Genomic DNA, 57209 nt, shown 5'->3' with positions numbered 1-57209 from the left:
CGGCGCCTGAACAATCAGGTGATCATGCGCATGCACTCCGAGCGCGATACCCAGCGCCGTGGCCGCATCCTCGACTTCCCGCATCAACTGGGGCAGATCGGCGAGCGTCTGTGCCTGTTCGTCGACATGGCTTTCACTGGCAACCGCTACCAGCGCGCGTCGCTGCTGCGTGGTTTCTACCTGACCAGTGCTCCGCACCTGACGCAGGAAATGGACGCGACCACTGCAGGCATCGGCGCCAGCCTCGGCATGAGTGCCGGCGTACTGCCGACCCTGCGCAGTGGCCGTTCGCGCTTCATCCATCATCTGTTCAGTCGGGTGATTTTCCCGGAGTCGGATCTGGCCGGCCTCGACAAACGCGAGCGCAGCCGCATTCACTGGGGCCAGCGTGCTTTGTACGTCGGCGCACTGGCGGCACTGGCGCTGTTCGGCATGCTCTGGGCCGGTGGTTTCTCGGCCAACTACGAGCGTCTGGAAAACCTGCGCACGCTGGCGCAGAACTGGACTCAGCAGCGTTCGGCGCTGACCCCGCGTGATGACGCGATGGGCGTGCTGAAAACCCTCGACACCAGCTACGCCGCGACTCAGGTGTTCCCGAAGAAGGGCGACGTCTCGTACCACGAGCGTGGCGGCCTGTATCAGGGCGAAGACGTCAATCCGGTGGTCAGGCAAGCCTACGAGCATGAGCTCGAAGCGCAATTGCTGCCACGGGTCGCGACGATGCTCGAAGGGCAGATTCGCGCCAACATGAAGGACCGCGACAAGCTGCTCAACAGCCTGCGTGCGTACCTGATGCTGAACATGAAAGACCGTCGTGACGCCGCGTGGCTCAAGGACTGGGTCGCCACTGACTGGTCGCAGCGCTACACCGGCAACACTGCGGTGCAGAACGGTCTTAACACGCACCTTGAGCGCCTGCTGAAGCAGCCGTTCATCTACCCGCTGAACGATCAACTGGTGACTCAGGCACGTCAGGTACTGCGCGCCGAGTCGCTGGCCACCGTGGTCTACCGCATGCTCCGCGAGCAGGCGCGCAACCTGCCGGAATACCGTTTCAGCCAGCACCTCGGCCCGCAAGGCTCGTTGTTCATCGGCACCGAATACGTGATCCCGGGGTTCTACACCCAGCAGGGTTATCAGCAGTACTTCTCGGTGCAGGGTTCGGCGCTGGTCACCGACATCCTGCGTGACAACTGGGTGCTGGGTGAAGGCGCGGGCATCAGCGACATGGACTTGCGTCGCCTGATGGTCGAGCTGGAGCAACTGTACTTCCGCGACTACGCCAACTACTGGAGCGAAGCCGTTGGCCAGGTGGCCTTGCCGCCGATCAGCGACGCCGGTGAAGGCGCCGAGCAACTGGCGGGCCTGACTTCGGCCAACTCGCCGGTGCTGGCATTGCTCACTGAAGTGCGCGAAAACACGCGCTTCCCGGCCGCTGCCGATCCGGTGGATGAAGCCGGTGACGCCGCCGATGCACTGGCTGGGCAGAAGGGCAAACTGGGCAAGGTCGGCAAACTGGCGTCTGCCGTGGCGGACAAGGCTTCGGCGATGGCCGTGGCGAAAAGCCTGCCGGACACCGCGAAGAAGTCGCTGCAACGCCGCTTCGAGCCGCTGCATCGTTTGCTCGATGACAACAACGGCCCGGCCGCTGACCTGACCCCGGCCATCAGCGCGCTCAACGACCTGCAACTGCAACTGTCCGGTCTGGCCCGTTCCAGCACGCCGGAACAAGCCGCGTTCGAGATGGCGAAAACCCGCATGAGCGGCCAGCGTGATGCGCTGACCAACCTGCGTGCGGCCTCGAGTCGCCTGCCGCGTCCGCTGAGCGTGTGGTTCAACGTGCTGGCTGAAGACTCGTGGCGCCTGGTGCTCAACGACGCTTACCAATACCTGAACGGTCGTTATCAAAACGAGCTGTACAGCGTGTATGGCAAAACCATCAGCAAGCGTTATCCGTTCAGCGCCAGCAGCACCAGCGACGTGGCGATCAGCGATTTCCGCGAGTTCTTCCGCGCTCAAGGCACCGTCGACCGTTTCTTCGACAGCTACATGCGTCCGTTTGTCAGCGGCGATCCGGGCAACTACCGGATGCGCAGCGTCGACGGTCACAGCCTGCCGGTATCGAAGATGTATCTCGACCAGATGGCAGCAGCCCTGACGATTCGCCAGAGCTTCTTCTCGATCAACCCGGCCGAGCCGACCGTGCAGTTCAAACTGGAGCCGTACACCCTCGATCCGGCCGTGAGCCGTTCCGAGTTCAAGTTCGGCGACAAGACCATGGAATATCGCCACGGTCCGATCCTGCCAATGACGTTCAAGTGGCCGACCGATGCTGAAGACGGTCGCACCAGCCTGGTGATGGACAAGATGGCGGGGCGTCCGATCGGCATCGAGAAGAACTCCGGCCCATGGTCGCTGTTCCGTCTGTTCGACCTGATGCAGACCGAGTATCTGACCGGACGCGACGTGCTGGTGCTGAAAGCCGACGTGGGTGGCCTGCGCGCCAATTACCTGCTGACCAGCCAGCGCACGCCGAACCCGTTCGACATGGGCGTGCTGCGCACCTTCCGTATGCCGGTGCAGCTCTGATGCTGGTGGCCAGTCCCTGGCGCAGCGCGGCGCGAACCGATCCGGGCAAGGTGCGGGCGCGCAACGAAGATGCCTTCCTCGACAATCCGCAGCAGGGGCTGTGGGTGGTCGCGGACGGCATGGGCGGTCATCAGGGTGGCGACATCGCCAGCCAGTTGATCGTCGCCAGCCTGGCTGAACTGCCGCAACACGAGGACTTCGACGAACGCCTCAAAGCCATCCGCCAGTGCCTGCACTGGCTGAATCGGCGTTTGGGGCAGGAGTTGACGGTCACCGCCGGGCGTCACGACAGCATCATGGGCAGCACCGTCGTGGCGCTGCTGGTGGAGGGCAATCGCGCGGCCTGCATCTGGGCCGGCGACAGCCGTTGTTACATGTGGCGTGGGCAGCGGCTGTATCAGCTGTCCAAAGACCACTCGCTGCAACAGCAACTGATCGACGAGCAACAGATGAGCGTCGAACAGGCGGCAGCGCACCCGGCGGCTCAGGCCTTGACCCGAGCCGTCGGTGCCGCCGAACAGCTGACCCTGGATGTCCTCGAACTCGAGGTCTATCCGGGCGATGCGTTTTTGCTGTGCAGCGATGGTTTGTACCAAGGACTGAGCAGCGATGCCCTCGGCAACGCCCTCAGCCTCAGCGCGCCGCACGTGGCGCTGGAACGTCTGTTCGACGGCGCCCTGCGTGGCGCCGCCCGGGACAACCTGACTGCCGTGGTGATCCGCCAATGACTGAAATCGAATCCTCAGTCGATGACTTGTTGATGAGCGAAGAGCAGGCCAGCAACCTGACCTACTTCGCCTTCGCCAAGGCAAACAATGCCGAGCCGTTGCTGGCGCCGACCAAGGCCAGCATCGGTGCACTGCCGGACGTACTCGCCGGCCGCTACCACCTCGAGCGTCTGCTCGGGGCGGGCGGCATGGGTGCGGTCTATCGGGCCCGAGATCTGCTGCACGAGCAGTTCGGCGATCCCGACCCTTACATTGCGCTGAAAATCCTCAGCGAAGAATTTGCCGAATCGCCGGACGCCAGTGCCTTGCTCTACAGCGAGTTCGCCCTGACCCGGCGCCTGCGCCACGACAACGTCGTGCGTGCACACACCTTTGAAGTCGACACCGACTGCCAGCGGGCCTTCATCACCATGGAATACATGCGTGGCCTGACCCTGGACAAATTGCTCTGCGAGCGGCCTCTCGGCCTGCCGTGGAAAGAAACGCGCGACATCGCGCTGCCGCTGCTCGATACGCTGGCCTACGCCCACCGTCGCGGCGTGCTGCACGGTGACATGAAACCGAGCAACGTCATGCTCAGCGAAGACGGCCTGCGCCTGTTCGACTTCGGTCTCGGTCAGGCAGACGAGGGCGTGTTGCCCGGCCTGCCGCACCTGAGCCGCGAGCGTTTCAACGCCTGGACCCCGGGCTACGCCGCCCCCGAACTGCTTGAGGGCCAACCGTTGTCGGCCAGCGCGGACGTGTACGGCGTGGCCTGCGTGATCTATGAACTGGCGAGCGGCAAACACCCGTTCCGCCGCTTGCCCTCGACCCAGGCCCGCGACGAGCACCTGGAGCGCGAGCTGCAAGCCCCGGCGAACTTACCGAAACACGGCTGGCCAGCGCTGCGAACCGCGCTGAGCTTCAACGCGGCAGAACGCACCATCACTGCCGACCAATTGCGTGACGCCTTGGGCGCCACTTCGTCCTGGCTGCAACGGTTGCGACTTCGGGCGTAACGGACGACATTCGAACAGGGAGCGCTTTATGTTCAACCCAGCTAACGAAACCCACTTCAGCCTCAAGGTCGAAGACTACGTGGGCGACCTGCAAGTGCTGTCGTTCACCGGCACCGAAGGCATCAGCCAGCCGTTTCGTTTCGACCTCGAACTGGTCAGCGAAAACCCCGATCTGGACCTGGAAAAACTCCTGCACAAGCAGGCGTTCCTCGCGTTCGATCCACAGGGCTCGGGCATTCACGGCCAGATCTACCGCGTCGCCCAGGGTGATGCCGGCAAGCGCCTGACTCGCTACAAAGTCTCGCTGGTGCCGCAACTGCAATACCTGCATCACCGCACCAACCAGCGCATTTACCAGCAGATGTCGGCGCCGAAAATCATCGCGCTGATCCTCGACGAACACGGGATCAAGGGTAACGCCTACAGCTTCCAGCTCAGCCAGCCGTGCTTGGATCGCGACTACTGCGTGCAGTACGACGAAACCGATTTGCACTTCGTCCAGCGCCTGTGCGAAGAGGAGGGTATTCACTACCACTTCCAGCACAGCGAGAAGGGCCACCTGCTGGTGTTCGGTGATGACCAGACTGTGTTCCCCGACCTTGGCCAACCGACCGCCTACATACAGGGCAGCGGCATGGTCGCCGAAGAGCCGGTGATCAAAGGCTTCAAACTGCGCCTGGAAACCCGCACCAGCCGCACCACGCGCCGCGACTACGACTTCGAAAAACCGCGCCTGCAGATGGAGGCCGCGTATAAGCCTGACGGCGAGAGCACTGAACCGGATCTCGAAGACTACGACTACCCGGGCCGCTTCATCGACCGCGCGCGCGGCAAGTTCCTCAGCCAGCGCGCCCTCGAACGCCATCGCGCCGACTACCGCCAGGCCGAAGGTCGCGGCGACCAGACCAAACTGGTCAGCGGCCACTTCATGGCCATGTCCGACCACCCGCGCAGCGAGTGGAACGACCTGTGGCTGCTCACCGAAATCTTCCACGAAGGCAAACAGCCGCAAGTCCTCGAAGAAGGCGTGACCAGCGACACCACCGACAACAAGGACGACTTCCACCAGGGCTACCGCAACACCTTCCTCGCCACCCCGTGGGACGTGTTCTACCGCCCGGCCCTCGAACACCCGAAACCGCGCGTGCTCGGCAGCCAGACCGCCATGGTCACCGGCCCCAAAGGCGAAGAAATCCACTGCGACCAATACGGCCGCATCAAAGTCCAGTTCCACTGGGACCGCGAAGGCCTGGCCGACGACAAGACCAGCTGCTGGCTGCGCGTCTCAAGCTCCTGGGCCGGCGACCGCTACGGTGCGATCAGCATTCCGCGCATCGGCATGGAAGTCCTCGTCACCTTCCTCGAAGGCGACCCCGACCAACCCCTCGTCACCGGCTGCCTGTACCACAAGGAAAACCCGGTGCCTTACGCACTGCCGGCCAACAAAACCCGCAGCGTCTTCAAAACCCTCAGCTCCCCGGGCGGCGGCGGTTACAACGAACTGCGCATCGAAGACAAAAAAGGCGCGGAGCAGATCTACATCCACGCCCAGCGCGACTGGGACGAAAACATCGAGCACGACCAGAAGATTCGGGTCGGGAATGAACGTCACGACACCGTGGTGAAGAACACCTACACCGAGCTTAAGGCTGAAGAACACCGCACCACGATTTCCGACCGCAAGGTTGAAGCGAAGCTGGATGATCACCTCACGGTTGGGCAGAACCAGCATGTGAAGCTGGGGACTGCGCAGCTCACCAGCGTGGGCAAAGAGATTCACCTCAAGGCTGGGGACAAGATTGTTATTGAGGCGGGGACAGAGCTGACCATTCTTGGGGGTGGGAGCTTTATCAAGCTGGATGGTGGTGGTGTGACCGTGGTTGGGCCGGTGGTGAAGATTAATGCCGGGGGCTCGCCGGGGAATGGCACCGGGATCGGGATTAAGCCGCCGGTGCTGCCGGGGGCGGCGGATAAGGATAAGGCGGGGAGTTTGATGGATCAGGCGTTGGGGAATGCGGTGCCTGAGAAGGTTAAGCCGACAGTTGATTACCCTTTCTCGCTTTGAGCGAACGGACAAGCGTCAATATGAACAAGGAATTTTTTGAATGATCATTAGCCCTCCATTTATTCCTGCTCCAGTGGCGGGTGAAACCGACGATGCTTATCTTGCGCGTGCCATGGTGGGTGGTATTCCCGGTGATGGTGGTTATCCGTTGAGCTTTGATCTCAACTGGCATGGCGGCATTCATTTGACCGCTCCCAAGGAGGGAGGGAACTCATTGCCCGTACAAGCTATATCAGATGGCACTCTGGCTTATTTTCGTCAGCCTACCCACGAAAGCACTGCGCCTCCAGATCATGCATTACGCTATCGGAATAAATGGACTGATGACGGATGCGTAGTTATTCGACATGAAACAGAAATAGGTGAAGGAGAAAAGGCGAAGGTCGTATTTTTTTCTATTTACATGCACCTTTCGAAAATATTAATTACTGCGCCCCAGAAGGGTAAAGCTGTTTCCCGTAAAGATAAAGTTGGCGAGGCGGGTAGTATATACGGAGAAAGTGGGAGAATTCATTTCGAGATTGTCGCGGATCAAAGTCAAATCGAGAAGCTAGTAGGTAGGAAGGAAAGGGATTTGAATTTTCTGACCGCTCATGGGCGATCAGATTGCGTTTGGGGTGATGCATATTTTTTTATTCCTCCAGAAGTACTTGTTTACGAAAGAGCACCCAGTAACATCCTTTCAGCACAGAATGATTCGCCCGTTGTTTATAGATGCCCAGCCATGCCTTCAGGGCCAGCCCCTATCCAAGAGGCTGGAGCGCCCACATCAAATGTTAACGATTCAGTTCAGGGGTATGATTGGTCACTAGCTTCAGAGCTGCAAAATGGTATGTTTATTAAAATGAGCTTTGCCAAAGGGCAGTGCAAGCTCACAACGTATAGCCATTCAGGCTTTGAGCTAGGCTCGCAGACCGAGAGTGGTAGTTATGAATACGACCTATATAACACGGCGACCGAAAAGTTCCCTAAGTCGCCTAGCGCGGGATTCGAACTGCTTAGGTTTGGTAGAGTGTTGAGCGGAGACCAGCTTATTCCAGCTGATGCGGCCCATTGGCGGAAAATAAAAATTCCAGGAAAAACTGGTGAAGAAAGTAAGGCTGGTTGGATAGATCTAAATTCTTTTTCTGTGACTAAATTTAGTGATGCAGATTTTCCGCATTGGCAAGGGTGGCAGTTAGTAGATGACGATACAGATGCTGATAGCCACTGCCAGTCTCAATTCATCCGAGCTGTACTAAATTTGGATGCTGGTAAAGTCGTTTCTGATAATCTAGATGCTGTTAGCATCGCCAAATCTCCCGCATATGCAACTCTCTCGGCTAATGAGCAGCAGGATCTTTCAACTAGATACGTCGCAGAGCGCCAGTTGACGCAGTCATTACTTGAAAAGTCTGAAGTTCAAGATCGTGTAAAACGACTAGTGTGCAAATTCCCAAGTGAGTGGTGTAAAAATGACTTTGATACTCGATATGATTGGTTAAAGAAGGTTGCGGAGGGCGGTCCGCTGCCGGAAGATCAATACGTAAAGTTGAAGTTTCACCAGCAAGCCTTGGGATTTTGGGAGGAGGCTGCATTGGTAGGGATCGATCATATGCATTGGCATTTTCCACCTAAAGAATTTATCCGTACCTTCAGCCAGTGTGGTTGGCTTACCAAGAGCGATATGAAGGGGGTTTACCCTACTGCATCCGATGCAAATATAAATAAATACCTTGTTCATATAAATAAAACTCTTTCTAAGTATTTAATCGTCGGTAGGTTGAGGCGATCGCACTTTTTTGGGCAGGCAGGCGTCGAGTCCGGTCAACTTGCTATGATGTCTGAACTGTATAATGGTGCTCCGCATGATTATTTTAGGCGGTATGCTAATGCTTCGAATTACAATGGTTGGTTGGGCAACATAAAGTACAATGATGGCGGAGATTTCAGAGGGCGCGGTTTGAAGCAACTTACCGGCAGAGCCAACTATGCCAATTATTGGGTTTACAGAGGATGGTTGCAAGCTAGTTCATTTTCAAATAACTGGTGGAAGCATACTTCGTGGTGGGGTATTACCATTTCTGGAGCTACAGTTACCGGAGCGCAGAAAGCTACGCTGCCAATTCAAAATGCTGCAACAATCGCACAGTTAGATGCCCAGATAAGGCCGCCTGTGATAGTCAATCCAGATCGTGTAAAAGATGAGCCGTTCACTTGTATTGATACAGCAGGTTGGTTTTGGGCGAAAAATAAACTGCTAGGAATCGCCGACTCTAACGATATTCCACAAATGACTCGACGTATTAGGGGGGATGGTGCGTTAGTCGGAACGGACTCTGCTCACCCGTGGCCGGCTGCAGCAAATTTTCCGGCTCGTGAGACAATGACAAATAAACTTCTAAAATTTTTCTAAGGTGAGCCACATGATTCGACTGATTGCATTAGCGTTTTTTATCTATAGTGGTGCTGCATATTCTAGTTCAGTAGAGCATAGTCTGATATGCAAGGAAGCTGACCAAGACTCCGCTTCAGCTAGCTTGGCTCTTTCTTTTGAGGGGGTCACCTTCTCTCTTGATAATGCTGATCGCGGATGTCGGTCAGATTATGTTGCTAGAGAAGTGGTAGGGGCCGAAAATAAAATAATTATATTCTCTTATCCAACCAGTGATGATATGGGTCTAAATGCTCAGGTAATGATTTTTTCTGCTGTAGCTAAAGGTGGAAAGGCCGCATATATCGGAGACATCCCTGCTAGTGCTTCGGAGTTGGAGGACGGTACCTATAAAGATATTCAACAGTCCGGTGATTCAATTTACGAGAACGTTTACCGTATTGAAAGTACTAAAGTTGTGACTTTGACTCCAGGTAAAGAGTTGATAATTTCTGGCGAGCAATGTGTTTATAAGGAAGCGGGTAGCACTGTCTGTCAAAAGATGAAAGGCACCTTCAAAAAACCTGTGTGCGTCCTCAATAATGGTGAGCGCAAAGTCCTCGCGGATGCGAGGGAGTGCATGGACATGAGAGAAAATCTTTGAGGAAAACGGGACGGATTTATTTGTTGCGCTCGACCGATTTGAATTTAGTTGAGAACTTAAATAGATCTGGCCCGTTTGTCGGTTCTGACTCTATCTTCTGTCGCAGGCCCGTTCAGAATTGAACGGGTCACTGACTTTTTTACGGACGCCAAGGAATGCAGATTTTCACATTCAGTCTCATTTTTTTACTTTCAATACTGTCGCCTGTGGTCATGGCTGAGGGCACGATGATTGCCACGATCCTTCAGGCCGACTTTTCCAAGGATCCGGAAGTCCGGTTGCTTGTCAGAGTCGTTGATGTGGGTGACGGTTCGGATACCCCTTCCATGGCGGTTCGTAATCAATGCCTGGAGAGAAAGGCGTCCGCAGAACGTCCTGGGCCGGATCCGTGCTTTTCGATAGAGATCACTGAGAGCAAAAAGCAACGGGCCATTGTTCGGCAAACGCTATTGAATGATCCTCAGCGCACAACCGACCCTATCTATTTGGAAATTGTTTATCGCTCGGAGGTCAGCGAGAGCGATCCGACGAATCACCATCAGCGATCCGCCACACTGAAGATCGAAGAAAACGGCCTCTACAATTGGAACAATGAGAGCGAACAGGCATTGGCGGACGTTGAGTGGTTTCCCTCGGGAAATGGTGTTCTTGATCTGATGGTTCCTGACGCGGATGCATTGTTGAACTCTGTATATCGGGATCGTATGAGTCGACTGGACGAAAGCGGTCAGAAAGCACTGAGGGAAACTCAAAGAGCCTGGATGAAATTTCGAGATGCGGAGTGCCAGTCCGACCCGAAATCGCATAAATCAGTTTTCGGTGAGTGGTCCGATGCCTGTCTGATTCGCGCGACGATAGAGCGTGCTCGCCAATTGGCTTTGGCACCGGACAAGAGCAGACGTTGAAACGGACAAGCCAGAGCATTCGGGCGAAAGCGTCGACTTGGATGAGCATGAACAAACTTTTCTTTCTCTTTTTTGCGCTATTTCCTTTACGTGTGAGAGGGGACAGATTATTTGTCGCGCAAAATTATTTGATTTTGAGGCGGAGCGTAAACGTATCCGTTTCGATGGTGGGAAAATTTTTTATGGCTGATTCAATGAAAAATTTATATTCGCTCTCCTGCTGTTTATCGTTAATCTTTTTGCTATTCAGTTCGGTCGCACTTTCTGCGAGTTTCGACTGTGGCAAAGCTTCGACGGACGTAGAAAGGAAAATTTGTAGTTCTCCTTCTTTGTCCGCAATGGACGAAAAGCTCAGTGAGGTCTTCAAACCGATAAAAAATCGGCGAGCTTTACAAATAATCGAGAGTGATTGGCTTGAGTCAGAGCGTAATTCTTGTGAGTCAGTGGAGTGCTTAGAGGACTCTTATGTTCGGCAGATACGCTTTCTGTCGCCGGTTCCAATTGCGCCTAGGCCAACTCAGAAAGATATTAAGTTAATGTTGGGTGATAAACCGTACACACAGTTTGAACGCTCATGGAAGGTCATTGATTTAGCATGGCTTCCCAATGAAAAAGGGGCTGTCGAACGATTTTTGATCTCCGCTGAAACAATTTCAGGCATGTTGCATGTCATCGTGTTTGAAGGGCATTTTGATGCGGCGATGATTGCGTACCGGGGTAATCTATATGAGTACGTTGATCGCAACGACAGGCTGGTATTGCACACGATTGCGAAAGATATCTGTTTTGATGGTGCTTTGAGTTTGGGTTCAAACGACGAAGGGAAAAGATTCGCGGGAATCTTGGATGGGGCGTTTTTCTATCGACAGCAGCTCTCTAAGAATCAGCTGCGGGGGATGGTTTATAAGCTCGGTTCAAAATCTCCGCCATTGGAAAGCAGTTTGCTGTTCCAGCAGTGGCCAAATACTGATGAAAATGCTGTTAGTGGTTTGACATTCGGTTGGGGTGGTGATTATGGAAAATTGCAAGCGTACTACTCGCACACCTCAGGGTATGAAACGATAGCGCAGGCTGGTCGGCCCGAGGCCGGTTGGAATATATATGCTCCGATTTGGAGCAAGTCACGGCCGACGTTTTATTTCAAGAACGGTGATGAAACTATTTGGCGTGCCAATGTTGCAGATAAGACGTTAACAAAAATTGCGAAGGCTAGTGATGAAGGAATGATCCAGAATCCTACCCCTGTCGATATTAATGGGCGCGAAGCAATCGTTTATCTGAATGGATCTACTCTGAAAATGGCTATCTCCCTTGAAGAATAGGCACGACTTAAAAATAACACTTTCGCAAAATATTGTTGGAATTTGCCTTGAGTAAATATCTTATTCCGGTGCTGCCCGCCGTGCTGATTGGTGGTTTATCTCTGTTGGGGGGACATGCATTTGCTGACGATGCATGTGCCGATATCACTACGAACTCACAGAGTGAACGATGTTCTGTGAGTGCCAAGGTTGCTGCAGATAAGCAGTTGAATACCAGTTATCAAGAACTGATGGTTCGGCTCGAGGGTGGGTATCAAACCGATCCAGTTCTTGCGGCGAGCCAAAAGGCAACGGTTCAGGAGGCTCAGCGCGCCTGGATCAAACTGCGCGATACCGATTGCCAGGTCGATGCGTTGGAGACGGAACCGGGCTCTTCGGCGCATGTGGCAGCGGTGAACAATTGCATCGCCAGTATGAGTCGTGACCGTTCAGTGTTTTTGGACAACATCGCGTCCGATACCGGGAGTGGCCCGACAATTGGACGTGGCTCGTGCCCTACGCAAGACTTTGCACAGTTTCTTCCAGCATTCTCCGCTAATGCCGAATCGCAGAAGCGACTAACTGCGCAGGCCGTGAAGCTGCTGGTATTAAAGGGGACGTCGGATATTGGGCGGATTGTGACTTACGTTACTGCGGAGGTGGGACGCGATATGGCGTTTCCCTTAATGGTGGCTGTGCCCGATGGGAAAGTGGAAGGAATAGAGATCGAGAAGGTGGATGACCGCCACGTTAACGTTGTGGATAAACGCGCCGGCAACAGCAACATCAAGATTTTCAACTTTTCGCGGAAGTCCTGCTGGACGCTTGATGGGGTTGAGGACTGGTCGATTCCTGAAAAAGAGCTTTCTGTAGCCAGTACGCGGAAAATGAGTCGCGCGGAGAATTTCTGTTGGCAGCGCGGACAAGGATTTGCTGGCTTGGGCGGCCTTGAGCAATACCGACTGACAGGAGAACTTTTTGAGGCGACTTTGGAAAATTACCTGTGCGCGGCCGCTTCAGGTGATCCTATATCTAGTTCGGCTGCGGCCGGGCTGAGTCTGTCGGGTATGGCCCCGCAATTGGAATACGGCAAAGTTGAGGCTCTTTTCAAAGCAGCAGCCGTTGATTCGCCGAGCGGTGCTGAGTCGTTGGCTGGCTTCTATTGTTTTGGCAATGAATTGGCCGGTTCAGGACCCTGCCAGCGCCCGCTGGACGTTGAAAAAGAGTTGATTCGTGCTACCACCATGGGATCAACGCATGCATTCGTTTCGTTAGGCGATTATTGGAAAAGCGGCGATCTAGGAAAGAAAGATACTCCTCGCGCCTTGGCCTGTTATCAGCTTGCCGCCGACAAAGGTAACGACTCGGGCATCAATGCGATTAAGCGACTTCAGTCCGAAGTGGCCGAACCGATAGTGGCTATCAGCTGCTTTTAGTGCGGTTAAGTGAAGAAGGGCGTTTACAGCGCCCGACGCCTTTTCACCGCGATGTGATCAAACGCGCCATCATGGCTAACGCGTTTGATCACATAGCGGTGAGCCAGAATCCGCAGCGCTTAAACGTTTAATACTTGAGCATCTGACGACCGCGATTTTCCTTTAAACTCCCCACCCCCAAGGAATGCGCTCAGGACACGGAATGCCAGCCCCCTCGATCTCCCTTCGCCCAGCGTTAGTACTCTGGCTATACGCCGCCGCACTCGCGCACATACTCGCCGGCCTCACCCTGACCTGGGCCGGGCATTCCGGATTACTTGACGGCTATCTGCACACCCTCGAACTCGCATTCTGGGGCGCCGATGCGGTACCTGCCGCCGGCCACGAACAACAAGTCTGGTGGCTCGCGCTTTTCGGCGCGACGCTGCAAAGCTATTCGCTGTACATGCTCGCTCTGGTGCACTTGGGCAATCGCTTGAAAGCTCCAGCAGTGTGGGGATGGTTGATCGCCGGCATCCTATTATGGGCGCCGCAGGACATGTGGCTCTCGGCGCAACAACAGGTCTGGTCGCACCTGTGGCTTGACGGTTTTGCGCTGCTGATGCTGTTGCCGCCGCTGATCTGGCTGTATCGCCATGACCGCCGGAAGTCTCCTGCAGTAAAGACAACGAGCCTGTCCAACCCGTTTGCCGGCGGCGCTTTCAAGCGCGTGCTGATCACCGGCGGCACCGGGTTCATCGGTGAAGCCTTGGTCAATCAATTACTCGACGCCGGTCATTCAATTAGCGTTCTAACGCGTGATCCGTTGAGCGCCGCCACCTTGTTCAACGGCCGCGTCCGCTGTATGCATTCGCTCGGCGAACTCAGCCACGACGAAACCTTCGACGTAGTGATCAATCTCGCTGGCGCGCCCGTCGCCGGCCCACGCTGGAGTCCCAAGCGTCAGGCGCAACTGCTCGCCAGCCGAGTCGGCACCACCGAAGCGTTGATGACTTGGTTGAAGAACACCGAGCACAAACCAGCACTGTGGATTCAAGCCTCGGCCATCGGTTTCTACGGCGTGCGCGATGCCAGCGAAAGCCTCGATGAACACGCCAGCAAGGGCGACGGCTTCATGGCCGAACTCTGCGCGCGTTGGGAAGCCGCCGCGCAACCGGCCACTGAGTTTGGCGTGCGTCAGGTGGTGCTACGCCTCGGCGTGGTCTTCGGCCCGGGCGGCGCGTTGACGCCGTTGCTGCTGCCGTTCCGCTTGGGCTTCGGCGGGCGCATGGGCGATGGTCGGCAGATCATGAGTTGGGTGCATCGCGATGATGTGCTTCAGGTGATCGCAAGGGCTTTCAATGACGACAGTCTGCGCGGCACCTACAACATGGTGGCGCCGGAAACGGTCAGTCAGGCAGCGTTCGCCGAGCAGGCCGGCCAGGTCCTCAAGCGTCCGGTGTGGTTCCATATTCCAGCAGCGCCAGTGCGTGCCTTTGCAGGGGAAATGGCGCAGTTGTTCTTCGACGGTCAGCGCGTGGTGCCGCAGCGTTTGACCGAGGCTGGCTACACATTCCGTTATCCAACCCTCGACGCCGCGCTGCGCGATCTGACCTGAGGATCGCTCATGAGCAAGCCCTTGATGTACCTGTTGGCCGGCAACGGCAGCGCCGCCGATTGGTGGGATGACGCGCTGCCGCATTTCAAGCGTTACGAAGTGGTGCCGCTGGAGTTGCCGGGTTTCGGCGCCAATCCGCAGCCGCCCTGTGAGGATCTGGCGGATTACGCGCAAACCTTGCTGGCGATGACACAGCAGGGCAGCGCGATCATGGCAGTCGGGGTCAATGCGTTGCTGGTGTTGCATGCGTTGCAACGTCGGCCGGGGCACTTCTCCCGCAGCGTTTTGTTGGCGCCAGTCGGTGCGTTTCTATGGCAGCGGCGGTTGCCGGCGCTGATGTCGCCGCTGCCGATTCGCAAGACCATTCACTGGCTGCTGTCGAACAAACCCGCGCTGTTCGCGCGCAAGTTCTCCAACCAGACCTGGACCCCCGCGCAATACCAGCGCATGGGCGCCGGCTATGCGCGCTGCCGTGCGTTCGTGCCGCATTGGGATCTGATTCGCGCTGATACTGCGTTGCCACTGCTGGAGTGGATCACCGATCCGATCGAGCTGGTCTGGGGCGATCAGGACGCTGTGCTCGGTATCGAGCAAGCAGCGGCGTGGTCGGCGATTCTCGCTCGCGCTGATCTGACCATAAGCCTCAAACCCGGTTGGGGCCATTACCCGTGGATCGACTCGCCCGCGCAGTTCGCACAGTGGCTGGAGTCGGGCGAGCGCGGGTTTGTCGCGCACACCAAGGGTGGGCGTTTACGTCTGGCTGAACTGGCCCGGCAAGCGGTGCCGGCCGCGTTGACCCTCATCGATTGCAGCGATCCGCGTCTGCCGGCATTTCTCGCTGCCCAACCTGATGTGACCTGGGCGGTGCGCTCCTCGAGTTATGGCGAGGATCAGGCCGACTCGGCGAATGCCGGTTTGAGCACCACCTATCTGCGCGAGCCGACCGCCAATGTGTCGAAACGCATCGCCGAACTGACGGCCGAAGGTGTCGAGGAAGTGGTGGTGCAGCGCTTCATCACGCCGCAGGTGTCGGGCATCGCGTTTCTGCGTCATCTGTCGGTGGAACTCGAATGGGTTGAAGGTCATCTTGAGTCCCTTGCCGACGGTCAGATCAGCCCGGAACGAGCGACGCTTTCGCGGCTCGGCGAAGCCTGGCGCAGTGGCACGTTCACGGCCGCCCACGGTTTGACCGAAGACGTGCTGTGGCGCTTTCTCCAGGATGTCTTGCGGGTGTTCCACTATGTTCCCGGCGATGTCGAATGGGCCTGGGACGGTACGCAACTGTGGCTGCTGCAATACCGGCCGATCAGCGACTACGGCTGGCGCCGCCACCTGACGGCCGCCAACATCGCCGAGATCCTGCCGCCGCAACCCAGTGTGCTGGTGGAGTACGCCCAGCGCCGGGCCGCTGCGAGCATTCCGGCGATCATGGCCCGTTGGGATGCGCGGGTGTTGCAGGACAACGAGCCGTTCACGGCCGTGTTTGGCGGCGCGTCCTACATCAACAACGACCTGTTTCTCGCACGGTTGGCCGACTGGGGCATCAGCGCCAGCAACTATGCAGGTGAAGTCGGCGGCGCGACTCCGCATCTGCCGTGGCGACCGCTGCGGATGTTGCGTTCGCTGCCGTTGTTTTTGCGCATGCAACGTATCGCTCGCGGGCATTTGCTGAGCCTTGAGCACGGCTTGCAGCGCTTCGACCGGGAGCTGACCGACCTCGTCGCCCAAGGTGCTGACGGTCAGCAACTGGCCGACTGGTTCTCCCGGTTCTATGTGTTCGTGGTGCAGGGCAATCTGTGCATCGCCACGGCGCTGGCCAGCAGCGGCGGGGACTGGCTTGGCCGACCACCCACCGCTTACGACAACCTGGAAAACAGCCCTCATCGACTGCCGTGGGAAACCGACCCGGCCACCCCGCGACCCGCGTCGAGCGAACTGCCGCTACAGCCATTCCCGCAATGGTCCGGGCTGATCCGCCTCGCGCACTCGACCGGCCTGCCGGGCCTGCGCGGTTACTACCTGCAAGTACGCGAGTGGTATCGCGACAACCTGATGCGCATCTTCTTCCGTCTGCACCACGCCATGCCCATGGCGGATCGCGAACATTGGTTCGCGCCGCATCCGGACGTACGCACTCGCGACGGCAGCTTCTGGCAGGACGGTCGCGAAGGTACGGAGCAGGCCACCGGTTTCATGATTTATCCGGGGCAAGTGCAAGGCATTCTCGGCGTGGACATTTTGTTGGAAGACACCTTAGATCCGGGGCGGCATGCACACTATCAAGCAGCACGAGCGGTAATTGCGCGGATGGGCGGGCGGCTGTCGCATGGCTCCACGTTGTTGCGCGAGTTGCGCAAGCCGTCGGCGGTGAGGCCGCAGGTTGATCCGGCGTGGATGGGGTGTGAGGTGTTGTATCGGGATGGTGAACTGGAATTGATGAATTCGAAGGATACGAAGTGAAACGACGGTTGTTGATGTGTTTGGCCTGGTTGCCGATGGTGAGCCTGGCGACGGATCTGTGCAATTCGGAGACCGATACGAAGAATTTTCTCTCGCAATGGGTGGAAAGACCCGATTACATCCTGGATATACATTCAAGTTTTCAACCTGATGGATTCAGTCTGGAGGAGGGCAAGGTGGTGTATCACGGCGATCTTAATGACGACGGCCAGGAAGATTTCATTTTCACCTCCTACTCAAGCCGTGGTTCAGCGGGTGACTCGACCTTCGCCTTCCTCATCCAGTGCCACGGTTACTTGAAGCATGTCGGGGGCGATTATTTCGCCGAGGTCAAAGTTCTGGACGGTACGCCCAAGAACGGCGGCGATGTAAAAGACATCGAGATCTACTCCTACATTCGCGATAAGCGCGGCCAGATCCGCTACAAGGGCAAAGAGGCCATGACCCGGCCACATCTGTGGCAATTCAATCCGCACACACAGCTTTATGAAGGGCAGTCTGAGTGAGTCGACGGTCCCCACTGCATTTACGGAGTTACTACGTGAAAGGATTTTCGATTGTTCTCGGCAGCTTGATATTGGCTGCCGCGTCCATGGCATTCGCTGCCGACCCAACCTTCAAGGATTACACCGTCACGCCAGTGTTCACCGGCTCCAACCATAAGTTGGTGCTGCAAGAAAACAGCAGCTCAATGATGGATCAGGCACGGGTGAAAGCCTTGCAAGGCAAGGTCAACTTCGCCGGCCATTACATCCTGCACAGACTAGGTTGTGGCGGCAGCGCCATTTGCGGCGAAGTGCTGGACGCCCAGACCGGTGAAATGGTTGGAGGTCTGCCCAATGCTTACGACGGCAGCACTTTTGGCATGGTTTACCAGCCAGATAGCCGCTTGATCATCGTCTCCGGCATCACGCTCGACGGCGAAGAAGATGCGCAGGGGAATGCGTTGGAAAGTGGTAATCGGGATCGTTACTACGAGTTTGTGAACAATGAGTTTCGGCTGCTGAGCATGACCGACGTGGAATCGCCGCCGATGGATGAGGAGTGAGTGGATGAACCGGTTTTTCATTCGGCCTGTGCTGATTGCGCTTTCGCTTTTATCTCATTCACTGCCCGCGACTGCCAGCGAAGGGAGTTGCTACGGCTACCTTACTGAGCTTGTCAGGAGCAGCGATTTTCCGTTTCGTTATGTCGGCAAGGACAAGGTCAATTTGCTGATCGATGAGGATGACGGTGAAGTAGTGCGCGCTCAGCTGTTTTTCGACACCGACGGCACCGGCACGATTGGCTGGATCAAATACACCCCGGCTACCCGTGTATTGCTCAATAGCTCGGCGGAGTTGGAGGAGCCAGTGGCATTGTCATTCGATGCCAAGTTTGCGGACGGCTATGCGAAGTGCTTGGCGGAACAACAGGCTGGTTAACGGCGAAAAGGATTTCTTAATGAATCAGTTTTTGTTTTTCGGGGGGCTGGCATGGTTGTTCTCTTCCCCAGCCTTCGCCGCGCCGACGGATGCTTACACCCAACGCGATGTCATGCAGTGCGGCGGTGTTGAAGTGGTGTTGGTGTCGTCTTGCCGATCGGTGACGGTGGATGATGCGGAAACCCACGTTATCCCGGTTTGCTCCGACCAGACCATCAACATCGGTAGCAAGGTGCTTCGACGCGATATCAGCAAAGTTTCACAACTCACTTCCGACGGTGCGAAGACGAAGATGTTGAGCAATGTCGTTGTGGCGATGGATTGCGTGGAAGGCACCCAGGGCAGCCTTGTTTCGATAGGCGGATATGGCGGTTGTGGTGCCTGCGCGGAGTGGCATGGGTATTACTCGACAGCAGGGCTATTGGAGCAATACAGCTTCGATAATAACCAACGCTCTTTTGGCTCGAAGGGATCTCGGGAAGAGCTGATCAAGGCCTATGGCGTTACGAAGAGACAGCTAATGTCAGAAAGCCCGGCGGTGAAGAGGATCGTCTATGGCCAGCCTTAAGTGGGTGTTGATGATCGGCAGCTTTCTTGCCGCCACAAGTGCCTTTGCCGAGGACCCACCGATAGTCGGCATCGACGGACACACCGTGACGTTTAGAGCGACAAAATGGACGATGCCCGGTGTGGATTCGGCGACCGCATGGTTCACCGCCAACGGCAAAACCTTCCCGCTCTTCAGTGCCGATGTCGGCGCCGACGGACACCCGGACTGGCTCAGTCCTGACAAGAAAACCTTGCTGCTCGACCCCGTCGTGTTCGGCATGTTGTCGCTTGAAAATGGTGAAGAAAAACTGGAGTCGCAACAGCATTGCGATGTGATCTCCATGGAAACTGGTTGCGTGCTGGCCGAGCGTTCCCCTCGTTTTTGTCTCGGCAAATGGGTGGGCAATCAGTGGTTTTCGGAAGATGGCGAAGTCCTCACGCCTACCCTGGAAACGGAGTCCCCAAGAGACTGGCTGAAATATATTTCGACCATCAACGCTGCGCAGTCCCGCGCTGACTCCATCGAATCGGGTCTGACTTTTTTGAGTCCCGAATCCTACATGGCGTGCTATCCCCCGGTGCAAAATGTTCAGGCGTACAACGACCTGGGTTTTTATCTAGCCGAGAGCGGTAGAGATGAGCTGGCGCTGAAGTTTTATCGCGGCGTTGAGACCGTTGGTAAACGCACAGTGCTGATGTTGAACATCGCCGACTCCCTCTGGCGCCTTGATCGCAAAGGTGAAGCGCAACGCTATTACAGCCAGTACCGCGACGCGATGAGCACCGACGGCAAGGCGCAGAAAATACCTCGACGCGTAGTTGAGCGATCCGCAATTCAGGGAATGAAAAATTGAACATGTTTGTGCGTTTTATCGCGTTGTCCTTTGGATGCCTGTTTGCCTCTTTTGCGATGGCCGAGGACGACTGCAAAGAAATCACCGTTAGCGCCCAGGTCGATCGGTGTGTGGAGGCAGCCCGCAAGGAAGCCGACACGCAACTCAATGCCAGCTACAAGAAACTGCTGGGACGGTTTGAGTCTCAACAACGGCGTGACCCTGAGCAGGGTAAGGCGCTGGTCGCCATGGCCAGAGAATCCCAGCGCGCCTGGATCAAGCTACGCGACACCACATGCCCGCTAGAAGCCACGGAAATCGAGCCTGGGATGGCAGCGCATGTCACGACTATCAACAACTGCGTGGCCAGAATGAGTCTGGAGCGTGCGGCTTATCTGGACACGATCGTCGCTGATGAGCCGGGTAATGTGGTCGATCTCAACAAAGTGTCCAGAACCGACGCCCATCGATTTGGGGATGTCGTCGCGCGCTATGTCAGCACCTTTGGCAGCCCATGCCTGACAGTCCAGATATTGGCGCCCAATGGCGGATGGAGAGTGCTGTCCTCCAAGCGGTTCTGCAGTTTCGAAGGCAAGGCATTTTGGACGGAATATGCCGATGCCGGGTTTGAGGATCATGTGTTTGCCGAGGATGGGTTGCACGTGACGCTCAGTTTGACGGAGCATCGTGGACTTGGAGAGAAGCGCCTTGCCTGTGTGATTCCGATTCAGAATGAGCAAATCAAAGAACTGAAATGCGGTGCACCTGAATCATCGTGAAACCATCAGCATTAACATTCGAAGATTGATCAACAGGGAAGTGAGTGGAATTGGCAAGGCTCTTAAGTTGTATGAGTACGCTCGGATTCATGGTCGCCTTGTTGGCTCAGCAGGCATTAGCGAGTGATCCACAAACCATCGGTGAGCTGCATCCGCCTGTGGTTGCCTCGCTCGGTGATCAAAAGATCACGGTGTTCTTTTTGAAGAACAACCTCAAAGGTCAGGTAGAGGAAGGACACGTTCCTGATGCCGAAATCTTCTACACCTCAATGAACGCCTTGAAGCCTTCGCTGAATTATGTGTGGAAGGTCGAAGGTGAGCAGATCGCTTCGGTGTTTTTCTTTGAGCGAAAATTCCCCGAGCGCGCGGGGAAGTCCATGTTTGTTCTGACAAAAAATAAAGTGCCGGACCGTCAATACAGTCATTTCGAAGGCGACTCCTATTCAGTACTGGAACTACCGCTCTTCATGGACGGCGATCACTTGGCTTTGCAGTTCTTCCGCGGCGACCCTCCAGAGCCCGAGTTTCAGAACTGCCGCGACGGTCTAAATCTGGAAGACGATGTAGAAGTCGAGTGTGCTTACAAGGATGCGGCAAGCATTAAGAAACGCTTGGCGGAGCTGGATGCGAAGATGATTGCGGATTCAAAACGGGATCAGGAAAATCGCCAGCAGCCGATCAGAACCGATGGTGACGCGGCCAATGCCACTAGCCCTTCGACCGACTTTTCCGCGTTCCTCACAGCCTTCTCCGAGCGCGCCGACGTGCAGAAATCCTTCGTCCAGCAGCCACTAAAAATGGTTACAACTGTGGCCGGCGATCCCGAACCCGAGATGGAAAAGCGCAGCGTCAGCGGCGATCAGCTCAAGTTTCCAATCATTCCGGATCAAGCAAAGCGAGAGGCTCAGGGGCTGACGTTGACCGTCAAGGAAGAGCGGGGCGACAAGGCAATTGCGATCCTGCAGAAGCCAGATACCGACTACGTCTTCGAGTATCGGTTTGTCCGTGGGCAATGCTGGAAGTTGGAAGAAGTGATGGATTACTCGCTTTAAAACGCAGAGAACTGGGCTGAAGAAAGAAGTCTGTTCAATCAGATCAGTAAATCATGAGCAGGGAAGCAAGTTGAAAAGATTAGGCTTGCTCGCGTTATTGCTGTGTTCTTTCTCTGTGGCTGCGGGGCCGATGTTCCCGTCCATCATGTCATGCATGGAGGCCGGCAGCGGCTGCGCGTTGGCGCTGAAAGACAACTTTTTGGTGGACGTAAAGTCAGGGCAACGTTTCTCAGTGGAGGCAGAGTCGGCCGGGGCAATGAGTGGTTTCTGGCTGTATCGAGATGGCGAACGTTACATCCTGGAGAACGAAAACTACTCCCAGGCAAAGTCCCGACGTTGGCTGGTTTTTACCTACGACGGCGGAAAAGTATTACTCGACGGCGCCTATATTTTCTCGATAGACATTGACCCGAACACCGGACCTTATTGGCACGGCTACGACTGCCGAGGTGATGCCAAGCCGTTCGCAGTGCCAACGAAGGAACCCTTCAGTGAAGTTGCCTTGGAGGCGTTGTGCGGTGGTGCTGAGGGCTGGGTGGTCTCAGGAAAAGACAAGGCAGTTCCCGTATCAGCCAAGGGGCTGGCCGTCAGTGTTCCCGTTTATCACGCCCGCAACCGTGATGGTTCAGCAACCTACCTGTTTACTGAAAGCGATGTTCCGGATCTTTCGAAGCTAGTGTGTTTGTCCAATTGCGCCGACGTCACTCAAATACCAGAACGCGTTTCGCAAGAAACCGCGCCATTGCAGGGCGGGCAGGATGGAACGTTGTGCTCCGCCGAAGAAGACATCTACTTCAGCTGTCCTTTGACGGGAGGTAAAACGGTTTCTGTTTGCGCGAAAGGGAACAACAAGCCCACTGCCGGATATGTTCAATACCGTTACGGTTTTCCGGGAAAGATAGAAATGCTCTATCCGCAGAAGAGCGTGCCTCCCAAGGGCAAGTTCTTCGTAGTGGATGCGTCGGAAGGCAGCGTTAACCTGAACAACATCAAATTCAAAAAGGGCCCGTATACCTACCTCGTTAATCAGGCGTTTGTGAGTTTTCTGACGGTGCTCAAGGATGACAAGGTTGTGTTCCGGCAGTCTTGCAGTGCGGGCGGTTATTCATTTGTTAGTCGGGTTGCCCGTCAGGGTATAGAGGCACTGCCTAAAAGCGCTGAAGACTTTAGATAGCGAAGACGACTGCAGAAAGGGGACTTAACGTCCCCTTTTTTCATCCGCAAATCCCGCTACGACTTGGCCGCCAGGTTCCGCACTTCAATATGGTCGAGCGTCCCTTCCACCATCAATCGCACCCCATCCGCCATTCTGCTCAGGGCCAGTGCAACCGAGCGGCGGGAGCCGTGGAGGTCGTCAGCGAGGTCGCAGGCGATGGCGCTGATGGACAGGAGGTCTTCGGAGGCGTTGGCCATGAGGGCTTCGGCGTCGGTGCCGGGGGTGAGGCTGAAGAGGCCGGTTTCGCGTTTGGGTTGGGATTCGGTGCGCGGTTTGAAATGGTGGTCGAGGGCGCGTTCGGCGGCCTCGTGGAATTTCTTGGACTCCAGTGATTCGTAGGGCGATATGTCTGGGGTTTCGGGGGGATTGGGTGTTGGTTTGATCATTCGGTCTTACTCCAGTTTCAGGAGCCGACACCGTTTCGCTCGCACTTCGAAAGTGGTGGCAGCTGTGCATAGGTGTGCAAGACCGGTGGAGTCACCCGGCAGACCCTAAGGCCTCCCATACACAGCAGCCATAACGATCCGCGAGCATAGGAAAACGCTCGGCGAATTGCCATAACCAATGTGGACTCCCGCCGGACTTGCACGTCCGTATCACCAATTCGTGGTGACCTATTGAGGCTATCGATGAACCCTCATTCTGCCTAGTTCACGCACAACACCACGCTTTGCAGGAAATTTCCCATAGGTTTGCAGGCTGGAAGATCAAAAGATCGCAGCCTTCGGCAGCTCCTACAGGGATGTGTTTCAACAGGTGTAGGACGTGGGGGGCAGAAGTGTGACTTGGCGGTCATCGTGCGGGAAATGGTCTGCATCATCTTCCAATAGCGGCCGATAGTGGCGTTATCGTCTGAATCCCTTACACTGCCCCGGCCGTTCATTTTCCTTTTGAGGCTGTGCGCATGAAATTTCGTTTTCTTCTGTGGATGATGGGTTTGTTGATGGGTAAGGCCAGCCGGACAAATCCTGCGTTCCAGCAGCAGTTGGGTGACAAGGATCTGGTGTTTCAGCTGCAGACGCTGGACGGGAAAGTGGCGCGGCATTTCGTGGTGAAGAATCAGCGCATCACCAGCAAGTCTGGGGTGGTGGCGGAGCCGGCGTTTGCGATTGCGTTCAAGGATGCGGGTTATGCCTTTGCCACGATGCAGGCGAAGAACAAGCAGCTGGCGTTTATGCAGGGAATTCAGGACAAGTCGATTCAGCTCAAGGGCAACCCGGCGCTGGTGATGTGGTTTCAGGGGTTGATGAAGTATTTGAAGCCGAGGAAGGCCAAGCCTAAGGCTTGAGTAGAAGGGCTGTTGTGGCGAGGGAGCTTGCTCCCGCTGGGCTGCGGAGCGGCCCTGAACCCTGAGGCCTTGTTGTGTCAGGCATGCCTTGTTGGCTGGATTTGCGACTGCTGCGCTGTCGAGCGGGACGGTGCGACGATTCGACAAGCTCCCTCGCCACAAAGGTTGTGTTGAGTCAGGTTGATTGGGGTGGATTCTTCGCGAGCAGGCTCACTCCTACAGGGATTACCTAAACCTTGTAGGAGTGAGCCTGCTCGCGATGGCGTTTAAGCCTGGCTGAACTGCGACGCCAGTTCGCGCAGCAGGACTTCGGCTTCGAGGACTTTACTGACCACGTCGTTGGCTTTGTCGCGGCTCAGGCCGACGCGGTCGAGCAGGGCGTCGGGGATGTCTTCGTCGGGGCCCGAGCCGATGCCGCGGCTGCGCAGCAGGCGCACGGCCAGGCAGACGAGGTTCGGGTATTCGGCGTACGCGCCGTCGTAGCTTGGGTCGTGCTGGAAGCGCAGGGCGGTGGCCAGTTCATCGGGCATGTCCCAGTAGCGCATCAGCCACGAGCCGATCTGTTCGCGGCTGATGCCCAGAAGGTGTTGCTCGATGTAGCTGTGGCACAGGTGCGGGTTGACCTCCAGGTGACGGCAGATCAGCGAGAAGTGCGGCGGGAACACGTGGGCCAGCAGCAGGTAGCCGAAGTTGTGCAGCAGACCGGCCAGATAGGTCAGGCCTGCTTCCGGACGCTGGGCGCGCGGCATGGCGCGGGTCAGGCCCTCGATAACGGCGGCGGTGTAGATCGATTGCTGCCAGTACGGCGTGGTGTGTTGCGGATGGTCTTTCGGCAGGCTCAGGGTCTTGCCGAGGGCCAGGCCCAGCGCGAGGTTGATCACCAGATCGAAGCCCAGCACGCGAACGATCGCGTCTTCCACCGAACGGATCTTGCCCGGCGAGGCGTAATACGGCGACGCCGCCCAGCTGACAACTTGTGCAGCCAGCGCCGGGTCGGTTTCAACGACGCCAGTGATGTCGTCGATGGTGGCGTTGGGGTCAACGCGCAGCTTGATGATTTTTTGCGCGGTTTCGGCCAGCGGTGGAATCTCGATCGTCGCTTCCAGACGCTGCTGAATCCGGCGTGCAGTGAACGCCTGTACAGCCTGGGTGATTTCCTCGCGGTCATCGTCCGGGCGATCGAGATTCGGGCGGATGCTGCTCAGGGCTTCGCCGAAATTGGCGGCGCTGGCCTTGGTCAGCATGCTCTTGAAGGCTTCGCTGGTGATTTCCAGCAGCAGGCCCGGCTCGCCGGAGTTGATCAGCAGTTTCGGCTCGCGCAGCAGGCTTTCTTCATACAGGCACGGCGAGCTGGTCAGCGCCGGCAGGCCCGGCAGCAGGCTCAGGCTGTGTTTGCCGAGCATCTTTTCAAGGCGCTCGGTGGACACGGCGGTCAGTCGCCGGCCAGTGAGTTCGGCGAGGCGGTTGAGGTCGAGCAACTGGCTCTGCGGAAACAGCACCATCAGCGCGCCGACGGCATCGTCCAGCAACACGGCTTGTACTTTGCGCGAAGCATTGAGGCCGTGGTGGTCGAGCACTTCTTCGTAGGCGATACCCAGCTTGCCGAGCAGCAGCCGAATTACAGACGGCGCGTGCGGAAGTTCGGGGGCGAGAGCTGCGTCAGTCATGGTCTGTATCCGTTTTTGAAACAATGGCAGGAGTATAACCAGCTCTGTAGGAACGATCCTGCACAAACTGCGACGGTGCTCACACTTGGCCGTATTGCTGCCCGTGACGCAGCCAGCGGTCGAGCAATGGGCTGACGTGAGTCGGCCAGCGTTCCAGCAGCGCTTGCGCGGCATCGCGTACGGCGGGCAGCAGATCGGCGTCGCGCATCAGGTCGGCGACTTTGAATTGCAGTAGGCCGGTCTGACGGGTGCCGAGCATTTCGCCGGGGCCGCGCAGTTCGAGGTCTTTTTCAGCGATGACGAAACCGTCGTTGGTCTCGCGCATGATGCCCAGGCGCTGGCGGCCGATCTGCGACAGCGGCGGATGGTAGAGCAGCACGCAATGGCTGACCGCGCTGCCCCGACCGACGCGACCGCGCAACTGGTGCAACTGCGCGAGGCCCAGGCGCTCGGGGTTTTCGATGATCATCAGGCTGGCGTTGGGCACGTCGACGCCGACTTCGATCACCGTGGTGGCGACCAGCAGTTGCAGGTTGCCGGCCTTGAACTCGGCCATGACCGCGGCTTTTTCGGCAGGCTTCATGCGCCCGTGAATCAGTCCGACTTTCAGCTCGCCGAGGGCGGCGGTGAGGTCTTCGAACGTGGTTTCGGCGGCCTGACAGGTCAGCTCTTCCGACTCTTCGATCAGCGTGCACACCCAATAGGCCTGACGCCCTTCGGCGCAGGCGCTGCGCACCCGTTCGATGACTTCAACGCGGCGGGTATCGGTGACCAGCACGGTGTTGACCGGGGTGCGACCGGGCGGCAGTTCGTCGAGGATCGAGGTGTCGAGGTCGGCATAGGCGCTCATCGCCAGCGTGCGCGGGATCGGCGTGGCGGTCATGATCAGTTGGTGCGGGCACATGCGCCCGCCGACGCCTTTCTGCCGCAGCGCCAGACGCTGCTGCACGCCGAAGCGGTGTTGTTCGTCGATGATCACCAACGCCAGATTCTTGAACTGCACTTCGTCCTGGAACAGCGCGTGGGTGCCGACCACCATCGGTGTGCCGCTGGCGATCTGTTCCAGCGCGGCGACGCGGTTCTTGCCCTTGAGCTTGCCGGCCAGCCATGCGACGTCTATGCCCAGCGGTTCGAGCCAGCGTTTGAAGGTGATGAAGTGCTGTTCGGCAAGGATCTCGGTCGGCGCCATCAGTGCGACCTGATAGCCGGCCTCCAGCGCTTGCAGCGCCGCGAGGGCGGCGACCACGGTCTTGCCCGCGCCAACGTCGCCCTGAATCAGCCGGAGCATCGGTTCGTGCTGGCTGAGGTCGTAGGCGATTTCGTTGCCCACGCGTTGTTGCGCGCCGGTCGGGTTGAAGCCGAGGTTGGCCAGGTATTTCGGTGGCAGTTTTTTCGCTTTCGGCATCGCCGGCGCGCGCAGCGAACGCATGCTCTCGCGTAAACGCTGTTGCGACAGTTGATGGGTCAGCAGCTCTTCGAAGGCCAGCCGATGCTGGGCCCAGTGATGACCGAGGGCCAGCTCATCGACGTCGGCGTCGGCGGGCGGGTTGTGCAGGTAGCGGATCGCATCGGCCAGCGGCGCCAGTTGGTAGTCGCGGGCCAGTTCGGTCGGCAGCCAGTCGGGCAGAGTGTTCGGCTTGAGCAGCGTCAGGGTCTGCATGCACAACTGGCGCAGGCGCTGTTGGGTCAGGCCTTCGGTGAGCGGGTAAACCGGGGTCAGGGTTTCGTCCACCGGCGGCGGTTCGTCACCGGTGATGGCGCGGTATTCCGGGTGATAGATCTCCAGTCCCGAAGCGCCGGGCCGGACTTCGCCGTAGCAGCGAATCCGCGTGCCGCGCTTGAGGCCTTCTTTCTGCGCGTTGCTGAAATGGTAGAAGCGCAGACTCAGCCCGCCGGTGCCGTCCTGCATGCGCACGACGAGGCTGCGACGCCGGCCCATGACCACGTCGGCACCGCTGACGGTGCCTTCGACCACCGCGTCCTGGCCCGGGCGCAAGTGGCCGATCGGCACTACACGGGTGCGATCCTGATAACGCAGCGGCAGGTGAAACAGCACGTCCTGGAGGTTTTCCAGGCCGACCTTGGCCAGTTTCTCGGCCATGGCTTCGCCGACACCCTTGAGTGCCGTCACCGACACTTGCGACAGCTCGGTCATGACCCTGGCTTAACCGGCTGTGACCGGTGCGGCGGGCTTGGCCACCGAGCACAGGCGAACGGAGTCGGCGAGGATCTCGATGGCTTTCGGTCGTGGGAAGCTCGCGCGCCAGGCAATCGCCACGGTGCGGAATGGCACCGGCGCCGACAGTGGGCGCACTTCGATCACGCCCGGGGCATAGTGGTGGCTGTCCACCGCCGACAGCGGCAGGATCGAGATGCCCAGACCGGACGCGACCATGTGGCGGATGGTCTCCAGCGAGCTGGATTCCACTGTGGTGTGCTTGGCCCCGTCGTTGCCCTTGGTCAGGGTCGGACAGGCTTCCAGTACTTGATCGCGGAAGCAGTGGCCTTCGCCGAGCAGCAGCAGGCTCTTGTCGTTGAGCAGGCCCGGGTCAATGGATTCTTTTTGCGTCCACGGGTGCTGGGCCGGCATCAAGACGTAGAACGGCTCGTCGTACAGCGGCAGGGTCAGCACGTCGGCTTCGTTGAACGGCAGGGCGATGATGATCGCGTCGAGCTCGCCGTTGCGCAGTTTGTCGCGCAGCACGTGGGTGAAGTTTTCTTCGATGTACAACGGCATCTGCGGGGCGACCCGGTGCAGTTGTGGAATCAGGTGCGGGAACAGGTACGGCCCGACGGTGTAGATCGCGCCGACTTTCAGCGGGGCGGTCAGCTGGTTCTTGCCGGCCTGGGCCAGTTCACGGATGCCTTGTGCCTGCTCCAGGACTTTCTGCGCCTGGGCGACGATGCCTTCGCCGACCGGGGTCAGGCGCACGGCGCTTTTGCTGCGCTCGAAAATCAGCACACCGAGTTCGTCTTCAAGTTTTTTCACACCCACCGACAGGGTCGGCTGGCTGACGTGGCAACGCTCGGCGGCGTGGCCGAAGTGCTGCTCTTGGGCGAGGGTAACGATGTAGCGTAATTCTGTGAGGGTCATAGCAAGCGTCCATGAAGTTGCGGGCCAAGCATAACGGCTGCAATCGATAGACGCACGTTATCAGACTGAGTGAGGAATGCGACACCGGGCAATGTGAGTTTGCCGTTTATGGATGAGCTGAAAAGCAAAAGATCGCAGCCTTCGGCAGCTCCTGCAGGGGTGCGAATACCTGTAGGAGCTGCCGAAGGCTGCGATCTTTTGATCTTGCTACTTAACGACGACGTTCGAGCGAGTACACAAACGGCGCCACAATTTCGATCGAGCCGTTGTTCAGCATGTCGGCCGGTGGCTTGGGCAGCGGTTGCGCGCGGCGGATCATTTCCAGGGTGGCCCGGTCCAGATCGGCGTTGCCCGAGCGGCCCACCAGTTCGAACGACAGCACATTGCCTTCAGCGTCGACAACGAAACGCAGACGGTTCAAGCCTTCCTTGCCCCGAGCCTGAGCGCTGGCCGGGTACTTTTTGTACTTGGCCAAATGCGCGAGCAGGGTGCCTTGCCAGCTGGCCTTGGCGGCCAGTTGTGCGGGCGACGGCCCCGGTGCCGGCTGGGCGGATTTCTCTGTCGGTGCCTGGGTCGGTTGCGTGTCGGCCGGTTTTTCCTCGGAAGGTTTTTCCTTCACCGGCTCCGGTTTTTTCTCGACCGGTTTGGGCGGCTGCGGTTTCGGCTTTGGCTTGGGTTTGGGCTTCGGTACGGCAATCTCGGCCTTGGGTGCTTCAGCCAGTTTCGGAATCGGCAACTCTTCGACCGGAGCCGGAGGCTGCGGCGGTGTGACGACTTTCGGCGGAGCAGGCGGTGGCGGGGCCGGAACCGGTGCCAGCTCGACCATCATTGCCTGCGGCGGCAGTTCGATGGGCGGGCGGGCGGTCCAGTTCAGCGCCAGCGCGATGGCCAGCGCGTGAACGCCCAGCACCACGGCCAGGCTACCGCTGTAACGCGTCAGCTTATGGCGCGTCGTGATCATTTCTTGGCTGCCGTCTCAAGTCCGACCAGACCGACCTTCAGATAACCGGCCGAGCGCAATTTATCCATCACGCTCATCAGGTCGCCGTAGTCCACGCCCTTGTCGGCCTGGAAGAAGATAGTGGTGTCCTTCTTGCCCTGGGTCTTGGCGTCGAGCACGGCGCCAAGGGTTTCGGCTTTCACTTCATCGTCGCCGATGTACAGGCGCTGATCGGCTTTCACGCTGAGGAACACCGGTTTCTCCGGGCGCGGCGCCGGTTTGGCGGTCGAGGCCGGCAGGTCGACTTTAATGTCCACTGTAGCCAGCGGCGCGGCCACCATGAAGATGATCAGCAGCACCAGCATCACGTCGATGAACGGCGTGACGTTGATTTCGTGGTTCTCGGCCAGATCGTCGTCTGCGCCTTCTTTCAAATGCAGGCCCATGGCCGATTACCCCACTTTCACCATGTGTGGTTGCGAGCTGCTGCGCTCAGGCTGGTGATCGAGGTCACGGCTGACCAGCAACAGGACCTGCGCCGAAGCGTCGGACACCTGCGCCTTGTAGCCGGCGATGGAGCGGGCGAACACGTTGTAGATCACCACCGCAGGAATTGCAGCAACCAGACCCAGCGCGGTGGCCAGCAGCGCTTCGGCGATGCCCGGCGCCACGACGGCGAGGTTGGTGGTCTGGGTCTTGGCGATGCCGATGAAGCTGTTCATGATGCCCCACACGGTACCGAACAGGCCGACGAACGGCGCGGTGGAGCCGATAGTGGCGAGGACGCCGGTGCCGCTGCTCATGTTGCGGCCACAGGCTGCGACGAGGCGCTCAAGACGGAAGCTGACGCGCTCCTTGATGCCTTCTTTCTCGCGGCTGTTGACCGACAGGCGCATCTCTTCGAGCGCGTCGTGCACCAGCAGGTTGGCGAGGGTGCCTTCTTTGGCAGCTGTCGCACTGGCTTCCTTGAGGGTGGCGGCTTTTTTCAGGGCAGCGATTTCACCGCGCAGACGACGCTTGGCGCCCATCAGCTCGAAGCCTTTGGCGATCCAGATGGTCCAGGTGATGATGGAAGCGATGGCCAGACCGATCATCACGATTTTCACGATGATGTCGGCGTTCTGGTACATGCCCCATGGCGACAGGTCGTGGGCCATGCCCAAGGTGTTGTCGGGTTCGAGCACTTCAGGCGCGTCGGCCGGGCTGGCATCTACTGCCTGCACCGGATCGGTCGTGGCTGGCGCGGCGGCAGGTGCGTGTTGTTCGGTAGCAGCCGGGGCAGCTGGCGCCTGGGCATCAGCGAAGGCGGCGGTCGGTGCCAGCATCAGGCTGAGCAGCAGGGCCGCTACCGCGCTGAAGGCGCGAGGTCGTTTGGTTGGCGAAGCGGGGATTTGATTACGTGTCATGCTGGCCGGACCTGAGGTAGAAAAACGGTGATGCTCTTCCAGGCCTCGTGAGGCCGAGAACAAAAGTGGGGTGCATTATTGCAAGTAATTCTTGTTAACAAAAGTAATAGAGTATCTTTTTTTCCACGATTGCTAGCCGTTCGTCCTTTGCGAGGGCTAGTCTGTTCCTTTGGTTTGGGAGTTTTTTGATGTCTGCGCCTTCTGTTTTGATTGCCGGTTGTGGTGATGTCGGCAGTCGTCTGGCTACGCAATTGTTGGCCGTCGGCTGGGAGGTGCATGGTCTGCGCCGTGATGTTTCGCGCTTGCCGGACGGCGTCATCGGCGTAGCCGGTGACCTGTTCAAGGAAGATTGCCCAGAGACCTGGCCGGTCGGGGCGGTGGATTATCTGGTGTATTGCGCGGCCGCCACCGATCACGATGAAGCCGGTTATCGTGCGGCTTACGTGCAGGGTTTGCAGAATGTGCTGAGCTGGCTGGACGACTATGGGCAGACGCCTGATCGGCTGATCTTCGTTTCCAGCAGCAGCGTGTACGGGCAGCAGGAAGGGGAGTGGGTCGACGAGCATTCAGCGACCGTCGCCAGCGGATACTCCGGGCGGGTGATGCTTGAGGCTGAGCAAGTGGCGCTGAAAAGCGGCATACCGGCGAGCATCGTGCGCCTGACCGGCATTTACGGTCCCGGACGTGAGTGGCTGCTGACCCAGGTGCGTCGCGGTTATCGGGTGGCGGTCGAGCCGCCGCTGTACGGCAATCGCATTCATGCCGATGACGCGGCGGGGCTGATGGCGTTTCTGCTGCAGGCGGCTCATCGGGGCGAGCCATTACAGGATATCTATATCGGGGTGGACGATGCGCCGGCACCGCTGGCCGAAGTGGTTGCCTGGCTGCGCGAGTATCTGGGTGTCACCGATTGGGCGGAAGACGCCAGCGTACGCCGCGCCGGCAGCAAGCGCTGCAGCAATGCCCGGGCGAAGGCGCTGGGCTGGACGCCGAAGTATCCGAGTTATCGCGAAGGCTATGCGGCCATTCTAGAAGGCAAGTGCTGACTTCCAGGCGCCCAAAAACAACTGTAGGAGTGAGCCTGCTCGCGATGAGGCAATAACATTCAACACTTATGTTGGCTGTTAAACCGTCATCGCGAGCAGGCTCACTCCTACAGGGTTATGTGCTGTCTCGGGGAGGCTTACTGCTTCTCAAGCAACCACTTGCGCTCACCCGGGGTGAACTGCGGCATTTCATCCGCCAGTGCGCTGTTCACTGCCTGGAAGATCTCCAGCGCCTTGCCTTTGCGGGCAAAGATCCAGTTGTTGCCCTGGCCGTTGAGTTGCAGCCACATGCTGTCGTGGTCGCTGTTCATCGAGGCGCAGTCGCCTGCCAGGCACAGGGCATAGCGGTCGGCGCCGGGCAGGCCGGATACCTGGCCATCGGCCTGGAACTGCACGGTGTTGCCTTCGCCGTCGCCGCTGGCAATCTTCCAGCTGCCGCCCAGATAGGCCGAATACAGCGCCCGTTCGAAGCTGGCGCCGATTGGCGCGCCTTCCGGAACGGGGATTTGCGCGCGGTCGAACAACTGGTCGGGCTCGTTCTCGGTGGCGGCTTGTTTCATCCGGCCACCGTCGCGTTTCAGCTCACTGCCGGAGCTGCCATAGAAGTCGACTTTCCAGGCGCCGGACTGTTCGCCCTGCAGCCGTCCTTCGACATTCTCGAAACCGTTGGTGTAGCGGGCCTGACCGGCCTTGGTGTTGACGTCCCACTCCAGGTTCGGGCCATAGGCCTGAAGCGCTTCGCGCAGGGGGCCGCCCTTGGCAGCAGCGTCGATCGCCACCTGGTTGATCCAGGTGCCGCTGATGTCACGGTCGGCGGGGTCGCTGGCACAGCCGCCGAGGAAAATGGCGAGCAGCGAGAGAGCAAGCGCTTTGCGCATGGTGGAATCCTTTCAAAACCTTTTCTTTACCGCAGAGCAGTCGGCGCAGCGTTTGAAGGCTGCGCCGTGTGCATTACTCGATGACCAGGATGGCATCCATTTCGACCTGCGAACCCTTCGGCAGGGCAGCAACGCCGATGGCGGCGCGCGCTGGGTACGGCTGATCGAAGTACTTGCCCATGATCTCGTTGACCTTGGCGAAGTGGCTCAGGTCAGTGAGGAAGATGTTCAGCTTGACGATGTCCTTGAACGAACCGCCAGCGGCTTCAGCCACGGCTTTGAGGTTCTCGAACACCTGGACGGTCTGGGCTTCGAAGCCTTCAACCAGTTCCATGGTTTTTGGGTCCAGAGGAATCTGGCCCGACATGTAGACAGTGTTGCCGGCCTTGATCGCCTGGGAGTAGGTACCAATGGCGGCTGGGGCCTTGTCGCTGGTGATAACAGTCTTGGTCATGTATGACTCCTTGTTAGGTGTGAATTAGGCACGCATGCGGGTGATGCGGATGACCCCGGTCAGGGCGCGCAGTTTCTTGATCACGCGGGCCAGGTGCACACGGTCGTGGACGCTGACCACCAGCTGGACGACGCTGATGCGGCCATCGCGCTCGTCCATGCTGATTTTCTCGATATTGCCGTCGGCGGCGTTGACGCTGCTGGCCAGCAGGGCGATCAGGCCGCGCTGGTGCTCCAGCTCGACGCGCAGCTCGACGTTGAATTCGCCGGTGACATCCTTGGCCCACGAGAGCTGGATGCATTTTTCCGGGTTGTGCCTGATTTCGCTGATGTTGCGGCAGTTGTCCAGGTGCACGACCATGCCTTTGCCCGCCGACAGGTGCCCGACAATCGGGTCGCCCGGGATCGGCGTGCAGCACTTGGCGTAACTGAGCACCAGGCCTTCTGTACCGCGAATCGCCAGCGGCCCTTCCGGACTCGGCAGCTGTTCGCCTTCGCCGAGCAGACGGCGCGCCACGACATAGGCCATGCGGTTGCCCAGGCCAATGTCTTCGAGCAAATCTTCGATCAGTTCGAGGCGGTACTCGCTGAGCATCGCTTTGACGCGCTCGGCCGGGATCTTCTCCAGCGCACTGTCGAAACCGTTGAGCACCTTGTTCAGCAGGCGTTCGCCGAGGCTGATGGACTCGGAACGACGTTGCAGTTTCAGCGCATGGCGGATGTGCGTACGTGCCTTGCCGGTGACCACGAAGTTGAGCCAGGCCGGGTTCGGCCGCGCGCCGGGTGCGCTGACGATCTCGACCGTGGAGCCGCTTTGCAGCGGTTCGGACAGCGGTGCGAGGCGGCGGTTGATCCGGCAGGCGATGCAGCTGTTGCCGACGTCGGTGTGCACCGCGTAGGCAAAGTCGACCGCCGTGGAGCCTTTGGGCAGCTCCATGATCCGGCCTTTGGGCGTGAACACGTAGACCTCGTCCGGGAACAGGTCGATCTTCACGCTCTCGATGAATTCCAGCGAGTTGCCAGCGCGTTGCTGCATTTCCAGCACGCCTTTGACCCACTGGCGGGCGCGGGCGTGAGTGCCTTTCGGCTGTTCGTCACCGCTGGATTTGTACAGCCAGTGGGCGGCGATGCCGTTGTTGGCCATCTCTTCCATTTCGCGGGTGCGGATCTGGATCTCGATCGGCACGCCGTGCATGCCAAACAGCGTGGTATGCAGCGACTGATAGCCGTTGGCCTTGGGGATCGCGATGTAATCCTTGAAGCGCCCCGGCAACGGTTTGTACAAATTATGCACGGCACCCAGCACGCGGTAGCAGGTATCGACCTTGTCGACGATGATCCGGAACGCATAGACGTCCATGATCTCGTTGAAGGCCCGACGCTTGCCGCGCATTTTCTTGTAGATGCCGTAGAGGTGTTTCTGGCGACCGCTGACTTCGCCCTGGATGCCGTCGATCGCGAGGCAGTGGCCGAGGGATTCTTCGATCTTGTTGACGATTTCCTTGCGGTTGCCCCGGGCGCGCTTGACCGCCTGGTAGATCCGCGCGGAACGCATCGGGTGCATCGCCTTGAAGCCGAGGTCTTCGAATTCGATACGAATGGCGTGCATGCCCAGCCGGTTGGCAATGGGCGCGTAGATTTCGAGGGTTTCCTTGGCGATCCGGCGACGTTTTTCCCCGGACAGCACTTCCAGCGTGCGCATGTTGTGCAGGCGGTCGGCGAGTTTGACCAGGATCACGCGAATGTCGCGCGCCATGGCCATGGCCATTTTCTGGAAGTTTTCGGCCTGGGCTTCGGCCTTGGTCTCGAAGTTCATCTGGGTCAGTTTGCTGACCCCGTCGACCAGTTCGGCCACGGTTTCACCGAACTGCGCTTGCAGCGCTTCTTTGGCGATACCGGTGTCTTCGATCACGTCATGCAGCATCGCGGCCATCAGGCTCTGATGATCCATGTGCATGTCGGCAAGAATATTCGCCACCGCAAGAGGATGCGTGACGTACGCCTCGCCGCTGCGGCGGCGCTGGCCATCGTGGGCTTGTTCGGCGTAGAAATACGCTCGGCGGACCAGGTTGACCTGGTCGTTGCCGAGGTAGGTCGATAAGCGATCGGCGAGGGCGTCTATGCTCGGCATGATGACTCCTGCCGTAAGCTTTGTTCCCGCGCCGTGCTACGTCGACCAGGCATAGGCTTAGACGGCCTCGTTGGACTCGTCCTCGAACGCAGCGAAGACCGGGTCTTCGTGGACGATTTCCTGCTCGGCGATGAACTCGTAGCTCATCAGGCCTTCTGCGATTTCACGCAGGGCGACAACGGTCGGCTTGTCGTTTTCCCACTGGACCAGTGGCTCTTTGCCGCCGGTGGCCAGTTGACGGGCACGCTTGGTAGAGAGCATGACCAGCTCAAAGCGGTTTTCCACGTGTTCTAGGCAGTCTTCAACGGTTACGCGGGCCATGGTATTCCTCGGAGCGAATGCAATATGCGCGCTGCCCGGTTGGGCGAGCGGACTGAGCAGTTTAAAAAATCACCAGCGATTAGGGAAGCGCTGATTTTTTGACCAGACCCTTCAACGCGCTGCAAGCACCAATGTAAAGCGCTTGCAGCGGTTTTGGGAAGTGCTGATTAACCGAGCAGTTCGGCCAATAATTTGCCGAAACGTACCTGCTGGCGTTTCTGTTGCAGCTGATTGGCGCGGAAAATCGCCTTCAGATCGTCCAGTGCATGGGCGAAATCGTCGTTGATGATCAGGTAGTCGTACTCGACATAGTGGCTCATCTCGCTGACGGCTTCGCGCATCCGGCCGTCAATGATCTCGTCACTGTCCTGGCCGCGGTTGGTCAGGCGCTGGTGCAGGGCCTGCAGCGACGGCGGCAGGATGAAGATCGAGCGTGCCTGCGGCATCAGCTTGCGCACTTGCTCGGCGCCTTGCCAGTCGATTTCCAGAATCAGGTCGTGACCTTCGTCCAGCGTCTGCTGCAGGCGGCTTTGCGAGGTGCCGTAGAAGTTGCCGAAGACTTCGGCGCGTTCGAGGAAATCGCCGTGCTCGCCCATCTTCACGAACTCTTCGCGGGTCACGAAGTGATAGTTCACGCCGTCCACTTCACCCGGACGCATGGCGCGGGTGGTGTGGGAGATCGAGACGCGGATCTCTGGATTGGCATCGGTCAAAGCCTTGACCAGGCTGCTCTTGCCTGCGCCCGATGGCGCGGAAATGATGTACAGGGTGCCGGTGCTGTGGGTCATGTCTGTTGCCTTACTCAATATTCTGCACTTGTTCGCGCATCTGCTCGATCAACACCTTGAGGTTGACGGCGGCCTGGGTGCTGCGCGGGTCGAAGGCCTTGGAGCCCAGTGTGTTGGCTTCGCGGTTGAGCTCCTGCATCAGGAAGTCCAGGCGCCGGCCAGCGGCACCGCCGGACTTGAGCACCCGGCGAACTTCGATGATGTGGGTGCTCAGGCGATCCAGCTCTTCGGCCACATCGCTCTTTTGCGCGAGCATGACCATTTCCTGTTCCAGGCGCTGCGGATCCAGTTCGGCCTTCATGTCGGTGAAGCGGTCGAGGACTTTCTGGCGCTGGGTCGCAAGCATCTGCGGCACCAATTCACGCAAGGTCACGACGTCCTCTTCAATGGAGGTCAGGCGCTCGTTGATCAGGCGTGCCAGCTCTGCGCCTTCGCGCTCGCGGCCGGCCTTGAGTTCCTTGAGGCCTTGATTGAACAGGGCCAGAGCATCGGCGTTCAGTGCTTGTGGATCAGTCGCGTCGGCCACCAGCACGCCGGGCCAGGCCAGCACTTCCAGCGGATTCAGCGCCGCCGGGTTCTTGATCAGGCCGGCAACGGTTTCGGCGGCGGCGACCAGTTGCGCGGCGCGCTCGCGATCGACCTGCAACGGCTTGCCGGTGCTTTCTTCAGTGAAACGCAGGGTGCATTCCAGTTTGCCCCGCGAAAGGCCCTGGCGCAGGGCTTCACGCACGGCGCCTTCGAGGTCGCGGAACGACTCCGGCAGGCGCAGATGCGGTTCCAGATAGCGGCTGTTGACCGAGCGCAGCTCCCAGCTCAGGGTGCCCTGGACGCCGGCTTTCTCGACGCGGGCGAAGGCGGTCATGCTGTGCACCATGGCGGTGACCTCGCAATGCAGATCGGCGCAGAAGGGATGTTCCGCAGGCTCGATATCAATGAATTTAAGCCGACTGGCAGCAAAGGCGCAGGATTGTAGCGCAGTGCGGCGGATGCGCCCAAACACACGGTGTGACAAAGGGCTGCAGGCCGTCGGTTATGCGCGTTTCAGGGCTCTGGGTCGACGGCCGGAATTTTTAACCCGTGCCCAGGCGCGGTGCAGCGCTCTATAATGCTCGGCAGTTTTCCGTCCCCAGTACAGGTATTCCCTATGAAACGTCCAAGTGGTCGCGCTGCCGATCAGCTTCGCTCGATCCGCATTACCCGCAACTACACCAAACACGCCGAGGGATCCGTACTGGTCGAATTCGGTGATACCAAGGTCATCTGCACCGTCAGCGTCGAAAACGGCGTGCCGCGTTTCCTCAAAGGCCAGGGCCAGGGCTGGTTGACTGCCGAATACGGCATGCTGCCGCGCGCCACCGGCGAGCGTAACCAGCGTGAAGCCAGCCGTGGCAAGCAGGGCGGTCGTACCCTGGAAATCCAGCGCCTGATCGGCCGCTCCCTGCGCGCTGCGCTGGACATGTCCAAGCTGGGCGACGTGACCCTGTACGTCGACTGCGACGTGATCCAGGCTGACGGCGGCACCCGCACTGCGTCCATCACCGGCGCCATGGTGGCCCTGGTCGATGCGTTGAAAGTGATCAAGAAGCGCGGCGGCCTGAAAGGCGGCGACCCGCTCAAGCAGATGATCGGCGCGGTGTCGGTTGGCATGTATCAGGGCGAGCCAGTGCTGGATCTGGACTATCTTGAAGATTCCGCCGCCGAGACCGACCTCAACGTGGTGATGACCAGCACGGGTGGCTTTATCGAAGTCCAGGGCACGGCCGAAGGCGCGCCGTTCCAGCCTGAAGATCTGAACGCCATGCTGGAACTGGCCAAGAAAGGCATGAACGAAATCTTCGAACTGCAAAAGGCTGCACTGGCCGACTGAGCAGGTTCGTAACCCGCAAGGAGGACACGATGAGTGATGAGCAAGAGTTGCTGCCCAAGCCGAGCCAGGAGGTTCGTCAATGGGCGATGTTTTGTCACTTGTCCGCCTTGCTGGGGATCTGGATTCCGTTCGGCAACCTGATCGGGCCACTGATCCTGTGGCAGATGAAGCGCGAGACCGATCCGTTCATCGACGCTCAGGGCAAGGAGGCGCTGAATTTTCAGATCACCGTGGCGATTGCCGCCGCGATCTGTCTGCTGCTGATGGTGTTGATCATCGGCTTCTTCTTGCTGGGCCTGCTGGCCATCGGCGCGCTGGTTCTGACGATCATTGCCGGGGTGAAGGCCAATGAAGGGTTCCCATACCGTTATCCGTTCACTTGGCGGTTGATCAAATAACGATCAGCGCAAATGACCTGTAATCAGCGCGCACAAAAAAGCCGACAGCGATGTCGGCTTTTTTGCATCCACGAATCAACGCTTAGATGGTCAGCGTCCAGTCGTAGTCGACGATCAGCGGCGCGTGCTGCGAGAACCGTGGCTGACGCGGCAGGCGCGCGCTGCGTACGAAACGACGCAGGCCCGGGGTCAGCAACTGGTAGTCGAAGCGCCAGCCCAGATTCAGCATCTCGGCCTGTTCGTTGTCCGGCCACCAGCTGTACTGGTCGCCTTCGCGGCTGACTTCGCGCAGGGCATCGACGTAGCCCATGTTGCCGACAATCTCGTCCATCCAGGCGCGTTCTGGCGCCAGGAAGCCCGGGGATTGCTGGCTGTCGCGCCAGTTCTTGATGTCGAGCTTCTGCTGCGCAACGTACAGCGAGCCACAATAAATGTACTCGCGACGTTTACGCCGCTGCTTGTCCAGGTACTTGCCGAAGTCGTCCATGAGCTTGAACTTCTGGTTCAAGTCCTCATCGCCGTTCATCCCCGAAGGAAGCAGCAAGGTGGCAATACTGACTTTGTCGAAATCTGCTTGCAGGTAGCGCCCGTAGCGGTCGGCCGTCTCGAAACCGAGACCGCTGATGACAGCCTTCGGTTGCAACCGCGAATACAAAGCCACGCCACCTTGGGCAGGGACTTCAGCATCGCAGGCATAAAGGAAGTAGCCATCCAGTTGGAAGGCTGGGTCATCCAGTTCAAAGGCGGAGGCACGGGTGTCCTGCAGGCAGATGACGTCGGCATTCTGTGCCTGCAGCCAACTGAGCAAACCACGCTCGACTGCAGCCTGAATACCATTGACGTTCACACTGATGATCCGCATAAATGGCCCCAAAAATCGCGTGCGTGTATGATACACGGCGTCAAGCTAATTAGCTAAATCCGTGGTATTTGGGGTTTTTTTCATGCAGGCGTATCAGCGCGATTTCATTCGTTTTGCCATCGATCGCGGCGTTTTGCGCTTCGGTGAGTTCACCCTGAAGTCCGGGCGCACCAGTCCTTACTTCTTCAATGCCGGCCTGTTCAACTCGGGCTCGGCCCTGGCGCAGCTGGGGCGTTTCTACGCGGCAGCCATTGCCGAAAGTGGCATTCCGTTCGACGTGCTGTTTGGCCCGGCCTACAAAGGCATCCCGCTGGCAGCGACCACCGCTGTCGCGCTGGCCGAGCATCACGACCGTGACCTGCCTTGGTGCTTCAACCGCAAGGAAGCCAAGGCGCACGGCGAAGGCGGCAGCCTGGTCGGCGCACCGCTGACCGGCGACGTGCTGATCATCGACGACGTGATCACCGCCGGCACCGCGATCCGCGAAGTGATGCAGATCATCGCCTCGCAGGACGGCGCCAAGGCTGCCGGCGTGCTGATCGCCCTGAACCGTCAGGAGCGTGGCAACGGTGAGTTGTCGGCGATCCAGGAAGTCGAGCGTGATTTCGGTATCCCGGTGATCAGCATCGTTTCGCTGAACCAGGTGCTGGAATTCCTCGCCGACGACCCGCAGCTCAAGCAGCATCTGCCAGCCGTGGAAGCGTACCGCGCCCAGTTCGGCGTGTAACCGCATCCCCTCTGGAGGAGCTGCCGGCTGCGATCTGTTGATCTTGTTTTTGAAAGCAAGCGTCAAAAAATCGCAGCCTGCGGCAGCTCCTACAGAGATCTCTGTCAGCTTCGGCCAGGCCAGATTGAACATGAAGGTGGTCAGGGTCAGCAGCAAGCCACTGACCGCGACGATGTCACTGAACGGCATTGAGTCCCAGCGTTGCGCACAACAAATCGTGGGAGTCCTCGCTGATGCGCAAGGTTTTCGGCCTTGATCGTGAGCGAGATCTGCATGACTCGGGCCTCCGGGGTTATTTGTCGCTGGCAACCGGGTACGGATCTTGGGGGGCATCGCCTTGACCGGTGAGAATCTTCCAGCCGTTCAGGACGTGCGCGGTCTTGCGCGATTGAGGGCAGGGCGGCATTGAGGTTTTAGCCTGATTTGAATAAAGGTGGCCGCAGTCCACGCATTCATAGGTGCCTGCTGACACATCACTGCCGTAGGGAACGTAGTCTTTTTTCATGGGTAAATCTCCGGTGGGTGAGGGGAAGATCCTAGGGAGATTTGTTCTGATGGGCTGTCGGACGTTTCGCTAAGTGAAGTCAGATGCTTCTTGCAGGCATAAAAAAGATCGCAGACGTCGTCAGCTCCTACAGAAATTTCATGCACACGAAATTTCTTTTGTAGGAGCTGCCGCAGGCTGCGATCTTTTGCGTTTCAGCTATCAGTGACGCTTGCGATTGCTGATCAGCGTGCCCACACCGGTGTCGGTGAAGATTTCCAGCAGGATCGCGTTCGGTACGCGACCGTCGATGATCAGAGAACTGCCAACCCCGCCCTGAACCGCTTCCAGTGCGCAGCGGATCTTCGGCAGCATGCCGCCGTAGATGGTGCCGTCGGCGATCAGGTCGTCGACCTGCTGGGTGCTCAGGCCGGTCAACACGGTGCCCGACTTGTCCATCAGGCCGGCGATGTTGGTCAGCAGCATCAGCTTCTCGGCTTTCAGCGCCTCGGCAACTTTACCTGCCACCAGGTCGGCGTTGATGTTGTACGACTCGCCGTTCTCACCCACGCCGATCGGTGCGATCACCGGGATGAAGTTGCCTTTGACCAGCAGGTTCAGCAGTTCGGTGTTGATCCCGACCACTTCGCCGACCTGACCGATGTCGATGATTTCCGGCTGGGTCATCTCTGGGGTCTGGCGGGTGACGGTCAGTTTCTTCGCACGAATCAGCCCGGCGTCCTTGCCGGTCAGGCCGATGGCGCTGCCACCGTGACGGTTGATCAGGTTGACGATGCTTTTGTTGACCTGACCGCCGAGGACCATTTCCACCACATCCATGGTTGCGGCGTCGGTAACGCGCATGCCATCGACGAAGTGGCTTTCGATCGACAGGCGCTTGAGCAGATCACCGATCTGCGGGCCGCCGCCGTGAACCACGACCGGGTTGATGCCCACGGCTTTCATCAAGACGATGTCGCGGGCGAAGCCGGTTTTCAGCTCCTCGCTTTCCATCGCGTTGCCGCCGTATTTGATCACCAGGGTCTTGCCGACATAACGTCGGATGTAAGGCAACGCTTCGGACAGGACCTGGGCGGTGTGGGCGGCGGCTTCGCGTTCGAGGGTCATTCAGGGCTCCGGGTGAATCAGAACGGTAGTTGGAGATCAGGTGCAACGCGTTTCAGTTGGGCGTGGAACACATCCTTGATGCGCTGCAATTCAGCCTCGTCATCGGCCTCGAAGCGCAGCACCAGCACCGGTGTGGTGTTGGAGGCGCGCACCAGGCCCCAGCCTTTGGCGTAATCGACCCGCACGCCGTCGATGGTGGTCAGGTCAGCGCCTGCGCCCCACTGTGCGTCGTGCAGTGCATCAATGATGCTGAATTTGCTCTCTTCGGTCACATGGATATTGATTTCCGGCGTAGAAATATCGTTCGGGAAGGTCGCAAACAGCTCTTCCGCGGTGGATTTTTCCTTGCTGAGGATCTCCAGCAGCCGTGCGGCGCTGTAGATACCGTCGTCGAAACCGAACCAGCGTTCCTTGAAGAAGATGTGCCCGCTCATTTCGCCGGCCAATAGAGCACCGGATTGTTTCATTTTCTTTTTGATCAACGAATGGCCAGTCTTCCACATTAGCGGGCGACCACCGTATTCCTTGATCAGCGGCACCAGGCGGCGGGTGCATTTGACGTCGAAGATGATTTCCGCGTCCGGGTTGCGCGCCACCACGTCGCGGGCGAACAGCATCAGCAGGCGATCGGGATAAACGATGCTGCCGGTATTGGTCACCACACCGACACGGTCGCCATCACCGTCGAAGGCCAGGCCGATGTCGGCGTTGGTTTCCTTGACCTTGGCGATCAGGTCGACGAGGTTCTCGGGCTTGCCCGGATCCGGGTGATGGTTGGGGAAGTTGCCGTCGACTTCGCAGAACAGCGGAATGACTTCGCAGTTCAGCGCTTCGATCAGTTGCGGGGCGATCACGCCGGCCGCGCCGTTGCCGCAGTCGACTACGACTTTCAGACGTCGTGCCAGTTTGACGTCGCGGACGATTTCGGTGGTGTAGCGGTCGAGGATTTCGACCTGAGTCACGCTGCCTTGGCCGCTGCTCAGATCGTTGGTCTTGATGCGCTGATGCAGCACCTGGATCTGCTCGTTGGCAAGGGTGTCGCCCGCGATCACGATCTTGAAGCCGTTGTAGTTCGACGGGTTATGGCTGCCAGTGAGCATTACCCCCGACTTGCCGGCCAGCACGTTGGCCGCGTAATACAGCGCAGGCGTCGGGACCAGGCCGACGTCGCTGACGTGGCAGCCGCTCTCGGCAATGCCGCGGATCAGTTCTGCAACCAGCTCCGGGCCGGACAGGCGGCCGTCGCGACCGACGGAAACGTTCGGCTCGCCCTGGGCCAGGCTCTGCGAGCCGATGGCGCGGCCGATCCAGTAAGCGGTTTCGGCATTGAGGAATTCTGGCACGGTGCCGCGAATGTCATAGGCGCGGAAGATGCTGTCGGGAAGCTTCGGGGCGATCTTGGCGGGGGTGCTCATCTGCGGAAATGCTCCATCTCGAAAGTGGCAGGACACACCGACGATTCACTCGGCGGCAGGCTCAAACTGAAGGGTATGACGGCGTTTTCCACAGAGAGTTCGTGGTGTGAAAGGGCCATGACGCCTCGGCTGGCGTGGCTTGTGGCCGGCAAAACCTTGATTTCTGGCGGTAAACCTTCCGCTTGAATCTGCACAAATTTCCTCTGTAGGAGCTGCCGCAGGCTGCGATCTTTTGATCTTGATTTTGAAAAACAAAGTCAAAAGATCGCAGCCTGCGGCAGCTCCTACAGGGGCGTTATCCGTTTATCCGGTTATTTGGTGCCGGTATGGCCAAACCCGCCTGCGCCGCGCTCGGTTTCGACAAACTCTTCAACCATTTCGAAATGCGCCTGCACCACCGGCACCAGCACCAGCTGCGCCAGACGCTCGCCGACGGTCATGGTGAAGTCGTTCTGGCCACGGTTCCAGCAGGACACCATCAGCGGGCCCTGGTAATCCGAGTCGATCAGACCGACGAGGTTGCCCAGCACGATACCGTGCTTATGGCCCATGCCCGAGCGCGGCAGGATCAGTGCGGCGAGGTTCGGGTCGCCGATGTAGACCGACAGACCGGTAGGGATCAGCACGGTTTCCCCCGGCTTGATCACGATGTCCTGTTCCAGCATGGCGCGCAGGTCGAGGCCGGCGGAGCCTGGGGTGGCGTATTGCGGCAGCGGGAATTCGGTACCGATGCGTGGGTCGAGGATCTTGGCTTGCAAAGCGTGCATGTAAATTAAACCTGGTTCAGACGTTCGGCGATAAAAGTGACCAGCTGGCGAGCGATCTTGCTCTTGCTGGTCTGGGCGAAAACAGTGGCGTGAAGCGCACGGTCGATCACGCTGCAGGCGTTTTCTTCGCTGTTGAAACCGATGCTCGGGTTGGCGACGTCGTTGGCGACGATCAGGTCGAGATTCTTGTCTTTCAGCTTGCGTGCAGCGTAGTCGAGCAGGTGTTCGGTCTCGGCGGCAAAGCCGACACTGAACGGACGATCGGGGCGGGTCGCGATGGTGGCCAGGATGTCTGGGTTGCGCACCATTTGCAGGACGAAACCGTCGCCGCTTGTAGGGTCTTTCTTGAGTTTTTGCGGGGCAACGACTTCCGGGCGGTAGTCCGCCACCGCTGCCGAGGCGATGAACACATCACACGGGATGGCCGATTCGCACGCCGCGAGCATGTCGCGGGCACTGACCACGTCGATGCGCGTGACGCGATCCGGCGTCGGCAGGTGCACCGGGCCGCTGATCAGGGTCACGCGGGCGCCGGCTTCCACTGCGGCTTCGGCCAGAGCGAAGCCCATTTTCCCGGAGCTGTGGTTGGTGATGTAGCGCACCGGGTCGATGTTTTCCTGGGTCGGGCCGGCGGTGATTACCACGTGCTTGCCAGTCAGCGCCTGACGCTGGAAGCAGTCAGCCGCGCACTGCGCCAGATCGGTGGCTTCCATCATCCGGCCCATGCCGACGTCGCCGCAGGCCTGGCTGCCGGAGGCCGGGCCGAAGGTCTTCAGGCCACGACTTTCAAGGAGTTGCAGATTGGCCTGGGTCGCCGGATCGCGCCACATGGCCTGGTTCATCGCCGGCGCGACCGCCACCACGGCGTCGGTAGCAAGAACCAAAGTGGTCAGCAAATCGTTGGCGATGCCTTGGGCCAGACGGGCGATCAGGTCGGCGGTGGCCGGGGCGATCAAAACCAGATCGGCCCACTTCGCCAGCTCGATGTGGCCCATCGCCGCTTCGGCGGCCGGGTCGAGCAAGTCGAGGTGAACCGGGTGCCCGGACAGGGCCTGCATGGTCAGCGGGGTGATGAACTCGGCGCCGCCATGGGTCATGACCACGCGCACTTCGGCGCCCTGGTCGATCAGGCGACGAACCAGATCGGCGCTCTTGTAGGCCGCAATGCCGCCGCCGACGCCCAGAACGATGCGTTTCCGATACAGCCGCTGCATAGGTCTGCCTTTCATTTCGTGGGTGACATACGTGGCGAAACCCCCTCCCCAGGGTGAATTCGCCCGCAAAAAAGATGGGCTACGATATCACAGCGACCGCTACGGAACAGCGGTGCCCACAGACAAGGAAGGTGTATGAGTATTCGTGATTGGCCTGCGGCGGAACGGCCGCGGGAGAAGCTTTTGGAGCAGGGCTCGGGAAGTCTTTCCGATGCCGAATTGCTGGCGATTTTTCTACGAACCGGTGTATCCGGTAAAAGCGCGGTGGATCTGGCGCGACACTTGTTGAATCAGTTCGGCAGCCTGCGTGCGTTGCTGGAGGCTGATCTTGGGGCGTTCAGCGAACAATTGGGGCTGGGGCCGGCGAAGTTCGCCCAGTTGCAAGCCGTGCTGGAGATGGGGCGGCGACATTTGGCTGAGCGCATGCGGCAGAAAACGGCGCTGGAGAATCCACAGATGGTCCGTGATTACCTCAAAGCCATGCTGCGCCATGAGCCGCACGAGGTATTCGGTTGCCTGTTTCTGGATTCCAAGCATCAGGTGCTCACCTTCGAGGCTCTGTTTCGCGGCTCGATCGACAACACCGCCGTGCATCCGCGGGAAGTGGTAAAGCGTTCACTGGCGAACAACGCGGCGGCGGTGATCCTGTGCCACAACCATCCGTCGGGTAACTCTGATCCCAGTCAGGCTGATCGATTATTGACCAAGCGTTTGCAGAAAGCGCTTGAGTTGATTGATGTGCGGGTGCTCGACCATTTCATCGTTGGTGATGGCGAGCCGCTGTCGATGGCGGAGTGTGGCTGGATGTAGCCGGCCTTCTCTCTGTAGGAGCTGCCGAAGGCTGCGATTTTTTGATTGTGTTTTTCAGATCAAAAGATCGCAGCCTTCGGCAGTTCCTACAGGGAGATTGTGTTGTGGCGGCTTATTTGAGGTTGACCTTGGAGTAGTCCTGCCGCCCAAACGGGCTAACCGAATAACCCTGCACATCCTTGCGGGTCAGCGCATAGGCGGTTGGGTGTGCCAGCGGCAACCAAAGCGCCTGCTGCTGAATCTGCGCCTGCGCCTGTTCGTACAGTTTGGTGCGCACGCCTTGCTCGCTGGTGGTCTTGCCGGCGCTGATCAGCTTGTCCAGGTCGGCATTGCAGTAGCGGGCGAAGTTGGTGCCGGATTTGACCGCTGCGCAGGAAAACTGCGGCGTGAGGAAGTTGTCCGGGTCGCCGTTGTCGCCAGCCCAGCCCATGAACAGCAGGTCATGCTCCCCAGCCTTGGCACGGCGGATCAGTTCGCCCCACTCGATCACGCGGATTTCCGCCTGAATGCCGATTTCCGCCAGATCCGATTGCAGCAACTGCGCGCCCAGACTCGGGTTCGGGTTGAGCAGGCTGCCGGACGGACGCGTCCAGATGGTGGTCTGGAAGCCGTCCTTGAGTCCGGCCTTGGCCAGCAACGCCTTGGCTTTGGCCACGTCGTGCGGATAGCCCGGCAGGTTCTTCGCGTAGCTCCAGGTGTTCGGCGGATAAGGGCCGTTGGCCGGCTCTGCGGTGTCTTCGAACACGGCTTTGACGTAGTTGGCCTTGTCGAAAGCGAGGTTGATCGCCTGGCGCACTTCCGGTTTGTCGAGCGGTGGGTGCTGGCTGTTGATGCCGACGAAAGCGGTCATGAACGCGTCAGTCTTTTCCACTTTCAGGGTCGGCTCTTCCTGCGCAGCCTTCACGTCCAGCGGTTTTGGCGACAGGGCGATCTGGCACTCGTTGCGCCGCAGCTTTTGCAGGCGCACGTTGGCGTCCGGGGTGATGGCGAAGATCAGCGGATCGACCGCCGGCTTGCCACCGAAGTAGTCCGGGTTGGCCTTGTAGCGCACCGAGGCATCTTTCTGGAAGCGCGTGAACACAAACGGACCGGTGCCGATCGGCTGGCTGTTGAGCTTGTCGGTCGCCTCGGCCTTGAGCAGCTTGTCGGCATATTCGGCGGAATAGATGGAGGCGAAGCCCATGCTCAGGGTCGCGAGGAACGTCGAATCCGGGTGATCGAGGGTAAAGCGCACGGTCAGTGGGTCGAGTGCGTCGATCTTCTTGATCAACGCCGGCAACTGCATGGACTGGGCGTGCGGGAAGCCGCTTTGCGCGACTTTGTGCCATGGGTTGGCCGGATCGAGCATGCGGTCGAAGCTGAATTTGACGTCTTCGGCGCTCAGGGGGCGGGTCGGTTTGAAATAGTCAGTGCTGTGAAACTTCACCTGCGGGTGCAGCTTGAACACATAAGTCAGGCCGTCGGTGCTGACTTCCCAGCTGTCGGCCAGGCTCGGCACGACTTTGCCGCTGGCGGTGTCGAAGTCCACCAGGCGATTCATCAGCACGTCGGCGGAGGCATTGGTGGTGGTCAGCGAGTTGTATTGCACCACATCGAACCCTTCAGGGCTGGCCTCGGTGCAAACGCTCAGGGCGGCAGCCTGGGCCAGGGGGCTCAGCAGAAGCGGGGCGAGCAACAGGGGTAGGGCGGCGAGGCGCATGGTCGGCTTCCTTTACAGATCGAAGGCCATCTGCAGGTGCAGTCTGGAAAAGGGTTACCCTAGAGGGCTGGATTGCAAATGACTATCCCCTTTTTGCATTTTTGGGGCAGCGCAGTGGCGTTTTTCAGATCACGGTGCACGAGGAAAAGTCGAAAACCTCTGTTAGAGCGGTTTTCTGCGACGAGTGGTCAAAACTCGCCTCAGCCTTTATCCAAAGCGTCTGCAGCCGGAAAAAGCGCCTTTTTACCGGTCGATTGCACATCCATTGTTGTTGCACCCCGGTCTTTCTGGTATAAAGCAGCGCTCTTTTCTAGGGGCCCGGTTCCTTCACTGTAGGTGTAGCCGGTAAGACCTCTAAAGAAACGCGGCGCCTGGCGCCAAATGACTGAGAGATTAAGCGGCCAACCCATGCCGGGTTGGGCATGTGGTTTTAGAGGGCTGAGGCATGTCGAGAGTATGTCAAGTTACCGGTAAGGGTCCGGTAACCGGGAATAACATTTCCCACGCAAACAACAAAACCCGTCGTCGTTTCCTGCCGAACCTGCAGCATCACCGCTTCTGGGTTGAAGAAGAGAAACGTTTTGTGCGTCTGCGCGTATCTGCCAAAGGCATGCGCATCATCGACAAGCGTGGCATCAGTGTCGTGCTCGCCGAACTTCGCCGCGATGGCAAGATTTAAGGGAGCTAATCATGCGTGAATTGATTCGTTTGATCTCGAGCGCCGGTACTGGTCACTTCTACACTACCGACAAGAACAAGCGTACTACTCCGGACAAAATCGAGATCAAGAAATATGATCCGGTTGTTCGTAAGCACGTGATCTACAAGGAAGGCAAAATCAAGTAATTGATTTTTCCCGACTTACGAAAAAGGCCCGTATCTCACGATACGGGCCTTTTTTGTTGCTTCGGATTTTGCCTGTTGCCTATGTAGGAGCCTTCGGCAGCTCCTGCAGGGGATTCATGCAGGCATTTCGATCAGGCCTTCTGTTCAAAGATCACATAGATCTTGCGGCAAGCCTCCAGCACTTCCCAGGTACCACGGAAACCGGCCGGGATCACAAAGCGGTCGCCAACACGCAATGTCTTGGCATTGCCATCGCTGTCACGCAGCACCGAAACCCCCTGCAGGATTTCGCAGTATTCGTGCTCGGTGTAGTTCACCGTCCACTGCCCGACTGCGCCTTCCCACACGCCAACACCCATTTGCCCACAAGGGCTGTCGTACTGGTTGAACACCGCTTGCTCGGGGTCGCCCTTGAGCACTTTGGCCGGGTCCGGGCGATAGCGTTCGGCTGTGCTGGTGGTCAGGCTGATATCGACGACGTTCTGGATGTTCATTGTTGTTTTCTCCCGTGATGACGGCGCGGTGGCTGAAAGGGCCAAAGTCTATGTTTATTAAAATGAACACCGCAAGGGCGTATGGCGCGCTTATGTCAAATATATTGAAACAACCCCGGCCGCTGGTTTAGGGTGACGGGTGCCTTGGGCCGAAAAGCAGGCTGGCCGGGCAGCATTCCTGAAGACGACCGCGAAGACGCGGCGCTCTATTCAACAAGAGGAGGACACTCGAATGACCACCCTGACTCGTGCCGATTGGGAACAACGTGCTCGCGACCTGAAGATTGAAGGCCGTGCCTACCTCAACGGTGAATACACCGACGCCGTCTCCGGCGAGACTTTCGAGTGCATCAGCCCGGTCGATGGCCGTCTGCTGGGCAAGATCGCCAGCTGTGACGCCGCCGACGCCCAGCGCGCCGTGGAAAACGCCCGCGCCACCTTCAATTCCGGCGTGTGGTCGCGCCTGGCGCCGACCAAGCGCAAAGCCACCATGATTCGTTTCGCCAGCCTGCTCAAGCAGCACGCTGAAGAACTGGCGCTGCTCGAAACCCTCGACATGGGCAAGCCGATCAGCGACTCGCTGTACATCGACGTCCCGGGCGCGGCGCAAGCGCTGAGCTGGAGCGGTGAGGCGATCGACAAGATCTACGACGAAGTCGCCGCCACTCCGCATGATCAACTGGGTCTGGTGACCCGCGAGCCGGTCGGCGTGGTCGGCGCCATCGTGCCGTGGAACTTCCCGCTGATGATGGCCTGCTGGAAACTCGGCCCGGCGCTGTCGACCGGTAACTCGGTGATCCTCAAACCGTCGGAAAAATCCCCGCTGACCGCCATCCGCATCGCTGCGCTGGCCGTTGAGGCCGGCATTCCGAAAGGCGTGCTCAACGTGCTGCCGGGCTATGGCCACACCGTCGGCAAGGCGCTGGCGCTGCACAATGACGTCGACACGCTGGTGTTCACCGGTTCGACCAAGATCGCCAAGCAGTTGATGATCTACTCCGGCGAATCGAACATGAAGCGCGTGTGGCTGGAAGCCGGCGGCAAGAGCCCGAATATCGTCTTCGCCGATGCGCCGGACCTGCAAGCCGCTGCCGAATCCGCCGCCAGCGCCATCGCCTTCAACCAGGGCGAAGTCTGCACCGCCGGTTCGCGTCTGCTGGTCGAGCGTTCGATCAAGGACAAATTCCTGCCGATGGTGATCGAGGCGCTGAAAGCCTGGAAGCCGGGCAATCCGTTGGATCCGGCGACCAACGTCGGTGCGCTGGTCGATACCCAGCAGATGAACACCGTGCTGTCGTACATCGAATCCGGTCACACCGACGGCGCCAAACTGGTGGCCGGCGGCAAGCGCATCCTCCAGGAAACCGGCGGTACCTACGTCGAACCGACGATTTTCGACGGCGTGAGCAACGCGATGAAGATCGCCCAGGAAGAGATTTTCGGCCCGGTACTGTCGGTCATCGCCTTCGACACCGCCGAAGAAGCGATCCAGATCGCCAACGACACGCCGTATGGCCTGGCCGCTGCGGTATGGACTCAGGACATCTCCAAGGCGCACCTGACTGCCAAAGCGCTGCGCGCCGGCAGCGTGTGGGTCAACCAGTACGACGGCGGCGACATGACTGCACCGTTCGGCGGCTTCAAGCAGTCGGGCAACGGTCGCGACAAGTCGCTGCACGCGTTCGACAAGTACACCGAGCTGAAGGCGACGTGGATCAAGCTGTAAATCGCTGATGGGAGCCTGACTCGGTCAGGCTCCCGAACATACAGAGATCCCCTGTGGGAGCAAGTCTCTGTGGTGAGGGGATTTATCCCCGATCGGCTGCGAAGCAGTCGCAAAACCAGTGCATTTGATGGTGCAGGTTTTGAGGTCGCTGCGCGACCTGTCGGGGATGAATCCCCTCACCACAGGGTTTGCTCCCACATTTGGTTTTGTGGTGCATATAAGAATATCCACAGGAGCGTGGACCATGCGTTGGGCGACGTATTTCGCCGTGTTGGCGTCTGTCTTGAGTGTCGGCCTGGCCCTGGGGGTCAGCATGCCGCTGGTGTCGTTGCGTCTGGAGGGCTGGGGTTACGGCTCTTTCGCCATCGGTGTGATGGCGGCGATGCCAGCGATTGGCGTGTTGCTCGGGGCGAAGATTTCCAGTCATCTGGCGGCGCGTTTCGGCACCGCCAACCTCATGCGTCTGTGCCTGTGGGCCGGGGCGTTGTCGATCGGCTTGCTGGCGCTGTTGCCGAGTTATCCGGTCTGGCTGGTGCTGCGCCTGATGATCGGGGTGATCCTGACCATCGTGTTTATCCTCGGTGAGAGCTGGATCAATCAACTGGTCGTCGAACACTGGCGCGGTCGTCTGGTCGCTCTGTATGGCAGCAGCTATGCGCTGAGCCAACTGTCTGGTCCGCTGCTGCTGGGGGCGCTGGGTACTGAGCACGATTATGGTTTCTGGGTCGGTGTCGGGCTGCTGACAGTCTCGCCATTGCTGTTGATGGGCCGCAGCGGTGCACCGAGTAGTGAAGCCAGCAGTGTGACGTTCAGTGATCTGTGGGGTTTTGCCCGGGAGCTACCGGCGATTGCCTGGGCGGTGTCACTGTTCGCCGCGTTCGAAGCGATGATCCTCACGCTGTTGCCGGTGTATTGCCTGCAGCAGGGCTTCACCGCCGAGATTGCGTTGGCGATGGTCAGCACGGTGGTGGTCGGCGACGCGCTGCTGCAACTGCCAATCGGCGCGCTGGCGGATTATCTGTCGCGCCGCACGTTGTTCACCGGTTGCGCAGTGATCCTGATGCTGTCGAGCCTGGCGATTCCGCTGTTGATCGACACGCTGCTGATCTGGCCGTTGTGGGTGTTGTTCGGGGCCAGCGCCGGTGGCCTGTTCACCTTGTCACTGATCCTGATCGGCGAGCGTTATCGCGACGATGCGCTGGTGCGGGCCAATGCGCACATTGCGCAGCTGTGGGGTGTCGGCTGTCTGATCGGGCCTTTGCTGGCGGGGGCGGGCAGCCAGTGGATCAGTGGGCACGCGTTGCCGTTGTTGATGGCGGTCGGGGCGTTCGGGTTGGTGATTCTGCTGATGCGCCAAGGTGCATTCGGGGCGGTGCAAACGGCTTAAGGTCAAAAGATCGCAGCCTGCGGCAGCGCCTGCAGGGAAAACGCATTCCAGTGCAGGAGCTGCCGCAGGCTGCGATCTTTTGCTTTTTAAAGCATCTGTTCCAGGCCCACCGTGGTGCTGAACCACGCATTGAAGCGCCGCCACCAGCTCCCCGGTTCCTTGGTCAGGGTGTGCAACTGGCCGTTGTCCTCGGTCACCCAGACGATCTGGCCATCCTGCAGTTTCGCCTGATAACTCAGGGCCGGCGCCATGCCTTGCAGCGCCAGTTCGCGTACGTGTTCGGCCAGTTCCGGGCTGTCCACCAGGACTCCGACTTCGGTGTTCCATAGCACCGAGCGCGGATCGAAGTTGAAAGAGCCGATGAATGCTTTCTGCCGGTCGAAAATCATCGCCTTGCTGTGCAGGCTGGAATCCGAACCGCGGAAAGACTTGCTGTAAAACAGATGTGGGCCGCTGCCATAGTTATCACCAGGCTGACGGCGCAGCTCATACAGTTTTACCCCGTGCTCCAGCAGCGCCTTGCGATACGGCGCATAACCGCCGTGCACTGCCGGCACATCGGTGGCTTCCAGCGAGTTGGTCAGCAGGCTCACCGAGACCCCGGCGTCGGCACGCCCGGTCAGGTACACCAGCCCCGGCTGGCCGGGCACGAAGTACGCCGAGATCATGATCAGCTCTTTGCTGACGCCGCGCAGTTCCGGCGCCAGTTGCGTGGTCAGCAGCAGTTGCGGATCCGGTTCGTCCTTTGCCAGCACTTTGCTCGGCGCATCCCACAGCGCCTGGTTCCAGGCCCAGATCAGCTCCTTGCGCCAGATATCCAGGCGTGGCGCGGTCGTGAACGTCATCAGTTGTTGATACAACGCGTGGTTCTGTTTGCGGGTTTCCTCCAGCGATTCTTCGAGGCGCGTGCGGGTGTTCTGCAGGTCTTTGGCGTTTGGTTTGCTGGAGAGGAATTCGTCGATCGGCTTGCTCAGCGCGCTGTTCCAGTACTGGTCGAAACTGTGCCCGAGTTGCTCGGCCACCGGGCCGACGCTGAGCATATCGATGTCGGTGAAATTCAGGTTCGGCTCGGCATCGAAATACTCATCGCCCAGATTGCGCCCGCCGACGATGGCCACGCTGTTGTCCGCCAGGAACAGTTTGTTGTGCATGCGCCGGTGTTGCAGCGACAGGTTGAACAGGCGCCCGGCGGCGCGGGTCACGCCGGTGCTGCGGCCCAGGTGCAGCGGGTTGAACAGGCGGATCTGGATCTGTGGATGCGCCGCCAGCGTGGCGATGATCGTGTCGAGGCCGTCGCTGGTGGTGTCGTCGAGCAGGATGCGTACGCGCACGCCGCGGTCGGCGGCTTTGAGCAGTTCTTCCACCAGCATCCGCGTGCTGACGCCGTCATGGACGATGTAGTACTGCAAATCGAGGCTGGTTTGTGCATGGCGAATCAGCTCGGCGCGGGCGGTGAACGCCTCGGTGCTGTTGGACAGCAAGCGGAAGCCGGAACGACCCTGATAGGGCGCGGCCTGCTCCTGGATCGATTGGCCGAAGCTGGAGTTCGACGCCGGCAAGGCCTGGCTCGGCTCACGCGGCACATCAAGGCTGGTGCAGCCGCTCAAGAGCGAGGCGAGCATCAGCAAAACAAGTAGGGGCTGTCTGAGGCTCACTTAGGATCGTTCCGGTCGGCGGCAAAGGTCGGCATATGGACGCTGATCACTCGAAAAAGGTCAGTCGGCTTCGGCCAGCAATTTGATCGCCGCCGCGCCGACCTTGCGCACCGCTTCTTCGATCTGCGGTGTCGGTTTGGCAGCGTAGTTCATCCGCAGGCAATTGCGGTACTTGCCCGAGGCGGAAAAGATGCTGCCGACGGCAATCTGTACGCCCTGATCGTGCAGCGCGCGATTGAGTTTCAGCGTATCGAAACCCTCCGGCAATTCGACCCACAACATGAAGCTGCCCTGTGGGCGGCTGGCGCGGGTCCCGGCCGGGAAGTAGCGGGTAACCCAGTCGATCATCGCGTCACGATTGCGCTGGTATTGGCTGCGCATCCGCCGCAAGTGCGGTTCGAAGTACCCACCCTTGAGAAATTCGGCAATGGCAATTTGTGGCTGTGGCGCGGTGGAACCGGTGCTGATGTATTTCATGTGCAGCACCCGTTCCAGATACCGTCCCGGCGCGACCCAACCGATGCGCAGCCCCGGCGCCAGGGTCTTGGAAAACGAACTGCACAGCAGCACGCGGCCATCTTCGTCGAAGGACTTGATCGTGCGCGGACGCGGGTAGGTGTAGGCCAGTTCGCCATACACATCGTCCTCGATGATCGCCACATCGTAGCGCTGCGCGAGGTTGAGCAGGGCGCGTTTGCGCGACTCCGGCATGATGTAGCCGAGCGGATTGTTGCAGTTGGGGGTGATCTGGATGACCTTGATCGGCCACTGCTCCAGCGCCAATTCGAGCGCGTCGAGGCTGATGCCGGTCAGTGGGTCGGTGGGGATTTCCAGGGCTTTCATGCCCAGCCCTTTGAGCGTCTGCATGGCGCCGTGAAAGCTTGGCGAATCCACTGCAACGATGTCACCCGGCTCGCAGATCGCGTGAATGCTGGTGGACAGCGCTTCGTGGCAACCGGTGGTGATCACCAGGTCGCTGGCGCTCAACTGGCAGCCGGAATCGAGCATCAGTCGGGCGATCTGCTCGCGCAGTTCAAGGGTGCCGTGGATGTTGTCGTAATACAGACCGGGCATGTCCTGGCGGCGGCTGATTCGCGCCAGTCCGCGCAGCAGCGGTTTCATGGTGGGCGTGGTCACGTCGGGCATGCCGCGACCCAGTTGCACCACGTCCTTGCGCGGCACCGCGCGAATCAGCTCCAGCACCTGATCCCACTGTGAAATCTCCACCGGCCGCTGCGCCGGACGCCCGACCGCAGGCAGCTCCGGCAACTCGCGGCCCACCGGAACGAAGTAGCCGGACTTGGGTTTCGGTGTCGCCAGGCCGCTGTCTTCAAGCATGCGATAGGCCTGTTGCACCGTGCTCAGGCTGACCCCGTGTTCTACGCTCAAGGCGCGCACCGAAGGCAGGCGATCGCCAGGACGGTAGAAGCCTTGTTCGATGCGGGTGCCGAGCAGCTCGGCGAGGTTCACATACAGGGTCATGGGACTGCCTCGATGCAGTTGATTCGTTAAACCAGTACAGATGCGGCAAAAATCGGTGATTCAGTCTCAGGAATGGCAAATCTGTATGGAGTTAATACAGATGTGTTGAATCTGTAATGCTTTTGCCGACCCGCGCATCATGGAATCTCTGGCTACCCAAGTAAACAGGAGCGACAAAAATGAACGGCTTGAGCGATGTGCGGCTGACGTTACACAGTCAGGAACTGGCGGCAGGGCAGGAGGACAGTGCATGGAATACCGCCATGCGCAACGCGCCATCCGGCCTGAGTCGCTGGGGCCTGTTCTGGCATCGTCTGCACACGCGCAAGGCGCTTTTGAATCTGACGCCGGAGCAGCTCAAGGATGTCGGGCTGACCCGGGAGCTGGCGCAGGAGGAGGGGTTGAAGCCGTTCTGGCGGCTGTAACCTGATTTGAAATGCATTCCCCTGTAGGAGCTGCCGCAGGCTGCGATCTTTTGCTCTTCAAAAACAAAGTCAAAAGATCGCAGCCTGCGGCAACTCCTACAGGGGCAGCGGCTTTCAGACCAATTCTTTGAGCCGATGCCACAACATTCCCAGCGCCAGCAACGGCGAACGCAAATGCTTGCCGCCGGGGAAGGTGATGTGTGGCACCTGGGCGAACAGATCAAAGCCACCGCTGTGCTGCCCGCTGATCGCCTCGGCCAGCAGCTTGCCGGCCAGGTGCGTGGCATTCACCCCGTGCCCGGAATAGGCCTGGGCGTAATACACATTCGGCTGATCATTGAGTCGGCCAATCTGTGGCAACCGGTTGGCACCGATGCCGATCATCCCGCCCCATTGATAGTCGATCTTCACGCCCGCCAGTTGCGGAAACACTTCGAGCATCTTCGGCTGCATGTAGGCGCCGATGTCCTTCGGGTCGCGTCCGGAATAGTGGCAGGCACCGCCGAACAACAGGCGTCGATCGGCCGAGAGCCGGTAGTAATCCAGCGCCACGCGCTGGTCGCAGACCGCCATGTTTTGCGGTAGCAGGCTGTGTGCCAGTTCTGCGGACAGCGGTTCGGTCGCGATGATGTAGCTGCCGGCGGGCAGTACTTTGCCGCTGAGTTGTGGATTGAGGTCGTTGAGATAAGCGTTGCAACCGAGCACCAGAGTTTTTGCCCGCACCGAACCTTGAGCAGTGTGGACGCGAACTTCTGGGCCGTAATCGATACGCGTCACCGCCGATTGCTCGAACAGCTGCACGCCCAATTGCTGTGCGGCAGCGGCTTCGCCCAGCGCCAGGTTCAGTGGGTGCAGATGCCCG

53 protein-coding genes and 1 pseudogene (2 of these 54 running past the window's edge) are annotated in these 57209 nt (G+C 59.0%); 30 read left to right on the top strand and 24 right to left on the bottom strand.

Going from position 1 to position 57209, the window contains the following annotated elements:
- From tssM to BW33_RS02235, 19 genes are all read left to right on the top strand, one after another.
- A protein-coding gene (gene tssM / locus BW33_RS02330) for a type VI secretion system membrane subunit TssM (protein ID WP_047596825.1) crosses the window boundary here: on the top strand, positions 1-2589 show its 3' portion. 951 nt of this gene lie to the left of the window's left edge; only the last 2589 of its 3540 coding nucleotides appear in the window; its start codon lies off the left edge, out of view; it ends in the stop codon at positions 2587-2589.
- Positions 2589-3317 carry a PP2C family protein-serine/threonine phosphatase gene (locus tag BW33_RS02325; RefSeq protein WP_003229555.1) on the top strand — a complete coding sequence of 243 codons (729 nt, stop codon included), beginning with the start codon at positions 2589-2591 and terminating at the stop codon, positions 3315-3317. The genes tssM and BW33_RS02325 overlap by 1 nt, the downstream gene beginning before the upstream one ends.
- Positions 3314-4315, top strand: coding sequence for a serine/threonine-protein kinase (locus tag BW33_RS02320; RefSeq protein ID WP_027610390.1), 1002 nt, complete (start codon positions 3314-3316; stop codon positions 4313-4315). The genes BW33_RS02325 and BW33_RS02320 overlap by 4 nt, the downstream gene beginning before the upstream one ends.
- Before the next feature lie 28 nt (positions 4316-4343).
- Complete coding sequence (locus tag BW33_RS02315) at positions 4344-6380, top strand: type VI secretion system Vgr family protein (protein WP_047596823.1); 2037 nt, start codon at positions 4344-4346, stop codon at positions 6378-6380.
- A gap of 40 nt (positions 6381-6420) precedes the next feature.
- Entirely contained in the window at positions 6421-8775 is a 2355-nt protein-coding gene (locus BW33_RS28810) for a M23 family metallopeptidase (protein ID WP_152546077.1), read from the top strand.
- Between the two features lie 10 nt (positions 8776-8785).
- Positions 8786-9397, top strand: coding sequence for a hypothetical protein (locus BW33_RS02300; RefSeq protein ID WP_003229548.1), 612 nt, complete (start codon positions 8786-8788; stop codon positions 9395-9397).
- A 155-nt stretch (positions 9398-9552) separates the two neighbouring features.
- Positions 9553-10302: a lysozyme inhibitor LprI family protein gene (locus BW33_RS02295; protein WP_047596819.1), complete on the top strand. Its 750-nt coding sequence runs from the start codon at positions 9553-9555 to the stop codon at positions 10300-10302.
- 47 nt (positions 10303-10349) lie between these two features.
- Positions 10350-11624: a lysozyme inhibitor LprI family protein gene (locus BW33_RS02290; protein ID WP_236645181.1), complete on the top strand. Its 1275-nt coding sequence runs from the start codon at positions 10350-10352 to the stop codon at positions 11622-11624.
- Between the two features lie 47 nt (positions 11625-11671).
- The gene (locus tag BW33_RS02285; protein WP_047596818.1) at positions 11672-13039 is read left to right on the top strand and encodes a lysozyme inhibitor LprI family protein; all 1368 of its coding nucleotides are present in this window, start codon (positions 11672-11674) and stop codon (positions 13037-13039) included.
- A 202-nt stretch (positions 13040-13241) separates the two neighbouring features.
- On the top strand, positions 13242-14636 hold the full coding sequence (locus tag BW33_RS02280) for a TIGR01777 family oxidoreductase (RefSeq protein WP_081794157.1): 1395 nt from the start codon (positions 13242-13244) through the stop codon (positions 14634-14636).
- A gap of 9 nt (positions 14637-14645) precedes the next feature.
- Positions 14646-17096: an alpha/beta fold hydrolase gene (locus tag BW33_RS02275; protein WP_047596816.1), complete on the top strand. Its 2451-nt coding sequence runs from the start codon at positions 14646-14648 to the stop codon at positions 17094-17096.
- On the top strand, positions 17093-17602 hold the full coding sequence (locus tag BW33_RS02270; RefSeq protein WP_236645180.1) for a hypothetical protein: 510 nt from the start codon (positions 17093-17095) through the stop codon (positions 17600-17602). The genes BW33_RS02275 and BW33_RS02270 overlap by 4 nt, the downstream gene beginning before the upstream one ends.
- A gap of 86 nt (positions 17603-17688) precedes the next feature.
- The gene (locus BW33_RS02265; RefSeq protein ID WP_047597106.1) at positions 17689-18144 is read left to right on the top strand and encodes a hypothetical protein; all 456 of its coding nucleotides are present in this window, start codon (positions 17689-17691) and stop codon (positions 18142-18144) included.
- Between the two features lie 4 nt (positions 18145-18148).
- Entirely contained in the window at positions 18149-18520 is a 372-nt protein-coding gene (locus BW33_RS02260) for a hypothetical protein (protein ID WP_052032672.1), read from the top strand.
- Between the two features lie 19 nt (positions 18521-18539).
- Positions 18540-19088 carry a hypothetical protein gene (locus BW33_RS02255; protein WP_047596813.1) on the top strand — a complete coding sequence of 183 codons (549 nt, stop codon included), beginning with the start codon at positions 18540-18542 and terminating at the stop codon, positions 19086-19088.
- The gene (locus BW33_RS02250; protein WP_047596811.1) at positions 19075-19923 is read left to right on the top strand and encodes a tetratricopeptide repeat protein; all 849 of its coding nucleotides are present in this window, start codon (positions 19075-19077) and stop codon (positions 19921-19923) included. The genes BW33_RS02255 and BW33_RS02250 overlap by 14 nt, the downstream gene beginning before the upstream one ends.
- A 2-nt stretch (positions 19924-19925) precedes the next feature.
- Entirely contained in the window at positions 19926-20681 is a 756-nt protein-coding gene (locus BW33_RS02245; protein ID WP_047596809.1) for a lysozyme inhibitor LprI family protein, read from the top strand.
- Between the two features lie 71 nt (positions 20682-20752).
- Positions 20753-21733 (top strand): hypothetical protein, encoded by a 981-nt coding sequence (locus BW33_RS02240; RefSeq protein ID WP_236645179.1) that lies wholly within the window; start codon positions 20753-20755, stop codon positions 21731-21733.
- An 85-nt stretch (positions 21734-21818) separates the two neighbouring features.
- Positions 21819-22907 carry a hypothetical protein gene (locus BW33_RS02235; protein WP_236645178.1) on the top strand — a complete coding sequence of 363 codons (1089 nt, stop codon included), beginning with the start codon at positions 21819-21821 and terminating at the stop codon, positions 22905-22907.
- A gap of 56 nt (positions 22908-22963) precedes the next feature.
- Here the strand turns inward: BW33_RS02235 and BW33_RS02230 are convergent, their stop codons facing one another.
- On the bottom strand, positions 22964-23335 hold the full coding sequence (locus BW33_RS02230) for a DUF6124 family protein (protein ID WP_027610398.1): 372 nt from the start codon (positions 23333-23335) through the stop codon (positions 22964-22966).
- A 518-nt stretch (positions 23336-23853) separates the two neighbouring features.
- Between BW33_RS02230 and BW33_RS02225 the strand changes: the two genes are divergently transcribed.
- Positions 23854-24237 carry a helicase gene (locus BW33_RS02225; RefSeq protein WP_047596805.1) on the top strand — a complete coding sequence of 128 codons (384 nt, stop codon included), beginning with the start codon at positions 23854-23856 and terminating at the stop codon, positions 24235-24237.
- 266 nt (positions 24238-24503) lie between these two features.
- Here the strand turns inward: BW33_RS02225 and BW33_RS02220 are convergent, their stop codons facing one another.
- The 6 genes from BW33_RS02220 to exbB all read right to left on the bottom strand — a co-directional run bounded on the left by BW33_RS02220 (position 24504) and on the right by exbB (position 31344).
- Positions 24504-25904 carry an aminoacyl-tRNA deacylase and HDOD domain-containing protein gene (locus BW33_RS02220; protein WP_047596803.1) on the bottom strand — a complete coding sequence of 467 codons (1401 nt, stop codon included), beginning with the start codon at positions 25902-25904 and terminating at the stop codon, positions 24504-24506.
- 79 nt (positions 25905-25983) lie between these two features.
- Positions 25984-28059 carry an ATP-dependent DNA helicase RecG gene (gene recG, locus BW33_RS02215; protein ID WP_027610400.1) on the bottom strand — a complete coding sequence of 692 codons (2076 nt, stop codon included), beginning with the start codon at positions 28057-28059 and terminating at the stop codon, positions 25984-25986.
- 9 nt (positions 28060-28068) lie between these two features.
- Complete coding sequence (locus BW33_RS02210; RefSeq protein ID WP_007962352.1) at positions 28069-28998, bottom strand: hydrogen peroxide-inducible genes activator; 930 nt, start codon at positions 28996-28998, stop codon at positions 28069-28071.
- 211 nt (positions 28999-29209) lie between these two features.
- Positions 29210-29959 carry an energy transducer TonB family protein gene (locus BW33_RS02205; RefSeq protein WP_047596801.1) on the bottom strand — a complete coding sequence of 250 codons (750 nt, stop codon included), beginning with the start codon at positions 29957-29959 and terminating at the stop codon, positions 29210-29212.
- Positions 29956-30384 (bottom strand): TonB system transport protein ExbD, encoded by a 429-nt coding sequence (gene exbD, locus BW33_RS02200; RefSeq protein ID WP_007920333.1) that lies wholly within the window; start codon positions 30382-30384, stop codon positions 29956-29958. Before exbD ends, BW33_RS02205 begins: the two co-directional genes overlap by 4 nt.
- 6 nt (positions 30385-30390) lie before the next feature.
- Positions 30391-31344 (bottom strand): tonB-system energizer ExbB, encoded by a 954-nt coding sequence (exbB, locus tag BW33_RS02195; protein WP_047596799.1) that lies wholly within the window; start codon positions 31342-31344, stop codon positions 30391-30393.
- Positions 31345-31532: 188 nt separating this feature from the next.
- On the opposite strand from exbB, the gene BW33_RS02190 reads away from it, so the two are divergent.
- Positions 31533-32390, top strand: coding sequence for an SDR family oxidoreductase (locus BW33_RS02190; protein ID WP_047596797.1), 858 nt, complete (start codon positions 31533-31535; stop codon positions 32388-32390).
- Positions 32391-32527: 137 nt separating this feature from the next.
- On the opposite strand, the gene BW33_RS02185 is transcribed toward BW33_RS02190, so the two are convergent.
- The 6 genes from BW33_RS02185 to BW33_RS02160 form a co-directional block, all read right to left on the bottom strand.
- A complete protein-coding gene (locus tag BW33_RS02185; protein ID WP_007962358.1) occupies positions 32528-33268 on the bottom strand; it encodes a hypothetical protein in 741 nt (246 codons plus the stop codon).
- A 73-nt stretch (positions 33269-33341) separates the two neighbouring features.
- Complete coding sequence (locus BW33_RS02180; RefSeq protein ID WP_003229509.1) at positions 33342-33722, bottom strand: RidA family protein; 381 nt, start codon at positions 33720-33722, stop codon at positions 33342-33344.
- Positions 33723-33746: 24 nt separating this feature from the next.
- Positions 33747-35852, bottom strand: coding sequence for a bifunctional GTP diphosphokinase/guanosine-3',5'-bis pyrophosphate 3'-pyrophosphohydrolase (gene spoT, locus BW33_RS02175; RefSeq protein WP_007962359.1), 2106 nt, complete (start codon positions 35850-35852; stop codon positions 33747-33749).
- 57 nt (positions 35853-35909) lie between these two features.
- Positions 35910-36173: a DNA-directed RNA polymerase subunit omega gene (gene rpoZ, locus BW33_RS02170; RefSeq protein ID WP_003229503.1), complete on the bottom strand. Its 264-nt coding sequence runs from the start codon at positions 36171-36173 to the stop codon at positions 35910-35912.
- Between the two features lie 167 nt (positions 36174-36340).
- Positions 36341-36961, bottom strand: a complete 621-nt coding sequence (gene gmk, locus BW33_RS02165) for a guanylate kinase (protein WP_003229498.1) — start codon at positions 36959-36961, stop codon at positions 36341-36343.
- Positions 36962-36971: 10 nt separating this feature from the next.
- Positions 36972-37835 (bottom strand): YicC/YloC family endoribonuclease, encoded by an 864-nt coding sequence (locus BW33_RS02160; RefSeq protein WP_047596795.1) that lies wholly within the window; start codon positions 37833-37835, stop codon positions 36972-36974.
- A 270-nt stretch (positions 37836-38105) separates the two neighbouring features.
- Between BW33_RS02160 and rph the strand changes: the two genes are divergently transcribed.
- Positions 38106-38828, top strand: a complete 723-nt coding sequence (gene rph / locus BW33_RS02155; protein ID WP_027610407.1) for a ribonuclease PH — start codon at positions 38106-38108, stop codon at positions 38826-38828.
- Between the two features lie 29 nt (positions 38829-38857).
- Entirely contained in the window at positions 38858-39226 is a 369-nt protein-coding gene (locus BW33_RS02150) for a DUF4870 domain-containing protein (RefSeq protein ID WP_003229492.1), read from the top strand.
- Positions 39227-39308: 82 nt separating this feature from the next.
- Here the strand turns inward: BW33_RS02150 and BW33_RS02145 are convergent, their stop codons facing one another.
- Positions 39309-40088, bottom strand: coding sequence for an exodeoxyribonuclease III (locus BW33_RS02145; RefSeq protein ID WP_003229491.1), 780 nt, complete (start codon positions 40086-40088; stop codon positions 39309-39311).
- Positions 40089-40170: 82 nt separating this feature from the next.
- Here BW33_RS02145 and pyrE point away from each other — a divergent pair, with 82 nt between their 5' ends.
- A complete protein-coding gene (pyrE, locus tag BW33_RS02140; protein ID WP_008078597.1) occupies positions 40171-40815 on the top strand; it encodes an orotate phosphoribosyltransferase in 645 nt (214 codons plus the stop codon).
- 292 nt (positions 40816-41107) lie between these two features.
- Here pyrE and BW33_RS02130 read toward each other — a convergent pair whose 3' ends face one another.
- From BW33_RS02130 to coaBC, 5 genes and pseudogenes are all read right to left on the bottom strand, one after another.
- Entirely contained in the window at positions 41108-41320 is a 213-nt protein-coding gene (locus BW33_RS02130) for a hypothetical protein (RefSeq protein ID WP_047596790.1), read from the bottom strand.
- Between the two features lie 201 nt (positions 41321-41521).
- A complete protein-coding gene (gene argB, locus BW33_RS02125) occupies positions 41522-42427 on the bottom strand; it encodes an acetylglutamate kinase (RefSeq protein ID WP_007962366.1) in 906 nt (301 codons plus the stop codon).
- A 17-nt stretch (positions 42428-42444) separates the two neighbouring features.
- Positions 42445-43848, bottom strand: a pseudogene (locus tag BW33_RS02120) (phosphomannomutase/phosphoglucomutase); the annotation flags it as partial.
- Positions 43849-44153: 305 nt separating this feature from the next.
- Positions 44154-44609 (bottom strand): dUTP diphosphatase, encoded by a 456-nt coding sequence (dut, locus tag BW33_RS02115; RefSeq protein ID WP_047596787.1) that lies wholly within the window; start codon positions 44607-44609, stop codon positions 44154-44156.
- A gap of 5 nt (positions 44610-44614) precedes the next feature.
- Positions 44615-45823: a bifunctional phosphopantothenoylcysteine decarboxylase/phosphopantothenate--cysteine ligase CoaBC gene (coaBC, locus tag BW33_RS02110; RefSeq protein WP_007920365.1), complete on the bottom strand. Its 1209-nt coding sequence runs from the start codon at positions 45821-45823 to the stop codon at positions 44615-44617.
- 135 nt (positions 45824-45958) lie between these two features.
- On the opposite strand from coaBC, the gene radC reads away from it, so the two are divergent.
- The gene (radC, locus tag BW33_RS02105) at positions 45959-46633 is read left to right on the top strand and encodes a RadC family protein (protein ID WP_047596786.1); all 675 of its coding nucleotides are present in this window, start codon (positions 45959-45961) and stop codon (positions 46631-46633) included.
- Between the two features lie 112 nt (positions 46634-46745).
- Here the strand turns inward: radC and BW33_RS02100 are convergent, their stop codons facing one another.
- Positions 46746-48332 (bottom strand): ABC transporter substrate-binding protein, encoded by a 1587-nt coding sequence (locus tag BW33_RS02100; RefSeq protein ID WP_047596784.1) that lies wholly within the window; start codon positions 48330-48332, stop codon positions 46746-46748.
- Between the two features lie 445 nt (positions 48333-48777).
- Between BW33_RS02100 and rpmB the strand changes: the two genes are divergently transcribed.
- Both rpmB and rpmG read left to right on the top strand, forming a co-directional pair.
- Positions 48778-49011 carry a 50S ribosomal protein L28 gene (gene rpmB / locus BW33_RS02095; RefSeq protein WP_003229474.1) on the top strand — a complete coding sequence of 78 codons (234 nt, stop codon included), beginning with the start codon at positions 48778-48780 and terminating at the stop codon, positions 49009-49011.
- Between the two features lie 11 nt (positions 49012-49022).
- A complete protein-coding gene (gene rpmG / locus BW33_RS02090; protein WP_003177274.1) occupies positions 49023-49178 on the top strand; it encodes a 50S ribosomal protein L33 in 156 nt (51 codons plus the stop codon).
- A gap of 131 nt (positions 49179-49309) precedes the next feature.
- Here the strand turns inward: rpmG and BW33_RS02085 are convergent, their stop codons facing one another.
- Positions 49310-49672, bottom strand: coding sequence for a cupin domain-containing protein (locus BW33_RS02085; RefSeq protein WP_003229472.1), 363 nt, complete (start codon positions 49670-49672; stop codon positions 49310-49312).
- Between the two features lie 232 nt (positions 49673-49904).
- Here BW33_RS02085 and BW33_RS02080 point away from each other — a divergent pair, with 232 nt between their 5' ends.
- On the top strand, positions 49905-51398 hold the full coding sequence (locus BW33_RS02080; RefSeq protein ID WP_047596781.1) for an aldehyde dehydrogenase: 1494 nt from the start codon (positions 49905-49907) through the stop codon (positions 51396-51398).
- 244 nt (positions 51399-51642) lie between these two features.
- Positions 51643-52785 carry an MFS transporter gene (locus BW33_RS02075; protein WP_047596779.1) on the top strand — a complete coding sequence of 381 codons (1143 nt, stop codon included), beginning with the start codon at positions 51643-51645 and terminating at the stop codon, positions 52783-52785.
- Positions 52786-52871: 86 nt separating this feature from the next.
- Here BW33_RS02075 and BW33_RS02070 read toward each other — a convergent pair whose 3' ends face one another.
- Complete coding sequence (locus BW33_RS02070; RefSeq protein ID WP_047596778.1) at positions 52872-54440, bottom strand: phospholipase D family protein; 1569 nt, start codon at positions 54438-54440, stop codon at positions 52872-52874.
- A 60-nt stretch (positions 54441-54500) separates the two neighbouring features.
- Complete coding sequence (locus BW33_RS02065; protein ID WP_047596775.1) at positions 54501-55922, bottom strand: aminotransferase-like domain-containing protein; 1422 nt, start codon at positions 55920-55922, stop codon at positions 54501-54503.
- Positions 55923-56101: 179 nt separating this feature from the next.
- Between BW33_RS02065 and BW33_RS02060 the strand changes: the two genes are divergently transcribed.
- A complete protein-coding gene (locus BW33_RS02060) occupies positions 56102-56347 on the top strand; it encodes a DUF1127 domain-containing protein (protein WP_047596773.1) in 246 nt (81 codons plus the stop codon).
- A gap of 114 nt (positions 56348-56461) precedes the next feature.
- On the opposite strand, the gene BW33_RS02055 is transcribed toward BW33_RS02060, so the two are convergent.
- Positions 56462-57209, bottom strand: partial view of an NAD(P)/FAD-dependent oxidoreductase gene (locus BW33_RS02055; RefSeq protein ID WP_047596770.1) — the 3' portion only. It continues 563 nt past the right edge of the window; only the last 748 of its 1311 coding nucleotides appear in the window; its start codon lies beyond the right edge, outside the window; its stop codon occupies positions 56462-56464.

This window comes from Pseudomonas sp. RIT288, assembly GCF_000631985.1.
Taxonomy (GTDB): Bacteria; Pseudomonadota; Gammaproteobacteria; order Pseudomonadales; family Pseudomonadaceae; genus Aquipseudomonas.
Note: the sequence above shows the minus strand (reverse complement) of the source record. Positions and strands in the feature narration are given on the sequence as shown.

What these genes read in the sequence shown, in the direction of transcription:
- BW33_RS02325 (WP_003229555.1), top strand. Translation starts at nt 2,589, where the DNA reads ATGCTGGTGGCCAGTCCCTGGCGCAGCGCGGCGCGAACCGATCCGGGC.
- BW33_RS02320 (WP_027610390.1), top strand. Translation starts at nt 3,314, where the DNA reads ATGACTGAAATCGAATCCTCAGTCGATGACTTGTTGATGAGCGAAGAG.
- BW33_RS02315 (WP_047596823.1), top strand. Translation starts at nt 4,344, where the DNA reads ATGTTCAACCCAGCTAACGAAACCCACTTCAGCCTCAAGGTCGAAGAC.
- BW33_RS28810 (WP_152546077.1), top strand. Translation starts at nt 6,421, where the DNA reads ATGATCATTAGCCCTCCATTTATTCCTGCTCCAGTGGCGGGTGAAACC.
- BW33_RS02300 (WP_003229548.1), top strand. Translation starts at nt 8,786, where the DNA reads ATGATTCGACTGATTGCATTAGCGTTTTTTATCTATAGTGGTGCTGCA.
- BW33_RS02295 (WP_047596819.1), top strand. Translation starts at nt 9,553, where the DNA reads ATGCAGATTTTCACATTCAGTCTCATTTTTTTACTTTCAATACTGTCG.
- BW33_RS02290 (WP_236645181.1), top strand. Translation starts at nt 10,350, where the DNA reads ATGAACAAACTTTTCTTTCTCTTTTTTGCGCTATTTCCTTTACGTGTG.
- BW33_RS02280 (WP_081794157.1), top strand. Translation starts at nt 13,242, where the DNA reads ATGCCAGCCCCCTCGATCTCCCTTCGCCCAGCGTTAGTACTCTGGCTA.
- BW33_RS02275 (WP_047596816.1), top strand. Translation starts at nt 14,646, where the DNA reads ATGAGCAAGCCCTTGATGTACCTGTTGGCCGGCAACGGCAGCGCCGCC.
- BW33_RS02265 (WP_047597106.1), top strand. Translation starts at nt 17,689, where the DNA reads ATGGCATTCGCTGCCGACCCAACCTTCAAGGATTACACCGTCACGCCA.
- BW33_RS02260 (WP_052032672.1), top strand. Translation starts at nt 18,149, where the DNA reads ATGAACCGGTTTTTCATTCGGCCTGTGCTGATTGCGCTTTCGCTTTTA.
- BW33_RS02255 (WP_047596813.1), top strand. Translation starts at nt 18,540, where the DNA reads ATGAATCAGTTTTTGTTTTTCGGGGGGCTGGCATGGTTGTTCTCTTCC.
- BW33_RS02250 (WP_047596811.1), top strand. Translation starts at nt 19,075, where the DNA reads ATGGCCAGCCTTAAGTGGGTGTTGATGATCGGCAGCTTTCTTGCCGCC.
- BW33_RS02245 (WP_047596809.1), top strand. Translation starts at nt 19,926, where the DNA reads ATGTTTGTGCGTTTTATCGCGTTGTCCTTTGGATGCCTGTTTGCCTCT.
- BW33_RS02240 (WP_236645179.1), top strand. Translation starts at nt 20,753, where the DNA reads ATGAGTACGCTCGGATTCATGGTCGCCTTGTTGGCTCAGCAGGCATTA.
- BW33_RS02230 (WP_027610398.1), bottom strand. Translation starts at nt 23,335, where the DNA reads ATGATCAAACCAACACCCAATCCCCCCGAAACCCCAGACATATCGCCC.
- BW33_RS02225 (WP_047596805.1), top strand. Translation starts at nt 23,854, where the DNA reads ATGAAATTTCGTTTTCTTCTGTGGATGATGGGTTTGTTGATGGGTAAG.
- BW33_RS02220 (WP_047596803.1), bottom strand. Translation starts at nt 25,904, where the DNA reads ATGACTGACGCAGCTCTCGCCCCCGAACTTCCGCACGCGCCGTCTGTA.
- recG (WP_027610400.1), bottom strand. Translation starts at nt 28,059, where the DNA reads ATGACCGAGCTGTCGCAAGTGTCGGTGACGGCACTCAAGGGTGTCGGC.
- BW33_RS02210 (WP_007962352.1), bottom strand. Translation starts at nt 28,998, where the DNA reads ATGACCCTCACAGAATTACGCTACATCGTTACCCTCGCCCAAGAGCAG.
- BW33_RS02205 (WP_047596801.1), bottom strand. Translation starts at nt 29,959, where the DNA reads ATGATCACGACGCGCCATAAGCTGACGCGTTACAGCGGTAGCCTGGCC.
- exbD (WP_007920333.1), bottom strand. Translation starts at nt 30,384, where the DNA reads ATGGGCCTGCATTTGAAAGAAGGCGCAGACGACGATCTGGCCGAGAAC.
- exbB (WP_047596799.1), bottom strand. Translation starts at nt 31,344, where the DNA reads ATGACACGTAATCAAATCCCCGCTTCGCCAACCAAACGACCTCGCGCC.
- BW33_RS02190 (WP_047596797.1), top strand. Translation starts at nt 31,533, where the DNA reads ATGTCTGCGCCTTCTGTTTTGATTGCCGGTTGTGGTGATGTCGGCAGT.
- BW33_RS02185 (WP_007962358.1), bottom strand. Translation starts at nt 33,268, where the DNA reads ATGCGCAAAGCGCTTGCTCTCTCGCTGCTCGCCATTTTCCTCGGCGGC.
- BW33_RS02180 (WP_003229509.1), bottom strand. Translation starts at nt 33,722, where the DNA reads ATGACCAAGACTGTTATCACCAGCGACAAGGCCCCAGCCGCCATTGGT.
- spoT (WP_007962359.1), bottom strand. Translation starts at nt 35,852, where the DNA reads ATGCCGAGCATAGACGCCCTCGCCGATCGCTTATCGACCTACCTCGGC.
- rpoZ (WP_003229503.1), bottom strand. Translation starts at nt 36,173, where the DNA reads ATGGCCCGCGTAACCGTTGAAGACTGCCTAGAACACGTGGAAAACCGC.
- gmk (WP_003229498.1), bottom strand. Translation starts at nt 36,961, where the DNA reads ATGACCCACAGCACCGGCACCCTGTACATCATTTCCGCGCCATCGGGC.
- BW33_RS02160 (WP_047596795.1), bottom strand. Translation starts at nt 37,835, where the DNA reads ATGGTGCACAGCATGACCGCCTTCGCCCGCGTCGAGAAAGCCGGCGTC.
- rph (WP_027610407.1), top strand. Translation starts at nt 38,106, where the DNA reads ATGAAACGTCCAAGTGGTCGCGCTGCCGATCAGCTTCGCTCGATCCGC.
- BW33_RS02150 (WP_003229492.1), top strand. Translation starts at nt 38,858, where the DNA reads ATGAGTGATGAGCAAGAGTTGCTGCCCAAGCCGAGCCAGGAGGTTCGT.
- BW33_RS02145 (WP_003229491.1), bottom strand. Translation starts at nt 40,088, where the DNA reads ATGCGGATCATCAGTGTGAACGTCAATGGTATTCAGGCTGCAGTCGAG.
- pyrE (WP_008078597.1), top strand. Translation starts at nt 40,171, where the DNA reads ATGCAGGCGTATCAGCGCGATTTCATTCGTTTTGCCATCGATCGCGGC.
- BW33_RS02130 (WP_047596790.1), bottom strand. Translation starts at nt 41,320, where the DNA reads ATGAAAAAAGACTACGTTCCCTACGGCAGTGATGTGTCAGCAGGCACC.
- argB (WP_007962366.1), bottom strand. Translation starts at nt 42,427, where the DNA reads ATGACCCTCGAACGCGAAGCCGCCGCCCACACCGCCCAGGTCCTGTCC.
- dut (WP_047596787.1), bottom strand. Translation starts at nt 44,609, where the DNA reads ATGCACGCTTTGCAAGCCAAGATCCTCGACCCACGCATCGGTACCGAA.
- coaBC (WP_007920365.1), bottom strand. Translation starts at nt 45,823, where the DNA reads ATGCAGCGGCTGTATCGGAAACGCATCGTTCTGGGCGTCGGCGGCGGC.
- radC (WP_047596786.1), top strand. Translation starts at nt 45,959, where the DNA reads ATGAGTATTCGTGATTGGCCTGCGGCGGAACGGCCGCGGGAGAAGCTT.
- BW33_RS02100 (WP_047596784.1), bottom strand. Translation starts at nt 48,332, where the DNA reads ATGCGCCTCGCCGCCCTACCCCTGTTGCTCGCCCCGCTTCTGCTGAGC.
- rpmB (WP_003229474.1), top strand. Translation starts at nt 48,778, where the DNA reads ATGTCGAGAGTATGTCAAGTTACCGGTAAGGGTCCGGTAACCGGGAAT.
- rpmG (WP_003177274.1), top strand. Translation starts at nt 49,023, where the DNA reads ATGCGTGAATTGATTCGTTTGATCTCGAGCGCCGGTACTGGTCACTTC.
- BW33_RS02085 (WP_003229472.1), bottom strand. Translation starts at nt 49,672, where the DNA reads ATGAACATCCAGAACGTCGTCGATATCAGCCTGACCACCAGCACAGCC.
- BW33_RS02080 (WP_047596781.1), top strand. Translation starts at nt 49,905, where the DNA reads ATGACCACCCTGACTCGTGCCGATTGGGAACAACGTGCTCGCGACCTG.
- BW33_RS02075 (WP_047596779.1), top strand. Translation starts at nt 51,643, where the DNA reads ATGCGTTGGGCGACGTATTTCGCCGTGTTGGCGTCTGTCTTGAGTGTC.
- BW33_RS02065 (WP_047596775.1), bottom strand. Translation starts at nt 55,922, where the DNA reads ATGACCCTGTATGTGAACCTCGCCGAGCTGCTCGGCACCCGCATCGAA.
- BW33_RS02060 (WP_047596773.1), top strand. Translation starts at nt 56,102, where the DNA reads ATGAACGGCTTGAGCGATGTGCGGCTGACGTTACACAGTCAGGAACTG.